Source organism: Vibrio sp. 1751 (genome assembly GCF_033339895.1).
Taxonomy (GTDB): domain Bacteria; phylum Pseudomonadota; class Gammaproteobacteria; order Enterobacterales; family Vibrionaceae; genus Vibrio; species Vibrio alginolyticus.
On the sequence record NZ_JAWOVM010000039.1, the window covers coordinates 1 to 42,922 of the forward strand.

A 42,922-nucleotide genomic window follows, 5' to 3' on the forward strand; every position below is an offset into this window, starting at 1 on the left:
GCGTTCCCGTTCTGGGATGCAACCATGACAGTACTTTCTGTTGTTGCACAAATTCTGATGACACGTAAATACGTCGAAAACTGGATTCTATGGGTTGTGATTAATATTATCAGTGTGGGTATCTACGCGACGCAAGGTGTTTACGCAATGTCTGTTCAGTACGCGATTCTTATGTTCATCGCTGCCAATGGCACGCGTGAGTGGGCTCGTAGCGCTAAGCGCAATGGCGATAAAACCTTAGCGCACGCTGCTGCGTAAGGAACGAAAAATGGCCAAACAACCTCATATCGGAGTGGATGAAACACAAATCGCTCCCCTCGTTATTGTATGCGGCGAGCCAGATCGAGCGAATCGTATCGCGGTATTATTTGATGATGCAGAAATGGTGTCGGAAAACCGCGAGTACCGTGTGTTTACCGGCAACTACAAAGGCAAGCCTGTTTCAGTATGTAGTACAGGTATAGGTGCGCCATCGATGATCATCGCAGTGGAAGAGCTAAAACAGTGCGGTGTGACTCATGTGGTACGCGTTGGATCGGCGGGGGCAATGCAATCAGGCATTCATCTTGGCGAGTTGATCATTGCCGAAGGCGCGGTAAGAGATGAGGGCGGCTCTAAAGCGTATGTCGATTCGTCTTATCCAGCCTACGCAAGCTTTTCACTGTTAAAGGAAGTTGAGCGTTACTTGTCGATGCAAAAAGTGCATTATCATTTTGGTGTGGTGCGTTCTCACGACAGTTTCTATACCGATGACGAGGATGCGATATGCCAACATTGGAACAAGAAAGGCATCTTAGGTGCCGATATGGAAACCTCTGCGCTGTTTACGGTCGGTCGACTACGAGGCCTTCATGTGGCTTCGATATTAAACAACGTGGTGCTGTATCAACAAGATGTGAAAGAAGGTGTTGGTCAGTACGTTGATGAGGCCAAAGTAATGATGCAAGGTGAGAAGAGTGCCGCGATTACGGCATTAGAAGCCTTGGTTGCTCAGCGTTAGCCAGTCTCTATCTCAGTAAGTCACATAAACAGAATAGATGTAAAGCGACAGGTCACTGTCGCTTTTTTATTTGGAGTTACGGGGTACAATCCACCTTAAATAGTTGTCCGTAACTTTTTCTGAGAGAGCAGAAAATGAAAATCAGCCCTTATCCGACTGGTCGCTTCAAAACATACCTTGAAGAAAAGAGTGCCACCTTTCGCGATTTGATTTATCAATGCCAAATAAATTCGCGTTACTTTGATGCTGGGGAAGCAATTCTCCGCCAAGGTGAGCAACTTCAGTACTTGTATGTTGTGCCAGTAGGTCGAGTCTCGATGAACATATTGGCCGCAAATGGACGACGTTTTCAATTAGGGGAAGCTAACTGCGACTATCATATTTATGGTGAAATGGAGTTCTTCACTCAGACTCCTTGTCAATGGAATGTGATAGCAGATGAACATATGCAGGTTGATGTTATCTGTATCCAAAAACTAACCGAAGCACTGCAAAATCATCCCCAAATGATGGTGTTCTTCGCTTCAGCATTGGCTGAGGATTATCAAGACTCCATGGATATCTACACTAACCGTTTGTTGCATCCCATTACTTACAACATTGCCTATGATCTTCTCGTCCGTAATCAGACGGATAAGTTGCTTGGTGGTTTTGATAAAGTGAACCAAGAGGCTGAGCGGTTTGGTACCTCAGGCCGAGTCTATCGACGTGCAGTTAAGGACTTGATTGAAAAGGGATTGATTACAAAAACGGACAACGGTTTGGAGATTATTGATGAGCTGGCACTCAAAGCGTTTATTGAAGCGCATGAATGATACGCCCAGGTATTGGAACTGATGGGTTTTATAAGTCTTTGATATATCTAAGTCTTGAGTAAACGTAACTAATGTAAAGTACCTTAAATTTTGTTGAATGCATTAAAGAGTAGCGTTATATTGCGAACGCGTATGATAATAGATCTCATTAAGGCTTAACAAAATGAAAAAATTCGTTGGTGCGGCTATGCTGTCGTTATTTACTGTTTCTCCTTCTTTCGCTGCTAAAGTTGTGATTGACCACTACATGGGTCAAACAGAGCTAGAACAATCCCCAGAGCGTGTGGTTGTGATTGGCTTTGGCCCGCTAGATGCGTTGGACAACTTTGGTATCGATCCTGTTGCAGTATCTAACTCTTCTAATCTTCCTAGTTACCTTTCAAAATACAGCAAAGATAACTACACCTCTGCGGGTAGTTTGTTTGAACCTGATTTTGAAACCATCTACATGCAAAAACCGGATTTGATTTTGGTTGGTCCGCGAGCGTCTGCGAAATATGAAGAGCTGAGTGAAATTGCCCCTACAGTTGTTTTTGCGGCGAAAGAGAACCAAGGCTATTGGGAAGGCACGCAAGCGCAATGGCGCAATATTGGTAAGATCTTCAATATCGAAGAAAAAGTAGAGCAGAAAATTGAAGCGCTAGATGCTCAATTCAAAGCAATCCGTGACTACAACCAATCGAACAAAAATGATGCATTAACGATTTTGAGCATGGGTGACAACATCAGCGCGTTTGGTGCCCAGTCGCGATTTGGCGTCATTTATAACGACTTTGGCTTCTTGGAAACGGTTGAGCACGTGAAAACGGGCACTCACGGAGATGTCATTTCTTATGAGTTTATTCGTGAAGCTAACCCGAAAAATATTCTCGTGGTTGACCGAAATTCTCTGACAGGTACGCCGGATAACGATATTCGTAAATCCATGGATAACGACTTAGTCAAAGCGACTGCGGCATATAAAAATCATAAAATCACTTATTTAGATGTGGACGCGTGGTACTTGTCGATGTCTGGTGTGACAGCAACAGAAAAAATGGTCAGTGAGATAAAGCAAACCGTTGAACTGTAATCCAAGATAGCAGAGGTTAACTTTGAAGAAGTTATTGCTAACCCTTGTGGTTTTAAGCACGGTTTCGTTATTTGTTGGGGTGGCAAACATGACGCCCCAACAACTCTTTTCAGGTGATGAGAAAGCATTAGAACTTTTCTTTACCAGCCGTATACCACGTTTATTTGCCATATTGCTTGCTGGTGCTGGCTTGAGTATTGCGGGTCTTGTCATGCAGCAAATCAGCCAGAACCGATTTGCGGCACCTTCTACAACTGGTACGATCGAATGTGCCATGCTGGGCTATGTACTGAGCGTGGTTTTCTTTGGTAATGATAATCACCTTTGGCTCGTGTTCGGCATCTCGGTATTTGGGACGCTGGCGTTTGTTTTCTTTATTCAGCGCATTCAATTTAAGAGCGTGGTTTTTGTGCCACTTGTCGGGATTATTTTCGGCAATGTCATCCAATCCATGACTACGTTTATCGCTTACAAATATGATGCACTTCAAAGTCTGAATGCTTGGACAGTCGCAAACTTCGCCAACATCTTGCGTGGTGATTTTGAACTGCTGTACATCGCGGTACCAATGGTTATCCTCAGCTATCTTTTTGCCGCAAGGATCTCTGCCGTAGGTATCGGAAAAGATTTCGCGATTAACTTGGGTTTGAATTATCAGCAGGTTGTGACGATTGGCGTGCTATTGGTGTCCATCATGTCAGCAAGTGTCGTGATGATTGTTGGCCAGTTGCCATTCTTAGGGCTGATTGTACCGAATCTCGTGAGTCACTTTTATGGCGATAACCTCAAAAAGAACATTCCGCTTACGGCCATGTATGGGGCCATTTTAGTGTTGTGTTGCGATTTGGTGAGTCGTTTAATTATTTTCCCTCATGAAATGCCAATCTCTATCGTGATTAGCATATTGGGTGGCGTGGTATTCATCGCAATGTTGTTGCGAGGTAAGCAACATGCGTGATTCAACGAAAATCCTGCTGCTAGGTGGCATTGCGATTCTTTTCGCGTGTCTGTTTATTGGTATTGGGCTAACGGCTGACAACTACCAATATTTTTTGTCTCGTAGAGTTCCTAAAGTATTGGCGATAGTGCTAGCGGGTGTGGCCATTGCTCAGTCTTCACTTGTATTTCAAACCATTACGCACAACCGAATTTTAACGCCAAGTATCATGGGTTTTGATGCGCTGTATGTGTTAACCCAAATTTTGATCGTGTTGATTTTTGGTGGGTTGAGTACCTTAGTTCTTAACTTGTACGTCAATTTCGCGATTGCAGTCATTGTAATGGTGTCGTTTTCGCTACTGCTGTTTGGGTTTTACTTTTCAAAAGGCAGCAAGAACTTGATTACGTTGCTATTGGTCGGCTTGATCTTTGGTCAGCTATTTTCCAATGCGGCGTCATTCTTTTCTTTGCTGATGGACCCAAACACATATGCAATTGTTCAGTCGAAACTGTACGCCAGTTTCAATAATGTCAAAGTGAACTTGGTTTACTTTAGTGCTCCGGCTTTGATGTTTGCATGTTGGTTGTTGTTTAGGATGCATCGCACTTTAGATGTGTTTTGGCTCGACCAAGACAATGCGAAAAGTTTGGGTGTTGATGTACCTAAAGTGACGAGAAATGTGTTTATTATCTCGGCGGTTTTGATTGCTATTTCTACGGCTTTGGTAGGGCCAATCATGTTCTTTGGTTTACTAGTGACCAACTTAAGCCGAGAAATGTTCCGAAGTTACCAACATAAAACGCTATTGGTCGGATGTTCGTTTCTATCCATCAGTTCACTACTTGCTGGGCAATGGATAATCGAAAACGTGTTCAGTTTTGAGACGACGTTGAGTGTCGTAATTAACTTTATCGGCGGTGCGTATTTCTTATACCTGCTGCTGAAAAACAAAGTTGTATAAATATGATAGTAATAGACAAATTAACGAAGGCTTTCGGTTCAAACAAAGTCGTAGACGAGGCCAATACTCAGTTTGAAAAGGGCAAGGTAACATCGATTATCGGTCCAAATGGCGCGGGAAAGAGCACGCTGTTATCTATGGCCTCGCGCTTAACGGAGCGAGATGGCGGTAGTGTTATCATTGATTGCAAGGAAATCGCGGAATGGGACACGAAAGAGCTAGCGAAAAAACTGGCAGTACTTCGCCAAGCTAACTCGATTACAATGCGGTTTACCGTAAAAGAGTTAGTCTCTTTTGGTCGTTTCCCATACTCTAAAGGAAATCTGACTAAAGAAGATCATGAGGTCATAGAAAAAGCGATCGACTACTTAGATTTGCAAGATATTCAAGACAAATACTTGGATGAATTAAGTGGTGGTCAGCGACAGCTTGCATTTATTGCTATGGTGATTGCACAAGATACAGATTATGTCTTTCTTGATGAACCTCTTAATAACTTAGATATCAAACACTCTCTTCAGATCATGAAAGTTGTGCAGCAGTTAGCCCATGACATGAATAAAGCTATGGTGGTCGTGATTCATGATATTAATTTCGCGGCGTGTTACTCAGATGTCATATTGGCGCTTAAGAAAGGTAAAGTTGTGGCGAGTGGTGCGGTTGAAGAGGTTATTCAAGCGTCTACGCTAGAGGACATCTACGAAACGCCATTTAACATCATAGAGTTAAACGGTAAGCGTATGTGTACTTATCATTAAGCGAGCTAGTTCGTTTTTAACGAGATCAATAGATAGGCGGGCTTACTTGGTGAGCTCGTCTATGATTGGGCATCGGCTCTCTGCATCTCCAGGACAAGAAGAAACCCAACCTTCAAGTTGCGTTTTGATCTCCATGAGGTGTGCAATTTTTTCTTCAACCTCTCTCAGTTTGTCCATGGTTCTTGCTTTTACTTCGCTACTTTTGCGGTTGGGGTTATGAGCAAGTTGTACGAACTCTTTGCATTCTTGCAACGAAAAGCCTGCGCTTTTTGCGCGTGATACCAAGTTAAGCTCTTGAATATGATTATCTGAATATTCGCGATAGCCAGAGTCGCTGCGCGCTGGTGGAGATATGATCCCTTTGTCTTCATATAATCGAATCGACTTAGATGAAAGCCCTGTGAGCTTCGCGACAGCACCAATATTCATGTTTAACCTCCATAACGTTTAAGGCGAGTATATACCGATGTTGTGGATAAGACACTCCTAAATAACAGTCAGTTACCTAGAGTCCCCTTACTCTTTAATCACTTCATGTGGTGGCACACCAAATGCCTTTTTGAAGGCATAAGTGAAGTTAGAAGGGTGGTGGTATCCGGCTTCATAGGCGGCTTCTGTTATCGTCACTAGGCCACGTTCCAAATGTTGCCTAGCAATCTCAAGACGTCGAAAACGAATGTAGCCGTTTATGGTCATATTAAGTGATTGTTTAAATCGGCGCTGCAGGTTTGAAACACTCATTGAGAATTGGCTCGCCAACTTTTCCAAGCGTAGTTCTTGATCAAGGTGAGTTTCAATATAGCTGACAATATCCTCAATCCGACCGTCAATGTGTCGTTCAATACTGCTGTTTTTAGCACTGAAATTCTTAGGAATTTGCTTGGTGGCTTGATGTAAAATTTGATAGATCAAGCTTTCGACCTCTAGCTTCTCTTGGAACTCTTGCGGTGTTTCTCTATTTGTTAACGTGTCAGCCAGCTCGCATAGCGTCTGGTTAAGCTCCAACTGTTGAAACGCCTGATGAGAGTTAAAAAAGGCTCGATGGCTACAATTTTGCTCAAGGCGGGCCTCTAGCCATTGGGGCTTAACCAATATGTTGATCTTATTAATGAGGTTATCTTTGAGCAGTGAACGACGAAAATTTGCAGGTTTGAGTAAGTTCACCACTACACCCTTAGGGCCGTCGCTCGCGTCTAAATCAAATTGCAAATCGTCGTAGCCAAACGAGAGTCTACCTTCTAAAAGAATAGTGACCAGCAGTGAGGCGTGTGCAGTAGAAACAATATTCGAATCAATAAGTTCTAGACAACGCCCGCCATGAACAAAAATTTGATCATTATACTGATATGATAGGAACTTACCTTCGGCCAGTTGAGTTTGACAAGGTTGGCCTTGCGTGACAATCCATTGTTTCTCTGTCGCCTCTAGTCTTTGGGTTAAAGCTATCTTGGCAATTTTAGTTCGTTTTGTTGTGACTTCCTGCATTTGACACTTCCTCATAACACTTGTGCGATTTCGCATAACCAAATCGCCTTTGTATTTATAAAACTCATGCTTATTATACCTGAGAATTATTATCATTAATATTTAGGAATGAAGTTATGGAAAGCCCTGCTTGTTCACCTATCAAGCTTTCAAGCCTTTGCCTTGCAGTGGGAATGGCGCTATCAACCCCTGTTTTAGCTCAAGATACTGAGTCACATTTTGAAGAGGTCGTTGTATGGGGAACGAAAGTTTCCAGCAACACTGAGTCGATGTTTGCGGACGACATGTCACTGAAGCAAGCGGATCATATGTCTGATTTACTGCGCGATATTCCCGGTGTGGATGTTGGTGGAACACACTCTGTGAATCAACGTATTACGATTCGTGGTTTGAGCGAAACCGATTTGGACATTCGTCTTGACGGTGCTTCTCAGCATGCGAGCATGTTCCATCATATTGGTAACTTGACGTTGAACCCTGACATTCTCAAATCTGCGGACATTCAGGTAGGTAATAACTCTGTGACTCAAAACGGGTTAGGCGGTTCGGTCTACTTTGAAACGAAAGACGCTCGTGACTTACTTCGTTACGATGAAAAGTTTGGTGCGCGTGTTTATGGCGGCTATGCATCCAACGACAACCAACAAGGTTCGTTGACACTGTACGGACTTTTGTCCGAAAACATTGATGCGATGGTCTATGGCCATTACGTTACGCGTGATGATTTTGAAGATGGTGATGGCAATAAAACCTATGGTGCTGCAGGTGATGTTTACAACATTCTGGCTAAGCTGGGGTATGAACTAAATGACATCCATCGTTTTGAGCTCTCTTATGACATGTACCGAGACAGTGGAGATTACAGTCCGCGTCCTGATATGTCTGGTAGTGCAAATAATAGCCTGTCGAGCAAGTTACTTATCCCTACGGATTATGACCGCGATACCGTTACCTTGAGTTACGAGTTGCGAGGCGAACAACACCAAGGAAACGTCACTCTTTATAATACCGAGACAGAAATTAAACGTGACGAAACGGTGATGGCCCCTCGTTGGCCCTCGAACCGTTTATCAAAGAACACCGCCAAAAACCAAAACTTTGGTTTGAATGGCAAATTCCAGTCAGATGTTATGTTAGGTGAGTTTGATAATCGAGTCACTTATGGCTTCGACTACATGGATAAAACGTCTTCGAGTTACTACGGTAGTCGTAAGTTTATGGACGAATCGGCGATTTCAACCGCACTGTTTGTAGAAGATCAGTTCTTCTTCTCTGATGCCTTCTTTATTACTGCAGGTATGCGCTTTGATGATTACAAACGCAAAGCTGAGACAGGAACCAGTAATTATGATGATGTGACTTGGGCTCTAGCAGCAGAATGGGCGGTGACGCAAGATTGGACGTTGTTTGCGAGTGCACGCTCTCTATTTAAAGGTCCAGAGCTAATGGAAACCTTTATTGCTTACCAAGACGTTGCATTTTTAGAGGATGGGCTAAAGCCAGAAACGGGATTGAACACGCAGGGTGGTGTTCGTTTTGATAAAACCTTTGATAAGCATTTCTTTGGGGCGAATATTACGGTATTCCAAACGGAAATTGATGATTACATTGCAGACCAGTACCAAAACGCGACTCAAACTTACCTGATTTACAACTTAGGTGATGTTGAGATTAAAGGCTTTGAAGCGAGTGCTTTCTATGGTTACGACAAGTTTAACAGCAAACTTTCTTACTCTAAGTCGGACACCAAAAACAAGAATACTGGTGGTCCTGTTGCTGCGGGCAATGGGCGTAGCATTGATATGGGTGATAGCATTGCTCTAACTTTGGATTACCAGTCAGACGCTTTAGAAACTATCTTCGGGTGGAACTCAATGTTTGTTCTAGAGGAAGACAACGTCTTTGATGGTCAGCCAAAGAAAGCAAGTTATGATGTGCATAATCTATACGCTCAATGGGTGCCGTCTGATATTGATGGACTGTCGGTGACCTTTGGTATTGATAATGTATTTGACGAGTTGTACAGCTCTCATGCGTCTCGTTCGGGTACTGCACGTGGCTTCACGCTTGATGACTACGAGCCGGGTCGCAACTTCAAGCTCTCTGCAGCTTATCAATTCTAACAAGGTTCTTCATAGGACGTTTCAAAGTAACGAGTAAGTTCATGATTAAAGAAAGCACCCGAATAGATAGCGAACACGCTGACAAATACTTAGTGACGCTTTGTCGGCATTTTGGACGAAAGGTTCCTGCTACTTGGAATGAAAATAGCGGTTTGGTGACATTTCCGACGGGAAAAGCGGAGTTTAACCTTTGTGCATCTAGCCTAACTATAACCTGTGAGGCGGATTCAGAAGAGAAACTGAATACGGTTAAGGCGATCATTTCATCGCATGTGGACATGTTTTCTCGTCGAGAAACATTAGCACTTAGCTGGGTTCGTTAGCGCTCGTTTAGGGATGCTGTGATAGAAATGGAATATTAAAAGCAAAAGCCCGCAATCTTATGATTTGCGGGCTTTTATTGTTTGAATGCTATTGCGCTTTCTCAGGCTCTAGGCTTTTTTTTTCCTGCTGCATTTTTGCTAGGAAGTAGATGTTAACGCAAGCAATAAAACCGTTAGTTAATACTACAGGCCAAGAATCAATCATTAGTCCGTAAGCGGTAAATAGCGCACAACCAATAAAGTTAAGGATACGAAGCTTAACAATATCTTTCATAGTTAGCGAAATAGCGACCATGATTGAAGCTGCATAACCTAAAATCTCAACCATATTCATGTCCATTTTTTGACCCTCTTAAAATCTGCCGAATTTTGTCGGTACCAATTCTTCTCATCTTGAGATTAATGAGGAAGCTCCATGCCTCGAATGGTCTTTTTTTGTTGTATGGACGCACTATATCAATGGAAAAACCGTGATAAAAGCCTCAAATCAAGGTTAAGAGAAGGTTAGCGATTACGCAAACGTTTAGGACTGGAATTACTGATAATTTTACTTATTGTGTTGATTGATAATAACGATGACATTAATAGCTCAAACACCATTGAAAGTAAGGGAATATTTACATATGATTGAAAATGATAATTATTTTCAAGTGCTGTGTTTATGTATTTTATTATTAGCTTGCTCGTGTTTTTTTTGCTGTATATCAGAACAAAACCGAACTCGTGGTGTGCGGGGATTCATATCGTAAGCCACTTTTTTATCGTTGCATTTTGTCCTGCAATTTATGTTGTTCAATATTTAATCGTTACGTTTTTTTCGTCACCGATATTGATTAAGATGTCATCACGCTCCGGTGTATACAACATTCTCATTGCTTTTCTTCCATTATTGATCGCAACCGGCAGTCTGGCGTTTAGCTGAATGATTTCATCTCTCTTCTTTTCTTAAAACAACTACACTTAATCAGAATAAGGTATCAATTTCATATAATTATTCGATATCTACGCGTCAGCACATGTGTCACATTTCTGTGACTACGAGTAAGTTTTACTTATGTTGCTTGGTAGTAGGGTATTTATCGATTGTTTAATGATTCAATACTTAGTTTAATCGTATAAAGGTGTGCAGTATGCCGCACTAAATTAATAAGAAATTATCTAAAAAGGTTAATGGGAAACGTAAGCCATTAGCGGAGGTCAGATGAGTACGCACACGGTACCGCAGAGCGCGATTGTAAATGCTGTCAAAGGTGAAGTTTTGGTTTTGGGCCTGGATGGAAACGTTAAGGTCATAAAAGCGGGGGATGAGTTAAGACCTGGCGAGATTATTATCACAGAAAATAATGCTTCTCTCGACGTACAGATAAATAATGAGCTTTATCTGGTCGATGCAAATTGTGTTGCTTGTCTTCCTGTGCCTTCTTCTGAACCGTTAGAACCAGTATTGGTACAATCTCCAGTTAATGGCTTGGTGACTTTTGACCCAACGGCTATTGGAAGTGCTGACTTCGACGCCAACGATATTGCCGCTATCCAGCAAGCTATTTTAGACGGAGCTGACCCTACCGCTATCTTAGAAGCAACAGCTGCTGGCGCAGGTGCTGAAGGCTCGGCTAATGCTGGCTACGTGACGGTTGAATATAATAACCCGGAAGTACTCGCTTCTACTTTTTTTGAAACGTCTGCGACTCGCAGCGGAGAAGATGATCGCGACGAAGATGACGGTTTGAATGTCACGATTTTTGCTGATGGTGGGCAGTCACTGCAATCTAGCGTAACAGAAGGCTCAATTTCTCTATCTAGCTACCCGCAAACCATTTCTTCTAGTGTGCTGGTTGAAGCAGGGGATCTCGCACTTGATACTGCTTCATTTGTACCTGAAACGTCCTCATTAGAGTCTTTGTTAACCGAGTTAAATAGTGACATTACCTCTGGTGGTCAGCCAGTGGCGTTTGTTTACGACGAAGCGCAAAATGCCATTATCGGCACTCAAGGTGGTAACGAAGTGCTTCGTATCGAGATCGAAGCGACATCTTTAGGCCGTGATTTAGAGTTAGAGGTCGTTACCACGATTAGCCAGGGTATTGACCATGTGGCGTCCATCGCTGATGGCCAAGTATCTATCGTCGGTGATCAAATCAATATCGCTTTTGACATTACAGGCGCAGATATTGGTGGTAATAGCATTCAAGCGCCTATCGATTTTACGACAACCGTTATTGATGGAGATGATCCTGCGCCGCAAAACGTTACTTTTGAAAACGTTGAATCTTCTTATACACCAATCACTGGCACCTTTGTTGATATTGGTAGTGATCAATTGGCAACGGTCACGTTTAATCAAGAAGGACTTAGTCAGTTTGATGGCCTACTGAGTGATAATCAGGCGACAGAAGCGGTACTCTCTGAAGACGGCAGTACTATCACCTTGTCCATTGCTGGCTCGAATGAAACCGTCTTAACCATCAGTCTGAACACCGATGGTACCTACCAATTTGAGCAATTTAAGCCGTTAGAACAAACAAACGGTGAAGATACGATTGAGCTCTCTTTGCCAACCACAATCGTCGATTTCGACCAAGATACGGCAAGCAACACCTTTACGATGACCATCCTCGATGGCGATAATCCAGTGATTGAGAACGTGACGGGCTTGTCTTTAGACGAGGCGGGGGTTGACCAAGGTTCACAGGAAGGCGCGGCAGTAACAAGTGGTACTGGGTCGATCACGACAGCGGTCGGAAGTGACATCATTGATCACTATGAGTTGGAACCTACAGAGTTCAATGTTGGTGGAGAACTCCAATCTCAAGGGCAGGTTGTTCAACTAGAACTAGCGTCCGAGAGTAACGGCGTACGTACTTACGAAGGCTTCATCGAGCTGGATGGTGTGCGTATTACCGTATTTGATGTGGCGATTGATGCACCTGCATTGGGCGAATACCAATTCAACTTGTATGAACAACTTGACCATACGGGTGCTAACGATGACTCGCTTACTTTCTCACTGCCAGTTTACGCAGTAGATGCGGATGGTGATCGCTCCTCGATTACCGACGGTTCGAACACACCAGAAGCGGCGCAAATTGTCATTCAAGTTCAAGATGACGTTCCTACGATTGATGGCGTTGATGCACTCGCCGTCGATGAAGATGATTTATCAAGCATCGGCTCCGATCAAAGCGACTCTGTGCTCACGCAAGGCAACTTCACGACGACTCAGGGCTCAGACCGTGTCGTAAGTTATCAATTAGAGATCGGCACTGATCCACTCAATGGGTTGGAATCACAGGGTCGATCTATCTCTCTGACGGAAACAACCAATTCAGATGGCAGCTTTACCTATTCTGCAACAGCAGAAGGGGATGCTATCTTCACCTTACAAGTGAACCCTGACGGTTCTTATTCATTTACCCTTGAAGGTCCAATCGATCATGCTGCGGGTAGCGATAGCTTAACTCTAGACTTCACTATTGTCGCAACGGACTTTGACGGTGACACCAGTTCACTTGTTCTACCGGTAACCATTGCCGATGATGTGCCAACCATTAATGACGTTGTCGCTCTTACCGTCGATGAAGATGACTTAAGTTCGGTAGGCTCTGACCAATCACAGCCGACGTCGGTTGAAGGTCAGTTCACGACGACTCAGGGTTCTGATGGCGTCGTACAGTATCAGTTGGATGTAAGCGCTTATCCATTAAATGGCCTGCAATCTCAAGGTCAAACCGTTTCCATTGCCGAAACGCAAAATGCAGATGGCAGTTACACCTACAGCGCAACGGCAAATGGCAGTGCAGTTTTCACATTAATTTTGAATACCGACGGCTCGTACAGTTTTGAGCTGCAAGGTCCAATTGACCATGCGGCAAATAGCGACAGCTTAACCCTTGATTTTAGCGTTATTGCTACAGACTTCGATGGTGACACAAGCCAAATCGTATTGCCTGTTACCATCGTGGATGATAAGCCAACTATTACCGATGTTGATGCGATTACTGTTGATGAAGATGATTTAGGCACGATTGGTTCGGACCAGACTGACCCGATTTCTATTGATGGTAACTTCACCACCACACAAGGCTCTGACCGAGTGGTGAGCTATCAGCTTGACGCGTCTGCAACACCAGTAGCTGGCCTTACATCACAAGGCGTGGCAGTTACGCTGACTGAAACCGCAAACGCTGATGGCAGATTTACTTACGAGGCGACAGCGGGTAGTGAAGCGGTCTTTACGCTGACGGTGAATACTGATGGTAGCTATAACTTCACGCTTGAAGGTCCAATCGACCACGCGGTAGATAGCGATGAGCTGACACTCAACTTCCCAATCATCGCAACAGACTTTGATGGCGACACCACAAATGCCACTATCCCAGTGACAATCGTGGACGATAAGCCTGTTATTACCGACGTCGACACCATTACGGTTGATGAAGATGATCTAGCGTCAATTGGCTCAGACCAAAGCAATCCAATTTCTATTGATGGCAACTTTACTACCACACAAGGCTCTGACCGAGTGGTGAGCTACCAACTCGATGCTTCAGCAACACCAGTGGACGGTTTAACATCGCAAGGCGTGGCTGTCACACTGATAGAAACCGCAAATGGTGATGGTAGTTTCACTTATGAAGCGACTGCGGGTGGCAACCCAGTATTTACTCTGACAGTAGATACTGATGGCTCTTACAACTTCACGCTAGAAGGGCCAATTGATCACGCGGTGGATAGTGATGAGCTGACACTCAACTTCCCAATTATCGCAACCGACTTCGATGACGACACCGTTACTGAAACCATTCCAGTCACGATTGTTGATGATGTACCGACCATCACAGCGGTGGATGCGTTGAGTGTCGATGAAGATGACCTTAGCGGCGTGGGCTCAGACCAAACTGACGCTGTGTTCGTTGAAGGCGCGTTTACCACTATTCAAGGCTCTGACCGAGTGGTGAGCTATCAACTGGATTCAACTGCTGCTCCTGTTGCGGGGCTAACGTCTCAAGGTGAGGCGATTACCTTGGTGGAAACCGCCAATGGTGACGGCAGCTTTACCTATGTTGCGACCGCTGACGGCAATCCAGTCTTCACGTTGAATGTAGCAACAGATGGTACGTACGACTTTACGCTGCAAGGCCCGATTGACCATGCAGAAAACAGCGACAGCCTGACGATTGATTTCCCAATTGTTGCCACCGATTTTGATGGTGATACGACCACGGCAACCATTCCCGTTACGATCGCAGATGATGCGCCAATCATCGATAATGTTGTGCCTCTGGCTGTAGACGAAGATGATTTATCAGGTATTGGCTCAGACCAAAGTGACGCTGTGTTTGTGGAAGGCGCATTTACGACTACTCAAGGTTCAGACCGTGTGGTGAGCTACCAACTTGATTCAACTTCTGATCCTGTCGCAGGTTTAACTTCTCACGGTGAGCCTGTTACTTTGGTAGAGAATGTGAATGCTGATGGCAGCTTCACTTACGTGGCTACCGCGGATGGCAATCCGGTCTTCACCATGAATGTTAATGCTGATGGCACATACAATTTCCGCCTTGAAGGCCCAGTTGATCATGCGTTAAACAGCGATGAATTGGTTCTGAACTTCCCAATCATTGCAACAGACTTTGATGGCGATACGACGACCGCGACCATTCCAGTTACGATTACTGATGACGTTCCAACCATTAATAACGTTGTTCCACTGACAGTAGACGAAGATGATCTCGCAACAATTGGCTCAGACCAAAACGATGATGCGTTTATGTCGGGCTCTTTCAGCACAACTGAAGGCTCAGACAGCGTTGTTAAATACCAGCTTGATGCAACGGCAGATCCAGTATCAGGGTTAACCTCTCATGGTGAGCCTGTTGTGCTTGCAGAGACAGCAAATGGTGATGGCAGCTTTACTTACACTGCCACAGCAAATGGCAATGACGTATTTGAATTGGTGTTGAAGCCAGACGGCAGCTACACCTTTACTCTGCAGGGCCCACTAGACCATGCGGTAAATAGTGACAGCCTACAAATTGATTTCCCGATTATCGCGACAGACTTTGATGGTGATACGTCGACAGAAACATTGCCTGTCACCATTGTTGACGATAAACCAAGCATCACTGACGTAGACGCGATCCGCTTGGATGAAGATGACTTAGCGACGATTGGCTCTGACGGCTCAGATCCAATTTCAATCGATGGCAACTTCACTACAACGCAAGGCTCTGATGGGGTAGTAAGCTACCAATTAGTACTGCTGCAACGCCAGTTGATGGCCTAACATCGCAAGGTGTGGCAGTGACCCTGACTGAAACTGCAAACGGTGATGGTAGCTTCACTTACCAAGCGACGGCAGGTACTGAATCGGTCTTCACGCTAACAGTAAATACGGATGGCTCATACAAATTCACGCTTCAAGGTCCAATCGACCATGCGACAGACAGTGATGAACTGACACTGAACTTCCCAATCATCGCGACGGATTTTGATGGTGATACCACCACAGAAACGATCCCAGTCACCATCGTGGATGATAAACCGACCATTGCCGATGTTGATGCGATTACCGTTGATGAAGATGACTTAGGTACGATTGGCTCAGATCAGACTGACCCGATTTCAATCGATGGCAACTTCACTACTACACAAGGCTCTGATCGAGTGGTGAGCTATCAGCTCGATGCTTCTTCAACACCAGTTGATGGCCTTACATCACAAGGCGTGGCCGTCACGCTGACTGAAACCGCAAACGCTGATGGCAGCTTTACTTACGAGGCGACGGCGGGGAGTGAAGCGGTCTTTACGCTGACAGTGAATACTGATGGCTCTTATAACTTCACGCTTGAAGGGCCAATTGATCATGCTGTTGATAGCGACGAGTTGACGCTCAACTTCCCAATCATCGCGACCGACTTTGATGGCGACACCACAAATGCCACGATCCCTGTGACGATTGTGGACGATAAGCCAGTGATTACCGACGTCGACGCAATTACCGTTGATGAAGATGATCTAGCTTCAATTGGCTCAGACCAAAGCAATCCAATTTCTATTGATGGTAACTTCACCACCACACAAGGTTCAGACCGAGTGGTGAGCTACCAACTCGATGACACATCAACACCAGTTGACGGTTTAACATCGCAAGGTGTAGCGGTAACGCTGACTGAAACGGCAAACGGTGACGGCAGTTTCACTTATGAAGCGACAGCTGGTGGCAACCCTGTATTTACTTTGATAGTGAATACTGATGGCTCTTATAACTTCACGCTAGAAGGGCCAATTGATCACGCTGTTGATAGTGATGAGCTGACACTGAACTTCCCAATTATCGCAACCGACTTTGATGGCGACACCGTTACTGAAACCATTCCAGTCACGATTGTTGATGATGAACCTACCATCACAGCGGTGGATGCGTTGAGTGTTGATGAAGACGATCTTAGTGGTGTGGGTTCCGACCCTGGCGGCGATCTGTTCGTTGAAGGCGCGTTTACGACCACTCAAGGCTCTGACCGAGTGGTGAGCTATCAACTAGATTCAACCGCTGATCCTGTTGCGGGTCTGACATCTCAAGGTGAGGCGATTACCTTGGTGGAAACCGCGAATGGTGACGGCAGCTTTACCTATGTGGCGACCGCAGACGGCAATCCTGTCTTCACGTTGAATGTCGCAACAGATGGTACGTACGACTTTACGCTGCAAGGCCCGATTGACCATGCCGCTAACAGCGACAGCCTGACGATTGATTTCCCAATTATTGCCATCGATTTTGATGGTGATACGACTTCGGCAACCATTCCAGTCACGATTACGGATGATGCACCAATCATCGATAATGTTGTGCCTCTGACTGTAGACGAAGATGATTTATCAGGTATTGGCTCAGACCAAACTGACGCTGTGTTTGTGGAAGGCGCGTTCACGACCACTCAAGGCTCAGACCGTGTGGTGAGCTACCAACTTGATTCAACTTCGGATCCTGTCGCAGGTTTAACTTCTCAAGGTGAGCCTGTTACTTTGGTAGAGACTGCGAATGCTGATGGCAGCTTTACTTACGTGGCTACCGCGGATGGCAATCCTGTCTTCACCATGAATGTGAATGCTGACGGTACATACAACTTCCGTCTGGAAGGGCCGGTCGATCACGCGTTAAACAGCGATGAATTAGTACTGAACTTCCCAATCATTGCTACAGACTTTGATGGCGATACGACGATTGCGACCATTCCAGTCACGATTACTGATGACGTTCCAACCATCGATAACGTTGTTCCACTCACGGTGGACGAAGATGACCTTGCCTCAATTGGCTCAGACCAGAACGATGATGCGTTTATGTCGGGCTCTTTCACCACAACTGAAGGCTCGGACAGCGTTGTTAAATACCAGCTTGATGCAACCGCAGATCCAGTAGCAGGGTTGACCTCTCATGGGGAGCCTGTCGTGCTTGCTGAAACTGCTAACGGCGACGGCAGTTTTACTTACACAGCCACAGCAGATGGCAATGCCGTATTTGAATTAGTGGTGAAGCCAGATGGCAGCTACACCTTTACTCTGCAAGGCCCACTAGACCATGCGGTGAATAGCGACAGTCTGCAAATCGACTTCCCGATTATCGCAACAGATTTTGATGGCGATACCTCGACAGAAACACTGCCTGTCACCATCGTTGACGATAAACCAACCATCACCGACGTAGACGCGATCCGTGTGGATGAAGATGACTTAGCAACAATTAGCTCTGACGGCGCAGATCCAATTTCAATCGACGGCAACTTCACTACAACGCAAGGCTCTGATGGGGTAGTAAGCTACCAATTAGATACTGCTGCAACGCCAGTTGATGGTCTAACATCGCAAGGTGTGGCAGTGACGCTGACTGAAACCGCAAACGGCGACGGTAGCTACACTTATGAAGCGACAGCAGGAACTGAAGCCGTATTTACGCTGACCGTTAATACGGATGGTTCATACAACTTCACGCTGCAAGGTCCTATCGACCATGCGACAGATAGTGATGAGCTGACACTGAACTTCCCAATCATCGCGACGGATTTTGATGGTGATACCACCACAGAAACGATCCCAGTCACCATCGTGGATGATAAGCCGACCATTACCGATGTCGATGCAATTACCGTCGATGAAGATGACTTAAGCACGATTGGCTCAGATCAGACTGACCCGATTTCAATCGATGGCAACTTCACCACCACACAAGGCTCTGACCGAGTAGTGAGTTATCAGCTCGATGCTTCTGCGACACCAGTGGCTGGCCTTACATCACAAGGCGTGGCAGTCACATTGGCTGAAACCGCAAATGGCGACGGTAGCTTTACTTACGAAGCGACGGCGGGTACTGAAGCGGTCTTTACGCTGACGGTGAATACTGATGGTAGCTATAACTTCACGCTAGAAGGTCCAATCGACCACGCGGTAGATAGTGACGAGCTGACACTGAACTTCCCAATCATCGCAACCGACTTTGATGGCGACACGTCTGCTGAGACAATTCCTGTCAAGATCGTTGATGACAAACCGACACTTGGTGGCATCGAAGCAACAAGTGTGCAAACGGTTGATGAGGATGATATCCCAACAGTCGGATCTGATGGTACGCAGTCGAACAGCATTGCAGGTAACTTCATCGCGACTGATGGTTCTGATGGTATTGTCGAGTACGGTGTTTCTGACCTAACGACGCCAGTACAAGGCCTGACCTCTGGTGGTCAATCTCTGGTTATGGTTGAAGTATCAAACGCAGGTGGCGTTTCAGTTTACGAAGCTCGTATTGATGGCACAACGACACCAGTATTCCGTGTGACTCTCGATGCTTCTGATGATAGCTACATGTTCGATTTGCTTGCTCCTCTCGATCATCCAAATGCTGATGGCCAAAATGAACTGGTCATCAATTTACCGATAAACGCGACTGACTTTGATGGAGACGTGTCGAACAACATCACCTTACCAATTACGGTTGTGGATGATGTTCCGACCATTGATGGTTTACTAGCAGGCAGCGAACAAACCGTTGATGAAGATGACCTACCAGCAGGCACGGATGCTGCAAGTGCAGAAGATACTGTTATTTCAGGTACTTTTGATATCACCGAAGGTGCTGACCAAGTTGCTTCTATTCAGCTGAGTGACCTGACCACGCCTGTTGCGTCACTGACTTCAGATGGTGAAGCTATCACCTTAGTTCTGTCTTCTAGCGCAAACGGCGTGAACGTATACCAAGGTGTCGCTGGCAATCTTGCTGAAGTTGTGTTCGAACTGACGTTGGATGCAACGAACAACACCTACGAGTTCGATTTACAGAAGCCGCTTGATCATCCCGATGGTAATCAGCAAAACGAGATTGTTATTAACCTCCCTGTGACGGCGACAGATAATGATGGTGATACTTCACCAGCCTTCACATTGCCAATTACCGTTGTGGACGATGTTCCAGTTGTTACCAATATTGAAAGTCTACGTGTCGACGAAGATGACTTACCTCTTGGTTCTGATGGAACGAAAGAGCCATTAACGGTATCAGGTGAGTTCGAAGTCACTAGCGCAGATGGTATTGATGCTTTCGAATTGGATCTAAGCTCAAATTCTATCCCGAATCTGAAATCGGGTGGAGAAGAGGTAACACTTTCTCAAGACGTTGGCGCTTCAACTGCTGACGCGCTTGTTTACGTGGGACAAACACCGGGTGGAGTGACGGTCTTCACGTTGACACTTCATCAAGATGGTAAATACGACTTTGAGTTATCTGGTCAGTTAGATCACGCGGTTAACTCTGATGAGATTTTGTTGAATCTACCTGTGAAGATCACGGATGGCGACAACGATACCATCACTGCGACCTTGCCAGTTACGATCGTAGATGACAAACCAACCATTGATGCTATTAGCTCTGGTAGTACCTTGTCTGTGGATGAGGATGATATTCCAAGCCAAGGTTCGGACGACACGCCAGAATCCAATATCATTGGTGGCAACTTTGACGTTACTGATGGTGCCGACTCTATCGTTAGCTTCCAGTTGGATAGTTTAACATCGCCTGTTTCTGGCCTTACCTCAGGTGGTCAACCGCTTGAGTTGGTTGAGTTTTCAAATTCAAACGGTGTGATTGAGTACCGAGCTTATATACAAGGTACGACGGACACCGTCTTTAAACTGACGCTAAATGGTTCAGCAGACAGTTATGAATTTGAACTGTTGGGTGCACTTGATCATCCTGCGGGTAACGATGAAAACTCGTTGGTCATTAACTTCCCAGTCAACGCGACTGATTTTGATGGCGATGTGTCCAATAACATCACCTTGCCGATCACCGTGGTGGACGATGTCCCAGCTATTGTGAAAGTGACAGACTCTAGCCAACAAACCGTTGATGAAGATGATCTTTCCGGTGGCTCTGACACGACAAGTAGTGATTCAACGGTATTGAACGGCGGATTTGAGGTCGTTGCTGGTGCAGACAAGATTGTCAGCTACCAAGTTTCAGACCTCGATGCAGTCGTGTCTGGTTTAACGTCGAACGGCAGCAGCATCGAGTTGAATCTAGTAAGCACGAATGGTGGAGTAACCAGTTACGAAGCGGTTATTACTGGCACATCAACTAAGATCTTCACGCTGTCTCTTGATGCGAATAATGACAGCTACCAATTTGAGCTGTTGGGACCAATCGACCATGACGCTGTTCAAGGTGAAAACAACCTTGTCATTGATATTCCAATTACAGTAACAGACTTTGATGGTGACACGTCATCATCACTGAATCTTCCAATTACCGTAGTTGATGACATTCCCGAAATTAAATCAGCAGATGCTTTGGCTGTTGATGAGGATGACCTTGCCAACGGCTCTCAGGCAACCAACAAAGACAGCCTAGAAGCAACGGGCAATTTCGATACGGTGGAAGGGGCAGATACCGTTGTCTCTTATCAGCTGGATCTTACTTCTAACCCGATACCAGGAGTAACTTCAGGTGGTTTTGCGGTGACGTTAGTTCAAACCGCGGTAAGCAACAACAACTTTACTTATCAAGGTCAAACACCTGATGGTAACTCAGTGTTCACACTAGTTTTGAACGCTGACGGCTCTTACAAGTTTACGCTTGAGGGTGCGCTAGATCACTCAACTCAAGGCGAAGATACACTCATACTTGATCTCCCAGTCTTTGCGACCGATGTCGATGGTGATACGGCAGGTATTAACTTACCAGTGACGATTACCGATGATGTTCCAACCTTGCACGATGCATCTATTTCGCGTGTTGAGGGGCAAGGCAGCCGCACGGTTCGTTTATTCCGAGACCCTGTAGAGGGGGATGATGACCTTGGTGCTGACGGCGCACAAGTGACTTCATTCTCGGCTGATGATTCAGGCATTTACTTTAAGCAAAATGGTGTTGATTCTGATTCTGTCGATTTGAACGGCAGCGACCAAGTCGTATTTGTTCACAAGGTTCTTGACGGAGTGGATACTGAAATCGGTCGTTTGGTTGTTCGAACCGATGGCAGTGTGTCATTCCGTCCGAATGACGACCTTGACCATACCGAAACCGACTCGATTGATTTCACCATCAACGTTGTTGCAACCGATGGTGATGGCGATATCGCAGATGCCGATGTGGATATCTCGATAAGAGACCGCAATGCGCAAATTGACACGTCTACCGTTACTGCGTTCGAAGACCAAGGGCGTGATGGTGTCGTTGTGGGCGTTGACTCTGCAAATACTCAGGACAACTTGTCGACGCTGGATGTTAGCCCTGCGAAAGTCGACTTGGTTATCAATTTACACGATATCGACCGTAACGAGAGCTTAGGTGACATCACTATTCGAGATGCTGATACTCACAACGGTACGTTCTACTACAGAGACGGCAGTGGCAACTACATTGAATTAACATCTGTGGGCAATACGGTTGTTCTCGACGCATCAAATGTTGAGCAGTCATTCAATGGTGAGCTTGTCTCGTTAGATAACTTGTACTTCGTACCAGATCGTCATACATCAACCGATGCTTCTGGTATCGATCCTCGTATCCGCGTGGAAATTCTTAACAATGGTACGCCAGATCATACGATTAATGGTCGTTTAGACATTGAAGTTGCTGCCGTCGCAGATATTGCAACGTGGACGGCAAGCAGCGAATTTAACTATTCGGTTGATGAAGATGGAAACAATGTCGCACTTAACATCACGGCTGAAACCCAAGACACTAGTAACCCTGAAGGCATTGTGTACGAGCTTGTCTTTACACAAGGAGAAGGTAACGCAGAGTTAGTCTATTCAGATGGTAGTGCGATACCAAAATCCGGTGGTGTTTATCTGGTGGATGCAAGCCGAATTGATGAAGTTCAAGTTGATCCGATAGATAACTTCTCGGGCGAAATCAGAATTGATGTCACCGCTATTACGACGGAAAACAACAATCCACTGCTTGGGAAAGATACCGCTCGCTCAGAAACCGAAACCATCATTATTGATGTAAACCCAGTTGCGGATAAAGGTAGTTTTACTGTAAACCGAATTAATGTGTTTGAGGATAATGCTCGAACTCAAAATACGGTAGACCCTGTCACTGATCACGACCCACTCCAATTAAGTGAAGTGATCACCATGAAACCATCAGCGGACTTAGATGGTTCTGAAGCGTTATTTGTGCGCATTTCTAACTTCTCAATTGATGGGGTTACTTTGGTGTGGCTGGACTCAGCAAACCCAAGTCAGATAGTAGAAGTGACCGATTCAGGCGGCAATGTACTTTATTACGAAGTGCCAGAGTCTGAATTAGCGAACGTCGAAGTTCTTCCTCCGTTGCACAGCAATGATGACTTTACTTTCAATGTCGAAGGCATTGTGAAAGACACAGCATCATTGTCTACCGGTACGACAGAAGATGTGTTGTCACTGGGCAGTAAGACCGTCATCGTTGGTGTAAAAGGTGTTGCTGACATACCAGACACGGTATTAATTGACGCGGGGAACGTTTGGAACCGATTCGTAGACGGAGATGTGGCAGGAATAGAGACGACTATTGAAGAGAATGGTGTTGTAAACCTCAACTTCTCGGTTGTATCTGGTGAAGTTGCCGATAGACCACAGGATGATTCAGAAGCCATTACTGTTATCCTGTCCAACATCCCCGACGGTGTTCGTGTCGTAGATTCAGACGGTTCAAGCGTTGACCTCACCTTTGTTGGCTATGATGGTAACGGTCAACCGATTTACGAAGCAAACATCACTGGGCTGAATTTTAATTCCGGTATTCAAATTATTCCAGAAGCCTCTTCAACCGAAAACATTGCGATTACAGGGACGATCATTGTTACCGAGAATGATGGTCATAGTCGTGTGATTGAAAGAGAGGTAAGGATCAAGGTCGAACCCGTTATTGATGCTCAAGATAACTACGTTGTTCGATCGGAGGGAGATGAAGATACGCGCTTTGACATCGATTGGAAACCGACGCTCGTACAAAGCCCTGATACCGATGAATTCTTTAGTGATGTAACCATCTCTGGATTTCCTCCAGGCAGCACGGTCTATGTAGATGGTGTGGCACAAGCGCTTGTTTCTGGAACACTAACGCTTTCACCGCAAGCCGGTGAATCAGAGCAAGATTTTTCCGCTAAAATCTCTCAAAGTGGCTATGTTCAAGTCCAGTTGGAGCAGGATTCAAGTACTGACTTTGACTTGACCACGACCGTCACTGTGAAAGAGATTGACCATGAATATGTTGACGCTTCGAATCCCGGTGAAGGTATCGCTGAGAAAACCATCAATGGTACGGTGAATGTCCAAGTTAATCCAATCGTTGAGCCAGAGGATAATACGGGGGCAATAGATGACCAAACCCGTCTGCTTGTCACTGAAAGTGGTGGTGGTGCTACCGATATCGTGAAGTCAGATGATCAAGGTAACATTGACTTTACGATCAACACTTCTATGGGGGGCGAATCTGGCGCTCATATCATTAAATACCAAGAGTTTGATGCGTCTTCAGATGAAGTGGTGACTCAACTTGTTGTTCAATTTCACAATGTGGACCCTGAGATCCTCAACCAATTGGTTATCGTCGGTGCACTAAATGAAGGTGGAGGTCGTTGGACAGTAACTAATGAAGACAACTTCTCAATTAAAGCGCCGTCTGGACTTGATTTAACACCAAACGATGACAGTGACGATGGCGATAACGGTGGTCTCTCTCAAATTGGCTTAACCATTTACGCAGAAGTGAATGATTTGGGCGAAGATTTGGGCAACGAAAAAGATGCGACGGTCGTGCGTCAAACGGATGTGACACTAGAGTTTCCAACCGTCCTCACACCGAAAATGAGTGTAGCGGCAGAGATTCAGGTGGCTGATGATGTCCAAATTCAAGCGTTGGAAGACAATTCTATTAACCTTGGTGCTCAGTTGACGTCGAAAGTCGATGCGATTAATGCAGATGGTGTGGAAGATGTCTTAACTATTATCGTCGACCCGACAGCTCCTGGCATTCCTCCTGGTTTGGTGATCACGGGGACGGATGTTGATTTTGTCAATGGTAAATACGTGTTCCAAGCCCATATCGATGCGAGTGGAAATATTACTGGCCTTGATGGCTTGACGATGCACTTGGCAGAAGATTACGCAGGTGATTTCGAATTACCAATTCGGTTTGTCACTAAAGACACTGAGTCCGGTGATGAAAAAGAAAATAATGTCCAGTTTCCAGTTCAGGTTTTACCGGTTGCAGACGTTCCGAGTTCAGCCGGGGATCAGCCGTTGGATAGCGATGTCACACCGAATGTAAAAGTAGATATCGTTGGTACTTTCGGCTTGGATGCAAACAAACAACCTGTAACTGATCTAAATAACGACGTTCCCACGGCGGATGGTGTTGGTTACGAAGATGGCTTAATCCAACTTAACTTGAGTGTTGATTTTGCCGATCAATTTAACAACACTCAAGGTGGTCGAGAAACACTAACGAACATCAAGTTAGAGCTTGATGACACAACATTAGGTGAGTTTGTTGATGCCAATGGTAACAGCTTAGGAACCAGTATTGAGTTTAATGAAGCTGAGATTTTAGCTGGTGCGCTTGACAATGTTCTGTTTAAGCCAAAAGAAAATTACCCCGTAGGTGGTGGCCAAAATACCGTCAAGATTAATATCGAGGGAGAAATTACTGATGAAGCTGTGTTTGATCAGTCTATCTTGAATAACTCTGGCGATAATATAGATGTGAGAACCTTCACTGACGATGTCACATTTGAAGTTACGCCAGTCGTTGATGACATTACCATTACAGGTGCCGAACCGACGCAGCCAATCACGGTGATTGGTGACGAAGATACTTTAATTTCGCTGAATCAATCGGGCTCTGGTGTTTCGATCAGCCTGAACGATAATGACGGTTCTGAGAGTTTCGTTTCACTCAAGTTAACGGGGCTTCCTGATGACTTTATCGTTAAATCCAATTCCTCTGATTATGTTGTTAAGAACAACGGTGGGGGCGAATGGAGTATTCAACTAAAAGATCTCACTCAGACGTCCATTGACCTGAGTGACATCCAAATTAAACCGCCAAAACACTTTAGTGGCGAGGCTGAGATAGGTATTACGGTCTTCATTCAAGAGGAGTTGCTACAAGTTCCAACGGAACGAAACAACAACTTTACGCTTATTGTCAATCCTATTGGTGATGATGTTGATGTGAATCCCGATACTTCGGCTGCAGGTAATGAGGGCGAAGACATTGTTATTAATGTAAATGCGTTAGTGGTTGATAACAAAGAGTCCATCGGAGATGGTGCAAACTACCAGGAAAATGATCCAGAGACGCTGAGAGTTGAGGTCTCCAATGTCCCTGATGGGGCGAGTGTTTCATTACCTGATGGGACAGTGTTTACTGACCAAGGCGGCGGCATTTTTGTCTTAGAAATCAATGCTCAAGACTTGGATCAAGTGGTGTTTAATTCTGGGGATCGCAACGATAACTCATGGGATGGTTCGCTGCATTTCAAAGTGCAAGCCGTTGATACTGGGCTCGATGGCAGTCAAAGCTTGGGCTCCGCAGAGGAGTTTGATGTCACTGTTGATGTTGAAGCAGTGAACGATCGTCCAGAGTTCGTCAATACCGTGGATGTGGAAACACCAGAAGATACGCCAATGCTGCTTGATGGTTTCAGCATTACCGATATTGATGCCGTACTCGATGATCCGAATGCTGAATATGTACTCAATGTGAACGTCGACAGCGGTATCTTGGAGCTTAATCCAACGCTCATCGCTACTTACAACCTAACCGTGAGCGGTGATGGTACGGACTCCGTTGAACTGAAAGGTACAGTGGCCGATCTAAACAATGCCATTGCAGACGGTCTGATTGAGTTTAATCCAGACCTGAACTTCTTTGGTGACGTTCAGGTGGACGTGACAGTCGATGACCAAGGTAATGAAGGTATCGTAATTGGTGGGGTAGATGACACCCTAAATACCAACAGCAGCAGCTTCAATATTGAAGTGACAGCGGTGAATGATACCCCAGAAACTACGCCAGTGACGCTACCGGATATTGAAGAAGATAGTGGTGTGTTCTCCATCTCTGAAGCGGATCTTATTGCGAATGCGACAGACGTAGAGAACGATAACCTCACGGTCAGCAATGTTCAGTTAACGGATCCGAATTCGGGTAGCATTACTTTCAACAGTGGTACGGGAGAGTGGGAATTTACCCCAGCACCAGATTACAACGGTCCAGTTGAAATCACGTACACCATTACAGATGATGGCACGACAAGTGGTGCATCCGATCCTAAATCGGTTAACGGCAGCGCATCGTTCAACGTAACGGAAGTCAATGATGCTCCAACGACGTCTGAAGTGGTACTTTCTGATATCGCAGAAGACAGTACGGCGGTTGAAATTACCCAAGCTGATTTGTTAGCGAATGCTTCTGACATTGAAAACGACACCTTGATGGTGAGTAATGTCCAGTTGGTTGACCCAAGCAGCGGCACATTGGATTTCGACAACGTAACAGGTACATGGTCATTTACTCCTGCGCCTGGCTACAACGGCAAGGTCGATCTGACCTACGACATTACCGACAACGGTACAACGAACGGTGTTTCTGATCCTCAAACGGTGTCAGGAACGGCGACCTTCGAAGTCACTGAGGTGAACGATGCACCGGTAACATCAGAGGTAACGTTGAGTAGTACGGAAGAAGATGGTGGTTCGGTAACTATTACGGCTACTGAGTTGCTGAGCAACGCAAGTGATCCTGAGTCAGATAACTTGACCGTCGATAATGTTGCGTTAGTGGACCCAACTTCCGGCACGTTGACTCAAGTGAGTGCGACAGAGTGGACGTTTGAACCCGCAGCAGATTTCTTTGGTGACGTTAATTTCACTTATGAAATCACAGATGACGGAACCACTAACGGCGCTCCAGACCCAATTACAATCGCGGGCACAGCAGTGTTGAATGTTGAAGCTACCAATGACGCACCTGAAATCACTGCAGCGTCGGTAACGGATACGATCAATGAAGCTGATGGCCAGAAAGTAACGGGTATTAGTGTGAGTGACGTCGACTTTGCGGGCGCACAAGCAAATGAAAGCATGACCGTGACTCTTACAGTTACCGAGGGCGACCTTCGTGTCGAGCCGCCAGCAGGTAGTGGTGTGACTGTTGGGGCGGGGATGGCTGGTGAAATAACCCTAATGGGCACACCAGATAATATTAACTCCGTTCTTGGAGCAACAGACGCTTCTGAGGGTGTATTTGTGGATGCAGGAGATGTCAACGCAGCTTCAATCACTTTATCGGTGAAAGTCGAAGACAACGGCGTGTACTTCGAAAATGCATCGGGTACCGCATTGGAGGCGAATCAAGACTTCACTATCAATGTGACACCTGTAGCTGATGCACCTACATTGAGTATCAATCCTCAGTTTAATTACATTCGTCAAATTGCGGCTAGCCAAACCGCGAGCAGTCAAGGTTTAGCGATTGTCGGAATCATGGCGGCGCTTACTGATGTTGACGAGGTGCTGTCTTTGGAGCTAACGGGCGTACCAGCTAGTGCTGAGGTAACAAGTGGCGTTTCTCCATCAGGCATTAGCTTCGATGGTACCACTTGGACAGTACCAAGCGATGAAATTGATACGCTAGAAATTGTCGCAACAGATACTAACAGTGGTATTGATGTCGGTTCTTACGATATTTCGCTTACGGCGATATCAACGGAATCTAATGGCGATGAAGCGCAGTCTTCACCTGTCCAAATTAGTTTGGATGTGAGTAGTGATAGCGACGATATTGACCAGTCAACCGCAGTGGACGACAGCTATTTAGTCGGCGGAGACACAGGTACCAACTTGATTGGTGGAGACGGTGACGACGTTATTCTGGGTGGTGATGGTGATGACGTGCTTATCGGTGGCTTAGGCTCAGATATCTTAACGGGTGGAGACGGCAGCGATATCTTCAAGTGGACGGTAGATTCCGTTGATGAAGGGGCAGTGGATACCATTACTGACTTCACTGTTAACGAAGACAGTATCGATTTACGTGAAGTTATCTCTGATCTCAATAACTCAATGATCGACATGGATGATCTGCTTGGTCACATTTCGGCAGACTACGATGCATCGACGGAAAGTGTTTCTCTGAACATTACGACGGATGCAAATGTTCAACAGACTATTGTCGTGGAAAACTTAGGTACTTCAATCGACTTCAACGGTCTCAGCTCCAACGAGATTGTAGAGTCATTGCTGAACAACGGTGTTATTGATAACGGATAAACCTGTATACAACATAAGAATGGGCGGCTCTGATAAGCCGCCCATTTTTTTCGGGAAAGCTTGATTTTAAACAGGAGATATTTGAATCGAAATAGAAAGCAAGAACGAAGCAAAGGGGTTATCTTGTTACAACGTTATAGTGATAGTTGGAAATTAAAATAGCGATAATTTGACGTTAAATCGCCTAAACGTGGATGTCTAGCAAGCTGCCAATGATTTCATTGTTTTTCTCTATGACAGACGCGCCAACTCGGTTATAACCAGCGGCTTGAGCTAGGTTGATGAGAAATTCAACTTTTTGAGAGGGAAGGCTAGGTGTTGAGGCTGTTATTGCGACATCCGCAACCGCAGCTAAATCGATGTTGTGATCAGAAAGCTCTTCTTTTACCTTACTTACATTATTGCTAATGCCATGTGCAGCTTTCTCGGCCATTTGTTGTGACATCTGAACGATGTGGTATCCAGATTGAATTCCCGATACAGGCATATCACTACTCCCAACATTATGATAGTGAGAGCATAGGTGGAGTTTATAAAACGTTCAAGTGTTTTATATCAATGACTTGATTAGGCAAACAGTTTGGCAAGCATTTCTCTTTCTTCACCAGATAGAACCGGTTTTTGCGCTTTATTTAGTTTCACGCTGATCTCACCTTGTAATGACTTTAACTGACTTGCCGTTAAATCACTGAGCTTTTGTTTAAGTTCATTAAATTGTTGTGCGTTCATCTCAATACCTTCGTCGTGATTCGGTTTATCCGTCGTTGCCCGAAATTCTTCATCCTTTGGATACAACATATTTATTCAACCAAAATAGATTAGAATTTGATCGATTGCTTTTTGTCCGAATATTGTCAAGGTGTGTTAAGTGATACGTCAGATTTTTCCTAAGAAGGTACATAATTACCCACTTTGGGGTAGGTGGAAACGTAAAAATAAAAAGGGAAGCGATATAGCGCTTCCCTCTTACATATGGTTTGAATGTTACTAACTTACTCTGACGGCAAACTTGCTAGCAAGTGAATGAAGCTCTGGGAGCATGCGATAGATAAGATGGAGTTGTTGCAATACCATGCGGGCAGAGCTGTCGTCTTCATCGCGCCATTCATTTAAGCGTTGCTCGAGTCCAGCATCATCAATATTAGATAGGTCACACTCCTCACAATGCTGGTGAAGCTGTTTATGAAGTACATCCAGATGTTGATGAATACAACGGTGAGCATCTAAAACGAGTTTATGAATTGACTCATCTTCGATGCGAGTTCTGTGCGCGCCTAATGCAGAAATATAGTTCAACATTGCGTGATTTAACGTTAGGAAGCGAAAACTTTCATCAACAGCTGCGCGATATTTGCCAGGCTCCGCCAGCATCGTACTAATCGCAGAAGAGAGTGAGGCATCATTATTGTGGGCCTGGCGGCGAGCGATACGGTAACTCAAATTGTCTTTCTTGCCGATTCTATACTGACCAATGATCTGATCGAGATACTGCTTGTTTGCCTCTATCGCATCCGACATAACTTTGTGAAGCCTTCTCGACTGCCAGTCGGGCAAAATAACTAATACAGCTCCTACTGCAAGTACACACCCGATGAGGGTATCTGCTAGTCGAGGAAGGACAACTGCGTAACCTTCACCTAGTTGATTAAATAAGAAGAGGACGAGCAGTGTAATAAAACCAGTCGCGTACCCATAGTTGTTCATCCGGAAGGCGAAAAACATCACACCAGAGATAACGATAAATACTAACTGGCTTTCTTGAGAAGGGAAAAAAGTCAGCAATGGTACACCAATCAACAAACCAGCTAATGTACCTATTACTCGCGCCGTCAATTTTTGGCGAGTGGCACTGTAGTTTGGTTGGCATACGAATAAAGTGGTTAAGAGTATCCAGTAACCTCGGTCGATATTGAATATTTGAATGATTCCATAGCCAATCGTTAAGGCAATTGACATACGTAATGCATGCCGAAACAGCATCGAATCTTTGTGTAAATTTGCTGATATACGCTGCCACATCGCTTTTAGCGTGTGTGGGTTGGTATCGGCGAGGGTATCTTCTTCTAGGCCTTCGACATCTGGGTTGTTAATGTTATTAAGTTGTTTTTCTACCGTCGCTAAGTTGTTGAATAAATATGTTAACTGCATCAGCAGACGTTTCCAGTGCCCTTGCTTTTGTTCTTCTAGATAAGCAAGAGAGTTCTGTACTTCAGCTAATGCCAGAATAGATTGATCGGTATGGGAGTATTCATTTCCTAGCTGAATGGCTAGTGCAATATCACGACACGCTTGGGCTTGAGACTCCAAAAGATATTTAAAACGAAACAGCACATCAGAACGTTCAAATTCGGTCGCTAAATCCTGATAGCGATAATGGCTAGAACTGACGCGTTCGTGAATGTCTTGAGCGATGAAATAAATATTTAAAAATCGGTCACTAGGCCCATCAATGTGACCCCGTTTCGATCGGTTAAGTAATGTGGTTTTACAAGCGTTTAGTGCCGTAACCGTGGCAGCATTGCATTTTGCAGCTTCAATCCGTAGCGGTTGTGGCGTCAAGTTGGTCACAGGGTGAAAAAGCTTGGCTTTCGCATCAAGATAATTCGCCATTTGGAAGAACACATTGGCTAAGCTTTGTTGCACCGGTTGAAGAGGCCAAAATATCTGCCAAATCATGGACATGAAGTAATACCAGGCGGCACCAGTTAAAAGCAGTAGTGGCTGAAACCAAATGTTGGTGCTTTCATGTGCGCCAAGCATAGTATAAATAGCGATCAGCAACGAACCAAAAGCAATACTCGCGTACTTAGGACCTATCGCCCCAAGAATGATGAAGCCGAAGGTTGAGATAAATAATCCCAACGCAAAAGCCCAAGGGGTATCGAACAAGATTTCAATTGAAAAAGCAGCAAGCGCAAAACAGAGAAAGGTGAGAATCAGAGCCTTGATGCGTCCAGTGAAACTGTCATCACTTTCAGCCAAAGCAGCAGCAATAACGCCTAATATTAATGGCGTTATCAGCGTGTTTTGCTCGAAGTACCAAGTTGGGATAACCACACCCAGTAAGGTAATGAGGATAAGAACGCTGTAATTTATCGTCTTGTTTGCCCAATATAGCCGAAATTTAGAAGTTGCTTGCACAGTGCGCCTTATGTTTCCGATGAAGAACAGGGGGAATACTACCAGACCCACTATAGCGCGTTTATGATTTACTTTAAGAAAAATTCGTGGTTGCTGATAAAATCAGCAGGGATGTCATTGACTTATATTAAAGCTGCCAGGTCATGTATTGAGGATTGTAAAGCCAGCTTCAAATAACCTCAGCTTTAGGTTATTAAATCGACAGTAATGTGAATTTTATTAAAGAATAGAAGAAGAAGCTTACTTAGGAGCTCGCCGTTGCTACAATTTAGCGCCTTAAAATGATATAAATCGACAACTTCTAAACTAAAAGGCGCACGTTTCATGCAGCTTACTGCCACTAGCAAAGCACAGTTTTTTATTCAAAATGAGTACCATCACATCGAAATAAAAGAGAACAGTGTTTTATTAAGCTCGATAGGCAGTGAAGAACATATTCCTTTTACGATCTGGAATGGCAAAGTTAGCGTAAAGCGTGGGTTATTATGGAGCTCTTTACAGTTTTTTGCTCATGAACACGAAGGCAAACAACAAAGCTGGCTAGTCCAAGGTTTACCGTGGCCACAATGCCGAAAGTTCGCGCTTGAGGCCGTTCATCAATATCAAGAGTGGCACAACACTCAGTGCCGAAAACTGGCTGAGTATCTACCTAAGTGGGAAGAAGAGCTTTACAAACTAAAGCACTTGCCTGCTTACTTATCGCATTCTCAAGTGGTCTCCTGGGTTGAAAGTCTTAACCAAGAGTTAAGCGAGATGAAAACCACCCTAGAAGAAGCCAAAATGCGAATGCCGAATCGTATGTCGCAAATAGAGCCTTGGCTCATTGATACCTCTGAGGCGCTTGGTGAACGTAATCGCGATTGGCTAGAAGCAGAACGTCCAAATTGGGAAGTGCTGTTTAATCAAATTGAATCCTCTCCTTTGAATTTATCCCAGCAATATGCGGTATTACTCAACGACGACCACAACTTAGTTCTTGCTGGTGCCGGCTCGGGCAAAACCAGCGTTTTAACCGCACGAGTTGCCTATTTGTTGCAAAGCCATCAGGCTCAAGCAGAAGATCTTCTCATGTTAGCGTTCGGTCGTGATGCGGCGACTGAAATGAAAGAACGCTTAGTAGATAAAGTGGGCATGGCGGCAGACGGTGTGCGCGTCAACACATTCCATCAGTTGGGCTTGTATATTCTTAAACAAGTCGAACAGCAACCTGTCGAAATTAGCCCTTTAGCGTTGGACGAAAATCAACGAACGGCATGGTGTGTAGACTGGTTGAAAAAACATTGGATGACACCCACCAACTTTAAACGTTGGCAAAAACATTTAGACAAATGGCCGATTGCGTACCTAAAAGGGGATGATGAGTTAGGAAGCCATTCAGAAAATCCAAAACTGATCGCTTGGCTAGATTCGCAGCTGTCTCATTTAGCGGCGGTAGGGTTGACCAAAAAGCAAGTACAAGAAAAGCTCGTAAACCACCAAGACTATACGCGTTTAAATAGTGAACTCGCCTTATGCTGGCCATGTTTTACAGCGTGGCAGAAAATGCTTAAAGAAAGCAACCAAGTGGATTTCCCAACCATGATCAGTCGTGCGACAGATTATGTGAATAAAGGGAAGTTTGTCTCGCCATGGCGCTTTATTATGGTCGATGAGTATCAAGATATCTCTCCAGATCGTCTGGCATTGATTGAAGCACTGTGTGAATCCACTCAGAAACAAGCAGGTGCCACGTTATTTGCTGTTGGCGACGATTGGCAAGCGATCTATCAGTTTGCAGGAGCGGATGTCGATCTTATCACTGGCTTTAAAGAACGCTTTGCTCACTCTACCGTTCATCACTTAGATACAACTTATCGTTTCAACAATCAGATTGGTGATGTAGCGAATACATTCGTGCAGCAAAACCCATCGCAGTTGCCGAAAACACTAAACAGCCACAAACAACGCAAGCAGAAGAGCGTACATACCGCGCCGAGCAATCAAGTGGAAAAGATCTTGGATCACTTGAATCAACAAGCCAAGCAAACCAAGTCAGTTTTATTGCTAGGACGTAACCATTATCATAAGCCCGATTTGTTCGACGATTGGTTGCGACGTTTCCCTAATCTCGATATTCGCTTTATGACTTGCCATGCGAGTAAAGGACGCGAAGCTGACTTTGTGATTATTCTTTCTGTGGATGAGGGGCAATTCCCCGCTAAGAAGAAGCAAATTCACATTGATGGTGCGTTGACGGAGTCCAAAGACAAATTCCCTTACGCAGAAGAGCGCAGGCTATTTTACGTGGCGATTACACGTGCGAAAGAGAAGGTTTGGATCACGCATACTGGCGCGGGATCTGCATTCGTTCAAGAGCTCGTTAATGGTGACTATCCCATCGTGACTTCCCGTTAAATGCAACGTTTAGAATGTTAAAAACAGCAAGGGCGATACTTGGTATCGCCCTTGCTTTATTCGGTTGGCATCAAAGCTTACATGCGCTCAGCAAGATAGGCTTCGTAATCCGGTACTTCGATGTCTACTTCTTGCTCAAGAAGAGGGGAGTTAAACAGGAACTTAGCGGTGGCTCGGTTCGTTGCTACAGGAATATTCCAAACACTAGCAATACGAAGAAGCGCTTTAACATCTGGGTCGTGAGGTACGGCATTCAGTGGATCCCAAAAGAAAACGAGAACGTCGATTTTGCCTTCTGAAATGAGAGCGCCTAGTTGTTGATCACCGCCCATCGGACCACTGATCATGCTCTTGATCGCAAGTCCAGTTTCTTTACTCAGCATGTGTCCTGTCGTGCCAGTTGCGTAAAGGAAGTGACTCTGTAGCTTTTCTTTGTTTTCTTTTACCCAGCGAAGTAGCTCAGGTTTGCAGTTGTCGTGAGCGACCAAAGCCACATGTTTATGGGTTGGCATGGTACGAATGGTTTTTTGCATCAAGATGTTTCCGTTTGTATGATTTTAAAATTGTTGTGACTCAATAGAACACGTTTTTGGTCTTTCAATCAACAGCCTTAACACGGAATGTCGGCCTATATTCTGACGGAGATAACGATTCTTCGATCGTGTCGTCATGAAGCGTCTTCGGAGTCAGTGGTTTGATGGTTGGTGAGGCATGTTTGTCATACGTTTTACCTCTTAAGTAATGCGTTGCTTGCATCACGGAAAGCCGACCTTGCTGCACCATTTTATCTGTTGGTGCGAAGAGCACTTTGTTACGTAACAGGCCTCGATATACACCATGACTTAAGTACACAGAAACTAAACCGATCTCCTCAGCTTTGCCGGCACTGCGCAGCTCACTGATGGCCGCTTCAATCGCCACTGCACTGCCAACAATGTAATCTATATTTCCCATATCGATCACACGTTGAACTAGGTTACGTTGTAACTCCTTGTCGTTGTCTGCCCAAAATGAGTCAACAATGTTGATATCACTTCCTTGTATCGCTTCATAAAATCCGGCAGTAACGGGTTTCGTACCACCACGAGTTCGCGGCCCCAAAAGTAAGGCAATGTTGGTTTTTCCTGACCCCTTTGGATGGCGAGCTGCCAAATATTGACCCGCTTCGTATCCCATCCAATGCCAGTCAACACCGACAGTCCCTTTTAGCAACTCACTTTGTTCTTCATCCAAGTCGAGTTGGTTCACAGTAGCAAAAACGGGAGTATTCCCCACCCAATTTTTAAGTGAATGCTCGTAAGCGTGTGGGTCCACGGTCCCAAGGATAACCGCATCTGCTCCCCATTGGTTACACAGTGCGAGTTGTTGTTCTTGACGGGTTTTGTTTGGGTAGCCGCCCGCTTCAAGGACTCGTAGCTCGACACCTTCTCTTTTCGCTTCGGACACCATTCCATAGTTTACTGACAACCAGTATGAATCCTTTAGGTGAGGGTATATTGCACATATTTTCTCTGCGGCAACCGCTGGCAAAGAAGCAACGAGGGTTAAAGTGGCTGCAGAATGTTTGAAAAATGTGCGAAATGCGTGTTGATTTTTAACCATGAAATGAAGTTCGTTGGCATAGATTAAGTAAACACTGCAAAATATAACGTAATATGTCGCTGAACACGAACATTAAGGTCATGAAAATATGCTGCTAGCAACTGCAAGCATCGGTCGTAAACTTTTGTTGTCTTTCATTGCGATGGCAATACTGGTCATGTTATCGGCACTTATTGGTGTGTCTGGATTTTCTTTGGTTGCCAAAACCGAAAGAAATGTCGTGGATTCTGCGATTCCCGCCATGATTGAGGCGAGGCAAGTCTCTGAGTTGAGTACTCGTATTATTTCGTCTGTACAAATGTTGTCGAACGCAAGAAACGAGCAGGAAAGAAAGGAGTCAGGGCGAGTGCTGTTCGAACAGCTCGAGTCTTTACTCACTCACATCAAGGAGCTCGGGAGTGAGTCGTTCGATTCTCAATTGTTAGAAGCTTTAGAGAATAACGTCCAGAACGTTATCGACAATTTGGCAGAACTCGGTGTTTCGGTTGAAAAAAAGCTGTGGCTTGCAAAAGAGATAGATACTCGTGTTGAAGAAATGCGTCTGCTCAGTGAAGAGCTAGAACAACTAACTCGTACGCAAGTTCAGAATACAAGCACCATTGCTGTTGCTAACGTCACGCATATTTATGACTTATTAGAATCGAATAAAAAATCGCAAGTTTATCAGGCGCTAGATGCACTGGTGGAGGTCGATCTTGATCTGACTGAGCGATTGCATGAACTGCACTTGTTGGCCTTTAAAATGTTGAATCAGATTGAAGAGGCTCGGACATTAACGAATATTGAGCGAATTCAACAGGTTCAAAGTGATTTCGATAGCAACCTCAAAATCATGCAACGCCGTGTACTCGCTGTGGAAGATCCTACGCGCTCTAAGCAAATGAGCCAACTGCTCATAGAGCTTGGTAAGCGTCAGGTCGTATTTTCTATACTGATGCAGCAATACGAGAATAACGAACAGTCACAACAACTGATGCAAAAGACATTAGAGTTGTTCTCAGAGCTTAATGGCACGGTCAACAAATTGGTTGATGATTCAAACAAAACCACTACCGTCGCTGTAGACCAATTGACCAGCACACTGAAATTCGCTCAGTGGTCTTTAACCGTTATTTCAATTGTTGGTTTGATTGTATTGGTGCTGATTTTATGGCGTGTGGTGTACCTTTCTGTTGTGAAGCGGTTAGCTGAATATTCCGCTGCGTTGCTGTCTGTGGCGCAGGGTAACTTAGCGGTTGAGTTGGAAGTGAAAGGCAAAGATGAGTTGGCGCATATGGGGCAGGCCATCATCACGGCTCGTAATACCGCGCAAGCACTAAAAGTGGTAGCAGAGGGTGAAGCTCAAGCCAAGCGAGAGCTTGAGGAGCATAAAGAGCATTTAGAAGAGCTCGTTGAGCAGCGCACTTCGCAGTTAAAACAAGCAAACCGCCGTTTGAATGAAGAGGTTTTGAATCACGCTAAAGCTCGCAAGCAAGCAGAGCAAGCGAGCCGAGCAAAATCGGCATTCTTGGCGACGATGAGCCATGAGATAAGAACGCCAATGAACGGAGTGTTGGGGACAGCACGCTTGTTGATTGACTCAGGCCTCAACCCAATTCAAAAGCGTTATGCGGAAATCATTAATCGTAGTGGTAAAACGTTGCTCGCGATCCTTAATGATGTACTGGATTACTCCAAGATTGAAGCGGGGCATTTAGAAATTCGTCACATGGGCTTTGATTTACACCAAATGGTGGAGGACACTTTCCAGTTAATGAACAGTCGAGCACAAGAGAAGAAGCTGCTGTTCTCCTACCATATTGAAAGTGATGTTAGTCGCTACTGGAAAGGGGATGTCACCAGAATCAGTCAGGTGCTGAACAATCTTGTTGGTAACGCGATTAAGTTCACTGACGAAGGAGAAATTGATATCTACGTTAGCCTGAACCCAGAGGACGAGTCGCAAGTCCTATTTGAAGTATCAGACACTGGAATAGGAATTGCCAAAAAATACCAGAGAACGTTGTTTGATGCCTTCACGCAAGCTGAAGGTGGGATGAGCCAAACTGGAGGCACGGGGCTTGGACTTGCTATCAGTAAGCGAATCATTGAAGCGATGGGCGGTGTTTTAGAAGTCGATTCCGAAGAGGGAAATGGTAGCCGATTCTGGTTCTCTATTCCGTTAGAGGAAAGCGAACCTGTTGAAACAGGAACCGTGGCAACCGCACGTTGCAAAGTGAAAGCAAAGGTCTTGCTGGTAGAAGATAATGAAGTCAACCGAGTGGTCGCGGAAGGTTTTCTAGAAAGCATGGGGCATCAAGTCGTGATGGCAGAAAACGGCTCACAAGCAGAGCAACTGATCAGCACACAAGATTTTGATATCGCTTTGGTCGACATCAACCTCCCTGATTGTGATGGAACTGAGTTGATCCAACGCTTAAAGCGGATTGAGTGTGATAAGCCGGCCAATAAAGCGCTTGCCGTCACGCCAATGATTGCAGTGTCTGCGCACGTTTTTGCGGAAGAAGTTGAGCGCTATCTAGCCGCTGGTTTTGACGGATACTTGCCTAAGCCATTGGCAAAAGAGGCACTCGCGGCATTGATTCAGGATGCGCTAGACGGAAAGCCGTTGTTGTTGCCACAAAATGCCGACTGTACCCCGTTTGATCAAATTTCGCCTCAAGAACAAGAGCTACAATTAAAGGTCGTTCAAGCACCTAAAACAAAGGAACCCGATGTGGTTATCATTAATCCGAGCGTGATTGAGTCCGATATGAAAATCTTGGGCAGAGATAAGATGTTGCACATTATTAATCTGTTTAGAGCCACCAGCACCGATGTATTAAGCAAGCTGCAAGCGTCTGCTGAGGACAATGATAGTAAAGAAGTAAAGAACCTTGCCCATAAATTAAAGGGCAGTGCAGGAAGTTTAGGACTAACTGCGCTAATGAACGCTTGCCAAGCAATTGAAGCCGCGCCTCAACCTCTAGATACCTATAATGCGACTAAAGATGATTTAGTTTCTCAAGTGTCTGCATCAATTCAAGCTCTGGATGAGTTAATGGCGAAGTAATCCATCGAGCATTGAAAATAAAAAAACCTCCGGCTTTCCGGAGGTTTTTTCTATTCGGTCATGTCATCTTCCCACTCGAATCGAGTGTCTAGGGCATAAGGGTCATCATCAAAAGGATGTTCCACTTTGCCACGTAAGTATTCGAGTTGATGCTCAAGCATATTGACCGTTTCGTAGTCTCCCTCAGAACAAGCAACGTAAATCTGTTGTTCAAGAGCGGCAATGTTATCTCGGATACCCATGAGAACCCCCTTAAATCATCATCGATTCTCAAAACGATTATAGTCAAGTAATCCAAATTCGATCGGTTGTTTTGTACGGTACCAATTGTGTAAACGATCGCTAAATGACCAGAATTTTTCTGAGCTTCTACGAATCGCAAAATTATCCAATAACTTAACGTAATCGGACTCGTTTTGGATGGCACTAAATTGATCGACAAAATCTTTTACTTGGTTTTCGTTGATCGAGAAAAATGCCGCAGGGTAGCTTCCCACAACGCCGCGTACAATGGTCATATCATCGTTAGCAAAGTCACGGTTACTTTCTTCATCAAACAAGCTAGAGATGTTTGTGTGTGCATTGTTGTGAAGTAAGGTGAACAGTTCATCTTCCCCTGATTGACTTCTCACCATAAGCATAGTGATTTGCGGAACGGTTTTTAGGCCTTCACCACGAACGTGGTCAATACGTTTTAGTTGCTTTTCACTACTCGCAGAAAGAGCCGTGTCTTGAATTTCGTAGCGAGGCAGAAGCACATCTGAAACATGTTCGCTCAACAACTCCACCAACTCCGTTTTTGGATCGTCACTCTTATACTGAACGCTGGTTGGTTGGTTAAACGGCTTCACATTTCGTTGTAAAAAGTCACTCAACTGCGGGCTTTGATCTTTATACCAGCTAGATTGAAGTTCATGGCGCATATCGGCGGGTAACAACGAGATAAAGTTACTTTCGCCTTCTAGACGCAAGAAGTCCATAAACATTCGTGTCATGAGCTGATGGCCGAAGTTACCGTAAACGTCAAACCCAGCAACAAGCAAATAGTGGATACGCTCTAGTAGCGCGTAGTCAAGAATCCACACTGTTTTAGGCTGCTCACCAACTAACCCTTGAACAACAGAAGCACTATCAAAATGGCGGAATATCGTTAATGCCGCATTATGGTTGGTGCCATTACCATCCCAAATTACATCGGTGGATAGGTTTTCACCTTCTTTAAACCAGTTATTAGTGAACTCAGATTTAGCCTCTAGGTAGCGAGCTTGTTGACGCGCGTACTTGACCCAGTTGGTAACAGGTAGCGTGTTACTTTCTTGCTCTGCCGGTAGTTTTAGATTATCAGCCTGAGATCGGTAAAACTCATTTACTTCTGGGATGTCTGCTTTATCTGGATCAAGGAAAAACACCCAAAAGCGATCATTGATAACATTCAATGCCAGTTGGCCACGACAAACTGGGCCTTTGATGTATGCCATTATTGTATTTTGTGCATTATCTAGCATGAACTTAAAGCGCGACTTCACTGGAAGGTCGATGAATGATGTCATCGGGTTTGCAGCAACTTCTGGTTCATAACTCGGTAGCTGACTAACCATGTAATCAGCATCAATAAACCAAGTTTTCCAGTTCTCTATGCGTTGCTTGTTTAACGCGAATGGCATGTGAGTTTTATCTACTATGGTCCCTTGCTCTGGAATAATTCGATAAAACACACGTTCAACCCCTGGATCATCGTACGGGCGACGCGTTGAAATACGTTTGACGGGCTGTCCTGGTGGTGTAGCAGAGCGGACGAGCGTGAAGAATCGGGGATCTTCATCGAGTTCCGAAAAGTAGAGATGAGATAAAAACAAATGCTCATATATATACCTAGCCATCAGCTGATTTTTCAAATCAGAGTGGTTAAGTAATGCTTCGTACTTATCTATTTGCGCTTGCTCTTTCTCACTAACAGGTCGGTGAACGTTCATTATTGCGCCGTTTTCCAACCAAGTCATGAGTGTGTGGTATTCACTGTTTGATAGGTTTGGCATACCAAAAGGCATTCCCCAGGTCGGGTTATCCTTTTCGTATTGCTCGTATTCTTCAATCGTTGGACAGGTTTGCTCTCGGTCTATCGAAAAGTCAAAGCCTTCTAACTGGACTTGGTCAGGCAATGGGTGGCGCTCTTTTTGTTGTAGCAAACGTGCGATAAGGCCTGCATCAATGTTGGCTGCCATGCTTTGATCACGTTCGTTGAGAACCGGATGAAAACCCGCATCGCGCCACTCTTGGGTTGTTTCTGCATCTTCGAATAAGCGTGTTGGTGCTGCGGCTGTGAGTCTTGTTCCTTCATATACCAGTGCTTTACTCGCACCACGGTCAATGCCCTCAACAGAAGAGAGCTTAAGTTGACATGGTGCATCGTAGCACGCGTGGCAGACGACACAGCGGTTATCCATAATGGGTTTAACTTCGCTTTGGAAGAAGTTTGCTTGAGGGGTTTCCACGTCAACTGTGCGTTCACGCACGAGCTGTGGACCAAACAGTTGGTCATAGTTAAGACCAGCATAGGTTGCACAGCCGGCAAACAAAGTAGCAATGCAAAGTGTAAAAATTAAGCGCAAATTCATTGAGTTATTTTACGTGATTCGAATTTGCATTAATTAAAGCAAAATAAGCGGTCAATTACCAAAAGTTGGGCCAATTAGCGTTAATTTTTCTGTTGATTGTCTGAGCGCTTGAAAATGTAACCCTGGCGGTGGACTGTCTGAATTCTGTCTGTTGGAACGCCTTCGTGAACTAGACGCTTTCTCATTCTGCTCATGTGCATATCGAGTGCTCGATCATGTTCAGTAAATTCACGTTTTAGTACTGTTTCGTAAAGAAAATGCTTACTAAGTACTTGATCTTGATGGTGAGTGAGAGTTTGCAGCAGCTTAAATTGAATGCTTGTTAACTGAACAGATTTCTTGTTTGGCAAGTAATTGAGTACCACAGAGTGAGTGCGCTTATCTAGTAATAGCTCCTCATCATTATGGTGAACGCCGTTGTGTTGGCATTGGTAAGTTTTTCCATTTGAAACCTTGGAGTCAAGCACGCGGGCACCTTAATTATTAATGGTAGTAAAACGTATTATCATTAATAATTATATAAAAGCAATCAGGTACTTTATGGGCACTGTGATATGCGTAGACAATCTTAATATTTGAGATTAACAGTAGTGATGAATGGTGCGATGGCGCTCTGAACTAAAGTGCTATTGGAGTGCGTATTAGCTACAAATAACGGTGTAATGTTAGGCGAAGATAGAAAGAATTCTCATTTAGTAAATTCGCTTATCCGCTATTTGTGAACTATACATTCTGTTGCAGGAAGCACTTTTCTAATACACACAGAGGTTTATATGACAGCGAAATATGGCGTTAAACGCCGATTAGCGATTCTTGCCGC

24 protein-coding genes are annotated in these 42,922 nt (G+C 44.9%); 13 read left to right on the forward strand and 11 right to left on the reverse strand.

Annotation, left to right across the window (positions count from 1 at the left end; all coding sequences use genetic code 11):
- From pnuC to vctC, 7 genes are all read left to right on the forward strand, one after another.
- On the forward strand, positions 1–258 hold a 258-nt coding region (pnuC, locus tag R7041_RS13515), incomplete at its 5' end, for a nicotinamide riboside transporter PnuC (RefSeq protein ID WP_318128643.1).
- 10 nt (positions 259–268) lie between these two features.
- A complete protein-coding gene (locus tag R7041_RS13520; protein WP_005373131.1) occupies positions 269–1,000 on the forward strand; it encodes a nucleoside phosphorylase in 732 nt (243 codons plus the stop codon).
- Between the two features lie 134 nt (positions 1,001–1,134).
- Entirely contained in the window at positions 1,135–1,815 is a 681-nt protein-coding gene (locus R7041_RS13525; protein WP_005382613.1) for a Crp/Fnr family transcriptional regulator, read from the forward strand.
- 163 nt (positions 1,816–1,978) lie between these two features.
- Positions 1,979–2,887, forward strand: a complete 909-nt coding sequence (locus tag R7041_RS13530) for a siderophore ABC transporter substrate-binding protein (RefSeq protein ID WP_005376635.1) — start codon at positions 1,979–1,981, stop codon at positions 2,885–2,887.
- A gap of 22 nt (positions 2,888–2,909) precedes the next feature.
- On the forward strand, positions 2,910–3,845 hold the full coding sequence (gene vctD / locus R7041_RS13535; protein ID WP_017820306.1) for an iron chelate uptake ABC transporter permease subunit VctD: 936 nt from the start codon (positions 2,910–2,912) through the stop codon (positions 3,843–3,845).
- On the forward strand, positions 3,838–4,788 hold the full coding sequence (vctG, locus tag R7041_RS13540) for an iron chelate uptake ABC transporter permease subunit VctG (RefSeq protein WP_005376631.1): 951 nt from the start codon (positions 3,838–3,840) through the stop codon (positions 4,786–4,788). The genes vctD and vctG overlap by 8 nt, the downstream gene beginning before the upstream one ends.
- Before the next feature lie 2 nt (positions 4,789–4,790).
- The gene (gene vctC / locus R7041_RS13545; RefSeq protein ID WP_005376629.1) at positions 4,791–5,546 is read left to right on the forward strand and encodes an iron chelate ABC transporter ATP-binding protein VctC; all 756 of its coding nucleotides are present in this window, start codon (positions 4,791–4,793) and stop codon (positions 5,544–5,546) included.
- Positions 5,547–5,588: 42 nt separating this feature from the next.
- On the opposite strand, the gene cueR is transcribed toward vctC, so the two are convergent.
- Both cueR and R7041_RS13555 read right to left on the reverse strand, forming a co-directional pair.
- Positions 5,589–5,975: a Cu(I)-responsive transcriptional regulator gene (gene cueR, locus R7041_RS13550; protein ID WP_005376627.1), complete on the reverse strand. Its 387-nt coding sequence runs from the start codon at positions 5,973–5,975 to the stop codon at positions 5,589–5,591.
- An 87-nt stretch (positions 5,976–6,062) separates the two neighbouring features.
- Entirely contained in the window at positions 6,063–7,031 is a 969-nt protein-coding gene (locus R7041_RS13555; protein WP_005376626.1) for a helix-turn-helix domain-containing protein, read from the reverse strand.
- 116 nt (positions 7,032–7,147) lie between these two features.
- Here R7041_RS13555 and R7041_RS13560 point away from each other — a divergent pair, with 116 nt between their 5' ends.
- Positions 7,148–9,154 (forward strand): TonB-dependent siderophore receptor, encoded by a 2,007-nt coding sequence (locus R7041_RS13560; RefSeq protein ID WP_064369296.1) that lies wholly within the window; start codon positions 7,148–7,150, stop codon positions 9,152–9,154.
- A 41-nt stretch (positions 9,155–9,195) separates the two neighbouring features.
- Positions 9,196–9,477, forward strand: coding sequence for a DUF2218 domain-containing protein (locus R7041_RS13565; protein ID WP_005376622.1), 282 nt, complete (start codon positions 9,196–9,198; stop codon positions 9,475–9,477).
- A gap of 88 nt (positions 9,478–9,565) precedes the next feature.
- Here R7041_RS13565 and R7041_RS13570 read toward each other — a convergent pair whose 3' ends face one another.
- Positions 9,566–9,817 (reverse strand): YgjV family protein, encoded by a 252-nt coding sequence (locus R7041_RS13570; RefSeq protein ID WP_005376619.1) that lies wholly within the window; start codon positions 9,815–9,817, stop codon positions 9,566–9,568.
- An 861-nt stretch (positions 9,818–10,678) separates the two neighbouring features.
- Between R7041_RS13570 and R7041_RS13575 the strand changes: the two genes are divergently transcribed.
- Entirely contained in the window at positions 10,679–15,763 is a 5,085-nt protein-coding gene (locus tag R7041_RS13575; protein ID WP_318114683.1) for a retention module-containing protein, read from the forward strand.
- A 17-nt stretch (positions 15,764–15,780) separates the two neighbouring features.
- A complete protein-coding gene (locus R7041_RS13580; RefSeq protein ID WP_411978879.1) occupies positions 15,781–29,298 on the forward strand; it encodes a DUF5801 repeats-in-toxin domain-containing protein in 13,518 nt (4,505 codons plus the stop codon).
- A gap of 184 nt (positions 29,299–29,482) precedes the next feature.
- On the opposite strand, the gene R7041_RS13585 is transcribed toward R7041_RS13580, so the two are convergent.
- The 3 genes from R7041_RS13585 to yccS form a co-directional block, all read right to left on the reverse strand.
- Positions 29,483–29,785 carry a hypothetical protein gene (locus R7041_RS13585; protein WP_062731017.1) on the reverse strand — a complete coding sequence of 101 codons (303 nt, stop codon included), beginning with the start codon at positions 29,783–29,785 and terminating at the stop codon, positions 29,483–29,485.
- 80 nt (positions 29,786–29,865) lie between these two features.
- Positions 29,866–30,096, reverse strand: coding sequence for a hypothetical protein (locus R7041_RS13590; protein WP_005376575.1), 231 nt, complete (start codon positions 30,094–30,096; stop codon positions 29,866–29,868).
- Positions 30,097–30,285: 189 nt separating this feature from the next.
- Entirely contained in the window at positions 30,286–32,439 is a 2,154-nt protein-coding gene (gene yccS, locus R7041_RS13595; RefSeq protein WP_005376573.1) for a YccS family putative transporter, read from the reverse strand.
- Positions 32,440–32,763: 324 nt separating this feature from the next.
- Here yccS and helD point away from each other — a divergent pair, with 324 nt between their 5' ends.
- Positions 32,764–34,833, forward strand: a complete 2,070-nt coding sequence (gene helD, locus R7041_RS13600; protein ID WP_064369294.1) for a DNA helicase IV — start codon at positions 32,764–32,766, stop codon at positions 34,831–34,833.
- A gap of 77 nt (positions 34,834–34,910) precedes the next feature.
- Here the strand turns inward: helD and R7041_RS13605 are convergent, their stop codons facing one another.
- Entirely contained in the window at positions 34,911–35,366 is a 456-nt protein-coding gene (locus R7041_RS13605) for a methylglyoxal synthase (RefSeq protein WP_005376571.1), read from the reverse strand.
- Positions 35,367–35,430: 64 nt separating this feature from the next.
- Positions 35,431–36,480: a TMAO reductase system periplasmic protein TorT gene (gene torT / locus R7041_RS13610; RefSeq protein WP_081048925.1), complete on the reverse strand. Its 1,050-nt coding sequence runs from the start codon at positions 36,478–36,480 to the stop codon at positions 35,431–35,433.
- A gap of 43 nt (positions 36,481–36,523) precedes the next feature.
- Here torT and torS point away from each other — a divergent pair, with 43 nt between their 5' ends.
- Positions 36,524–39,487 carry a TMAO reductase system sensor histidine kinase/response regulator TorS gene (gene torS, locus R7041_RS13615; protein WP_064369292.1) on the forward strand — a complete coding sequence of 988 codons (2,964 nt, stop codon included), beginning with the start codon at positions 36,524–36,526 and terminating at the stop codon, positions 39,485–39,487.
- Positions 39,488–39,537: 50 nt separating this feature from the next.
- On the opposite strand, the gene R7041_RS13620 is transcribed toward torS, so the two are convergent.
- From R7041_RS13620 to R7041_RS13630, 3 genes are all read right to left on the reverse strand, one after another.
- Complete coding sequence (locus R7041_RS13620) at positions 39,538–39,729, reverse strand: hypothetical protein (RefSeq protein ID WP_005376565.1); 192 nt, start codon at positions 39,727–39,729, stop codon at positions 39,538–39,540.
- A gap of 18 nt (positions 39,730–39,747) precedes the next feature.
- The gene (locus tag R7041_RS13625; RefSeq protein ID WP_017635366.1) at positions 39,748–42,102 is read right to left on the reverse strand and encodes a fatty acid cis/trans isomerase; all 2,355 of its coding nucleotides are present in this window, start codon (positions 42,100–42,102) and stop codon (positions 39,748–39,750) included.
- 80 nt (positions 42,103–42,182) lie between these two features.
- Positions 42,183–42,569 carry a winged helix-turn-helix domain-containing protein gene (locus tag R7041_RS13630; RefSeq protein ID WP_017635365.1) on the reverse strand — a complete coding sequence of 129 codons (387 nt, stop codon included), beginning with the start codon at positions 42,567–42,569 and terminating at the stop codon, positions 42,183–42,185.
- Between the last annotated feature and the right edge of the window lie 353 nt (positions 42,570–42,922).

What these genes read in the sequence shown, in the direction of transcription:
- R7041_RS13520 (WP_005373131.1), top strand. Translation starts at nt 269, where the DNA reads ATGGCCAAACAACCTCATATCGGAGTGGATGAAACACAAATCGCTCCC.
- R7041_RS13525 (WP_005382613.1), top strand. Translation starts at nt 1,135, where the DNA reads ATGAAAATCAGCCCTTATCCGACTGGTCGCTTCAAAACATACCTTGAA.
- R7041_RS13530 (WP_005376635.1), top strand. Translation starts at nt 1,979, where the DNA reads ATGAAAAAATTCGTTGGTGCGGCTATGCTGTCGTTATTTACTGTTTCT.
- vctG (WP_005376631.1), top strand. Translation starts at nt 3,838, where the DNA reads ATGCGTGATTCAACGAAAATCCTGCTGCTAGGTGGCATTGCGATTCTT.
- vctC (WP_005376629.1), top strand. Translation starts at nt 4,791, where the DNA reads ATGATAGTAATAGACAAATTAACGAAGGCTTTCGGTTCAAACAAAGTC.
- cueR (WP_005376627.1), bottom strand. Translation starts at nt 5,975, where the DNA reads ATGAATATTGGTGCTGTCGCGAAGCTCACAGGGCTTTCATCTAAGTCG.
- R7041_RS13555 (WP_005376626.1), bottom strand. Translation starts at nt 7,031, where the DNA reads ATGCAGGAAGTCACAACAAAACGAACTAAAATTGCCAAGATAGCTTTA.
- R7041_RS13560 (WP_064369296.1), top strand. Translation starts at nt 7,148, where the DNA reads ATGGAAAGCCCTGCTTGTTCACCTATCAAGCTTTCAAGCCTTTGCCTT.
- R7041_RS13565 (WP_005376622.1), top strand. Translation starts at nt 9,196, where the DNA reads ATGATTAAAGAAAGCACCCGAATAGATAGCGAACACGCTGACAAATAC.
- R7041_RS13570 (WP_005376619.1), bottom strand. Translation starts at nt 9,817, where the DNA reads ATGGACATGAATATGGTTGAGATTTTAGGTTATGCAGCTTCAATCATG.
- R7041_RS13575 (WP_318114683.1), top strand. Translation starts at nt 10,679, where the DNA reads ATGAGTACGCACACGGTACCGCAGAGCGCGATTGTAAATGCTGTCAAA.
- R7041_RS13585 (WP_062731017.1), bottom strand. Translation starts at nt 29,785, where the DNA reads ATGCCTGTATCGGGAATTCAATCTGGATACCACATCGTTCAGATGTCA.
- R7041_RS13590 (WP_005376575.1), bottom strand. Translation starts at nt 30,096, where the DNA reads ATGTTGTATCCAAAGGATGAAGAATTTCGGGCAACGACGGATAAACCG.
- helD (WP_064369294.1), top strand. Translation starts at nt 32,764, where the DNA reads ATGCAGCTTACTGCCACTAGCAAAGCACAGTTTTTTATTCAAAATGAG.
- R7041_RS13605 (WP_005376571.1), bottom strand. Translation starts at nt 35,366, where the DNA reads ATGCAAAAAACCATTCGTACCATGCCAACCCATAAACATGTGGCTTTG.
- torS (WP_064369292.1), top strand. Translation starts at nt 36,524, where the DNA reads ATGCTGCTAGCAACTGCAAGCATCGGTCGTAAACTTTTGTTGTCTTTC.
- R7041_RS13620 (WP_005376565.1), bottom strand. Translation starts at nt 39,729, where the DNA reads ATGGGTATCCGAGATAACATTGCCGCTCTTGAACAACAGATTTACGTT.
- R7041_RS13625 (WP_017635366.1), bottom strand. Translation starts at nt 42,102, where the DNA reads ATGAATTTGCGCTTAATTTTTACACTTTGCATTGCTACTTTGTTTGCC.